The 54,888-nt window shown below is 44.9% G+C and carries 64 protein-coding genes, 4 tRNA genes and 1 pseudogene (1 of these 69 only partly in view); 49 read left to right on the top strand and 20 right to left on the bottom strand.

Features of this window, described 5'->3' with window-relative positions; genetic code table 11:
* Positions 1–973: the 5' portion of a CorA family divalent cation transporter gene (locus FTU87_RS13340; protein WP_005168743.1), read on the bottom strand. The gene continues 41 nt to the left of window position 1, outside the view; only the first 973 of its 1,014 coding nucleotides appear in the window; the start codon lies at positions 971–973; its stop codon lies off the left edge, out of view.
* Positions 974–1,125: 152 nt separating this feature from the next.
* Here FTU87_RS13340 and FTU87_RS13335 point away from each other — a divergent pair, with 152 nt between their 5' ends.
* Together FTU87_RS13335 and FTU87_RS13330 are read left to right on the top strand one after the other, a co-directional pair.
* Positions 1,126–1,716, top strand: a complete 591-nt coding sequence (locus FTU87_RS13335) for a TIGR00730 family Rossman fold protein (protein WP_005094184.1) — start codon at positions 1,126–1,128, stop codon at positions 1,714–1,716.
* Between the two features lie 31 nt (positions 1,717–1,747).
* On the top strand, positions 1,748–2,149 hold the full coding sequence (locus FTU87_RS13330) for an NUDIX domain-containing protein (RefSeq protein ID WP_180097610.1): 402 nt from the start codon (positions 1,748–1,750) through the stop codon (positions 2,147–2,149).
* Between the two features lie 3 nt (positions 2,150–2,152).
* Here the strand turns inward: FTU87_RS13330 and FTU87_RS13325 are convergent, their stop codons facing one another.
* Both FTU87_RS13325 and recG read right to left on the bottom strand, forming a co-directional pair.
* The gene (locus tag FTU87_RS13325) at positions 2,153–2,788 is read right to left on the bottom strand and encodes a ComF family protein (protein WP_100357825.1); all 636 of its coding nucleotides are present in this window, start codon (positions 2,786–2,788) and stop codon (positions 2,153–2,155) included.
* The gene (gene recG, locus FTU87_RS13320) at positions 2,775–4,820 is read right to left on the bottom strand and encodes an ATP-dependent DNA helicase RecG (protein ID WP_180097608.1); all 2,046 of its coding nucleotides are present in this window, start codon (positions 4,818–4,820) and stop codon (positions 2,775–2,777) included. Before recG ends, FTU87_RS13325 begins: the two co-directional genes overlap by 14 nt.
* Before the next feature lie 33 nt (positions 4,821–4,853).
* Between recG and FTU87_RS13315 the strand changes: the two genes are divergently transcribed.
* Complete coding sequence (locus tag FTU87_RS13315; protein ID WP_180097606.1) at positions 4,854–5,669, top strand: NAD(P)H-binding protein; 816 nt, start codon at positions 4,854–4,856, stop codon at positions 5,667–5,669.
* Positions 5,670–5,808: 139 nt separating this feature from the next.
* Here the strand turns inward: FTU87_RS13315 and plsB are convergent, their stop codons facing one another.
* Positions 5,809–8,376 (bottom strand): glycerol-3-phosphate 1-O-acyltransferase PlsB, encoded by a 2,568-nt coding sequence (gene plsB, locus FTU87_RS13310; RefSeq protein WP_100535184.1) that lies wholly within the window; start codon positions 8,374–8,376, stop codon positions 5,809–5,811.
* Between the two features lie 285 nt (positions 8,377–8,661).
* Here plsB and FTU87_RS13305 point away from each other — a divergent pair, with 285 nt between their 5' ends.
* Complete coding sequence (locus tag FTU87_RS13305) at positions 8,662–9,534, top strand: acyl-CoA thioesterase II (RefSeq protein ID WP_005094170.1); 873 nt, start codon at positions 8,662–8,664, stop codon at positions 9,532–9,534.
* A 176-nt stretch (positions 9,535–9,710) separates the two neighbouring features.
* Entirely contained in the window at positions 9,711–10,949 is a 1,239-nt protein-coding gene (locus tag FTU87_RS13300) for a dicarboxylate/amino acid:cation symporter (protein ID WP_034608350.1), read from the top strand.
* On the opposite strand, the gene FTU87_RS13295 is transcribed toward FTU87_RS13300, so the two are convergent.
* The 6 genes from FTU87_RS13295 to FTU87_RS13270 all read right to left on the bottom strand — a co-directional run bounded on the left by FTU87_RS13295 (position 10,946) and on the right by FTU87_RS13270 (position 16,170).
* Positions 10,946–11,365, bottom strand: a complete 420-nt coding sequence (locus FTU87_RS13295; RefSeq protein WP_005168733.1) for a VOC family protein — start codon at positions 11,363–11,365, stop codon at positions 10,946–10,948. The two genes, FTU87_RS13300 and FTU87_RS13295, sit on opposite strands and share 4 nt — an antisense overlap.
* A 231-nt stretch (positions 11,366–11,596) precedes the next feature.
* The gene (gene yihA / locus FTU87_RS13290; RefSeq protein WP_074383584.1) at positions 11,597–12,541 is read right to left on the bottom strand and encodes a ribosome biogenesis GTP-binding protein YihA/YsxC; all 945 of its coding nucleotides are present in this window, start codon (positions 12,539–12,541) and stop codon (positions 11,597–11,599) included.
* 88 nt (positions 12,542–12,629) lie between these two features.
* The gene (locus FTU87_RS13285; RefSeq protein ID WP_005168731.1) at positions 12,630–13,082 is read right to left on the bottom strand and encodes an Rrf2 family transcriptional regulator; all 453 of its coding nucleotides are present in this window, start codon (positions 13,080–13,082) and stop codon (positions 12,630–12,632) included.
* An 89-nt stretch (positions 13,083–13,171) separates the two neighbouring features.
* A complete protein-coding gene (gene hmpA / locus FTU87_RS13280; RefSeq protein WP_100355133.1) occupies positions 13,172–14,383 on the bottom strand; it encodes an NO-inducible flavohemoprotein in 1,212 nt (403 codons plus the stop codon).
* Between the two features lie 309 nt (positions 14,384–14,692).
* Positions 14,693–14,908, bottom strand: a complete 216-nt coding sequence (locus FTU87_RS15255) for a hypothetical protein (protein ID WP_180076351.1) — start codon at positions 14,906–14,908, stop codon at positions 14,693–14,695.
* A 59-nt stretch (positions 14,909–14,967) separates the two neighbouring features.
* A complete protein-coding gene (locus tag FTU87_RS13270; protein WP_180097604.1) occupies positions 14,968–16,170 on the bottom strand; it encodes a PLP-dependent transferase in 1,203 nt (400 codons plus the stop codon).
* Positions 16,171–16,331: 161 nt separating this feature from the next.
* Between FTU87_RS13270 and FTU87_RS13265 the strand changes: the two genes are divergently transcribed.
* The 30 genes from FTU87_RS13265 to FTU87_RS13120 all read left to right on the top strand — a co-directional run bounded on the left by FTU87_RS13265 (position 16,332) and on the right by FTU87_RS13120 (position 32,600).
* Positions 16,332–17,093: a type 1 glutamine amidotransferase gene (locus FTU87_RS13265; RefSeq protein WP_005094154.1), complete on the top strand. Its 762-nt coding sequence runs from the start codon at positions 16,332–16,334 to the stop codon at positions 17,091–17,093.
* A 246-nt stretch (positions 17,094–17,339) separates the two neighbouring features.
* Positions 17,340–17,651 carry a 30S ribosomal protein S10 gene (gene rpsJ / locus FTU87_RS13260; protein WP_000070912.1) on the top strand — a complete coding sequence of 104 codons (312 nt, stop codon included), beginning with the start codon at positions 17,340–17,342 and terminating at the stop codon, positions 17,649–17,651.
* A 60-nt stretch (positions 17,652–17,711) separates the two neighbouring features.
* Positions 17,712–18,350: a 50S ribosomal protein L3 gene (gene rplC, locus FTU87_RS13255; RefSeq protein WP_005094152.1), complete on the top strand. Its 639-nt coding sequence runs from the start codon at positions 17,712–17,714 to the stop codon at positions 18,348–18,350.
* Between the two features lie 11 nt (positions 18,351–18,361).
* A complete protein-coding gene (gene rplD, locus FTU87_RS13250; protein WP_005094150.1) occupies positions 18,362–18,964 on the top strand; it encodes a 50S ribosomal protein L4 in 603 nt (200 codons plus the stop codon).
* Entirely contained in the window at positions 18,961–19,281 is a 321-nt protein-coding gene (gene rplW / locus FTU87_RS13245) for a 50S ribosomal protein L23 (RefSeq protein WP_005094149.1), read from the top strand. The genes rplD and rplW overlap by 4 nt, the downstream gene beginning before the upstream one ends.
* A gap of 11 nt (positions 19,282–19,292) precedes the next feature.
* The gene (gene rplB, locus FTU87_RS13240) at positions 19,293–20,117 is read left to right on the top strand and encodes a 50S ribosomal protein L2 (protein WP_005094148.1); all 825 of its coding nucleotides are present in this window, start codon (positions 19,293–19,295) and stop codon (positions 20,115–20,117) included.
* 19 nt (positions 20,118–20,136) lie between these two features.
* Entirely contained in the window at positions 20,137–20,412 is a 276-nt protein-coding gene (rpsS, locus tag FTU87_RS13235; RefSeq protein WP_004281508.1) for a 30S ribosomal protein S19, read from the top strand.
* A gap of 11 nt (positions 20,413–20,423) precedes the next feature.
* Positions 20,424–20,753, top strand: a complete 330-nt coding sequence (gene rplV, locus FTU87_RS13230; RefSeq protein WP_001982638.1) for a 50S ribosomal protein L22 — start codon at positions 20,424–20,426, stop codon at positions 20,751–20,753.
* Between the two features lies 1 nt (position 20,754).
* On the top strand, positions 20,755–21,507 hold the full coding sequence (rpsC, locus tag FTU87_RS13225; protein WP_004281507.1) for a 30S ribosomal protein S3: 753 nt from the start codon (positions 20,755–20,757) through the stop codon (positions 21,505–21,507).
* 3 nt (positions 21,508–21,510) lie between these two features.
* On the top strand, positions 21,511–21,924 hold the full coding sequence (gene rplP / locus FTU87_RS13220) for a 50S ribosomal protein L16 (protein ID WP_004281506.1): 414 nt from the start codon (positions 21,511–21,513) through the stop codon (positions 21,922–21,924).
* Positions 21,924–22,121, top strand: a complete 198-nt coding sequence (gene rpmC / locus FTU87_RS13215; protein WP_004281505.1) for a 50S ribosomal protein L29 — start codon at positions 21,924–21,926, stop codon at positions 22,119–22,121. Before rplP ends, rpmC begins: the two co-directional genes overlap by 1 nt.
* A complete protein-coding gene (gene rpsQ / locus FTU87_RS13210; protein ID WP_004281504.1) occupies positions 22,118–22,375 on the top strand; it encodes a 30S ribosomal protein S17 in 258 nt (85 codons plus the stop codon). Before rpmC ends, rpsQ begins: the two co-directional genes overlap by 4 nt.
* Positions 22,376–22,466: 91 nt before the next feature.
* Complete coding sequence (gene rplN, locus FTU87_RS13205; protein WP_005094147.1) at positions 22,467–22,835, top strand: 50S ribosomal protein L14; 369 nt, start codon at positions 22,467–22,469, stop codon at positions 22,833–22,835.
* A gap of 9 nt (positions 22,836–22,844) precedes the next feature.
* The gene (gene rplX / locus FTU87_RS13200; protein ID WP_004281502.1) at positions 22,845–23,162 is read left to right on the top strand and encodes a 50S ribosomal protein L24; all 318 of its coding nucleotides are present in this window, start codon (positions 22,845–22,847) and stop codon (positions 23,160–23,162) included.
* Positions 23,163–23,178: 16 nt separating this feature from the next.
* On the top strand, positions 23,179–23,715 hold the full coding sequence (gene rplE, locus FTU87_RS13195) for a 50S ribosomal protein L5 (RefSeq protein ID WP_005094146.1): 537 nt from the start codon (positions 23,179–23,181) through the stop codon (positions 23,713–23,715).
* Positions 23,716–23,724: 9 nt separating this feature from the next.
* On the top strand, positions 23,725–24,030 hold the full coding sequence (gene rpsN / locus FTU87_RS13190; RefSeq protein ID WP_004732275.1) for a 30S ribosomal protein S14: 306 nt from the start codon (positions 23,725–23,727) through the stop codon (positions 24,028–24,030).
* Positions 24,031–24,042: 12 nt separating this feature from the next.
* Positions 24,043–24,438, top strand: coding sequence for a 30S ribosomal protein S8 (gene rpsH / locus FTU87_RS13185; RefSeq protein WP_005094144.1), 396 nt, complete (start codon positions 24,043–24,045; stop codon positions 24,436–24,438).
* 13 nt (positions 24,439–24,451) lie between these two features.
* The gene (gene rplF / locus FTU87_RS13180; protein ID WP_005094142.1) at positions 24,452–24,985 is read left to right on the top strand and encodes a 50S ribosomal protein L6; all 534 of its coding nucleotides are present in this window, start codon (positions 24,452–24,454) and stop codon (positions 24,983–24,985) included.
* 14 nt (positions 24,986–24,999) lie between these two features.
* Positions 25,000–25,350 carry a 50S ribosomal protein L18 gene (rplR, locus tag FTU87_RS13175; RefSeq protein ID WP_004281497.1) on the top strand — a complete coding sequence of 117 codons (351 nt, stop codon included), beginning with the start codon at positions 25,000–25,002 and terminating at the stop codon, positions 25,348–25,350.
* Between the two features lie 2 nt (positions 25,351–25,352).
* Complete coding sequence (gene rpsE / locus FTU87_RS13170; protein ID WP_004281496.1) at positions 25,353–25,850, top strand: 30S ribosomal protein S5; 498 nt, start codon at positions 25,353–25,355, stop codon at positions 25,848–25,850.
* A 6-nt stretch (positions 25,851–25,856) separates the two neighbouring features.
* Positions 25,857–26,033, top strand: a complete 177-nt coding sequence (gene rpmD, locus FTU87_RS13165) for a 50S ribosomal protein L30 (RefSeq protein WP_005094139.1) — start codon at positions 25,857–25,859, stop codon at positions 26,031–26,033.
* A gap of 3 nt (positions 26,034–26,036) precedes the next feature.
* Positions 26,037–26,477 carry a 50S ribosomal protein L15 gene (gene rplO, locus FTU87_RS13160; protein ID WP_005094137.1) on the top strand — a complete coding sequence of 147 codons (441 nt, stop codon included), beginning with the start codon at positions 26,037–26,039 and terminating at the stop codon, positions 26,475–26,477.
* 45 nt (positions 26,478–26,522) lie between these two features.
* A complete protein-coding gene (secY, locus tag FTU87_RS13155; protein WP_171063316.1) occupies positions 26,523–27,842 on the top strand; it encodes a preprotein translocase subunit SecY in 1,320 nt (439 codons plus the stop codon).
* A 20-nt stretch (positions 27,843–27,862) separates the two neighbouring features.
* Positions 27,863–27,979: a 50S ribosomal protein L36 gene (gene rpmJ, locus FTU87_RS13150; RefSeq protein ID WP_000867907.1), complete on the top strand. Its 117-nt coding sequence runs from the start codon at positions 27,863–27,865 to the stop codon at positions 27,977–27,979.
* Between the two features lie 105 nt (positions 27,980–28,084).
* Entirely contained in the window at positions 28,085–28,441 is a 357-nt protein-coding gene (gene rpsM, locus FTU87_RS13145) for a 30S ribosomal protein S13 (protein ID WP_004281492.1), read from the top strand.
* Positions 28,442–28,460: 19 nt separating this feature from the next.
* On the top strand, positions 28,461–28,847 hold the full coding sequence (gene rpsK / locus FTU87_RS13140; RefSeq protein ID WP_004281491.1) for a 30S ribosomal protein S11: 387 nt from the start codon (positions 28,461–28,463) through the stop codon (positions 28,845–28,847).
* Between the two features lie 12 nt (positions 28,848–28,859).
* Positions 28,860–29,486 (top strand): 30S ribosomal protein S4, encoded by a 627-nt coding sequence (gene rpsD, locus FTU87_RS13135; RefSeq protein WP_005094132.1) that lies wholly within the window; start codon positions 28,860–28,862, stop codon positions 29,484–29,486.
* Between the two features lie 16 nt (positions 29,487–29,502).
* Positions 29,503–30,510, top strand: a complete 1,008-nt coding sequence (locus tag FTU87_RS13130; RefSeq protein WP_005094131.1) for a DNA-directed RNA polymerase subunit alpha — start codon at positions 29,503–29,505, stop codon at positions 30,508–30,510.
* An 18-nt stretch (positions 30,511–30,528) separates the two neighbouring features.
* A complete protein-coding gene (gene rplQ, locus FTU87_RS13125; protein WP_004281488.1) occupies positions 30,529–30,894 on the top strand; it encodes a 50S ribosomal protein L17 in 366 nt (121 codons plus the stop codon).
* Positions 30,895–31,109: 215 nt separating this feature from the next.
* Entirely contained in the window at positions 31,110–32,600 is a 1,491-nt protein-coding gene (locus FTU87_RS13120) for an NAD(P)/FAD-dependent oxidoreductase (RefSeq protein ID WP_074383580.1), read from the top strand.
* 60 nt (positions 32,601–32,660) lie between these two features.
* Here the strand turns inward: FTU87_RS13120 and FTU87_RS13115 are convergent, their stop codons facing one another.
* On the bottom strand, positions 32,661–33,833 hold the full coding sequence (locus FTU87_RS13115; RefSeq protein WP_100357817.1) for an acyl-CoA dehydrogenase family protein: 1,173 nt from the start codon (positions 33,831–33,833) through the stop codon (positions 32,661–32,663).
* 183 nt (positions 33,834–34,016) lie between these two features.
* Here FTU87_RS13115 and FTU87_RS13110 point away from each other — a divergent pair, with 183 nt between their 5' ends.
* The 5 genes from FTU87_RS13110 to FTU87_RS13090 all read left to right on the top strand — a co-directional run bounded on the left by FTU87_RS13110 (position 34,017) and on the right by FTU87_RS13090 (position 39,350).
* Complete coding sequence (locus FTU87_RS13110) at positions 34,017–34,274, top strand: succinate dehydrogenase assembly factor 2 (protein WP_005094125.1); 258 nt, start codon at positions 34,017–34,019, stop codon at positions 34,272–34,274.
* A complete protein-coding gene (locus FTU87_RS13105; protein ID WP_005094124.1) occupies positions 34,267–34,653 on the top strand; it encodes a hypothetical protein in 387 nt (128 codons plus the stop codon). The genes FTU87_RS13110 and FTU87_RS13105 overlap by 8 nt, the downstream gene beginning before the upstream one ends.
* A 536-nt stretch (positions 34,654–35,189) precedes the next feature.
* A complete protein-coding gene (locus tag FTU87_RS13100; protein ID WP_074383578.1) occupies positions 35,190–36,230 on the top strand; it encodes a hypothetical protein in 1,041 nt (346 codons plus the stop codon).
* A 67-nt stretch (positions 36,231–36,297) separates the two neighbouring features.
* Positions 36,298–36,870, top strand: a complete 573-nt coding sequence (rrtA, locus tag FTU87_RS13095; RefSeq protein ID WP_180097602.1) for a rhombosortase — start codon at positions 36,298–36,300, stop codon at positions 36,868–36,870.
* Between the two features lie 197 nt (positions 36,871–37,067).
* Positions 37,068–39,350 (top strand): TRAP transporter large permease subunit, encoded by a 2,283-nt coding sequence (locus FTU87_RS13090; protein ID WP_180097600.1) that lies wholly within the window; start codon positions 37,068–37,070, stop codon positions 39,348–39,350.
* Between the two features lie 61 nt (positions 39,351–39,411).
* Here the strand turns inward: FTU87_RS13090 and FTU87_RS13085 are convergent, their stop codons facing one another.
* From FTU87_RS13085 to rnr, 6 genes are all read right to left on the bottom strand, one after another.
* Entirely contained in the window at positions 39,412–40,293 is an 882-nt protein-coding gene (locus FTU87_RS13085) for a DMT family transporter (RefSeq protein WP_074383575.1), read from the bottom strand.
* A gap of 55 nt (positions 40,294–40,348) precedes the next feature.
* Positions 40,349–40,783 (bottom strand): hypothetical protein, encoded by a 435-nt coding sequence (locus FTU87_RS13080; protein WP_005168705.1) that lies wholly within the window; start codon positions 40,781–40,783, stop codon positions 40,349–40,351.
* Positions 40,784–40,800: 17 nt separating this feature from the next.
* Positions 40,801–41,010 (bottom strand): YheV family putative zinc ribbon protein, encoded by a 210-nt coding sequence (locus FTU87_RS13075; RefSeq protein ID WP_171304310.1) that lies wholly within the window; start codon positions 41,008–41,010, stop codon positions 40,801–40,803.
* A 40-nt stretch (positions 41,011–41,050) separates the two neighbouring features.
* Positions 41,051–43,105 carry a M3 family metallopeptidase gene (locus FTU87_RS13070; RefSeq protein ID WP_180097624.1) on the bottom strand — a complete coding sequence of 685 codons (2,055 nt, stop codon included), beginning with the start codon at positions 43,103–43,105 and terminating at the stop codon, positions 41,051–41,053.
* A gap of 55 nt (positions 43,106–43,160) precedes the next feature.
* Positions 43,161–43,715, bottom strand: coding sequence for a hypothetical protein (locus FTU87_RS13065; protein ID WP_159516277.1), 555 nt, complete (start codon positions 43,713–43,715; stop codon positions 43,161–43,163).
* A gap of 79 nt (positions 43,716–43,794) precedes the next feature.
* Positions 43,795–46,242 (bottom strand): ribonuclease R, encoded by a 2,448-nt coding sequence (gene rnr / locus FTU87_RS13060; RefSeq protein ID WP_005168700.1) that lies wholly within the window; start codon positions 46,240–46,242, stop codon positions 43,795–43,797.
* 263 nt (positions 46,243–46,505) lie between these two features.
* Between rnr and FTU87_RS13055 the strand changes: the two genes are divergently transcribed.
* The 4 genes from FTU87_RS13055 (at position 46,506) to FTU87_RS13040 (ending at position 47,185) form a co-directional block, all read left to right on the top strand.
* A tRNA-Ser gene (locus FTU87_RS13055) sits at positions 46,506–46,595 on the top strand.
* Positions 46,596–46,611: 16 nt separating this feature from the next.
* Positions 46,612–46,688: transfer RNA gene (locus FTU87_RS13050), tRNA-Arg, on the top strand.
* Positions 46,689–46,736: 48 nt separating this feature from the next.
* Positions 46,737–46,813 (top strand) — tRNA-Arg (locus FTU87_RS13045).
* A 295-nt stretch (positions 46,814–47,108) separates the two neighbouring features.
* Positions 47,109–47,185, top strand: a tRNA-Arg gene (locus FTU87_RS13040).
* A 105-nt stretch (positions 47,186–47,290) separates the two neighbouring features.
* Here the strand turns inward: FTU87_RS13040 and FTU87_RS13035 are convergent.
* Complete coding sequence (locus FTU87_RS13035) at positions 47,291–48,589, bottom strand: SRPBCC family protein (RefSeq protein ID WP_180097598.1); 1,299 nt, start codon at positions 48,587–48,589, stop codon at positions 47,291–47,293.
* 161 nt (positions 48,590–48,750) lie between these two features.
* Between FTU87_RS13035 and FTU87_RS13030 the strand changes: the two genes are divergently transcribed.
* From FTU87_RS13030 to yddG, 4 genes and pseudogenes are all read left to right on the top strand, one after another.
* Positions 48,751–49,248, top strand: coding sequence for a YcxB family protein (locus FTU87_RS13030; protein ID WP_005094104.1), 498 nt, complete (start codon positions 48,751–48,753; stop codon positions 49,246–49,248).
* A gap of 42 nt (positions 49,249–49,290) precedes the next feature.
* Entirely contained in the window at positions 49,291–49,932 is a 642-nt protein-coding gene (locus FTU87_RS13025) for a fumarylacetoacetate hydrolase family protein (protein ID WP_005094098.1), read from the top strand.
* A 155-nt stretch (positions 49,933–50,087) separates the two neighbouring features.
* A pseudogene (locus FTU87_RS13020) lies at positions 50,088–51,024 on the top strand (DMT family transporter).
* Entirely contained in the window at positions 51,021–51,908 is an 888-nt protein-coding gene (gene yddG / locus FTU87_RS13015; protein WP_180097622.1) for an aromatic amino acid DMT transporter YddG, read from the top strand. The pseudogene FTU87_RS13020 and the gene yddG overlap by 4 nt, the downstream one beginning before the upstream one ends.
* 30 nt (positions 51,909–51,938) lie before the next feature.
* On the opposite strand, the gene FTU87_RS13010 is transcribed toward yddG, so the two are convergent.
* Positions 51,939–53,186, bottom strand: a complete 1,248-nt coding sequence (locus FTU87_RS13010) for a YihY family inner membrane protein (RefSeq protein WP_100535170.1) — start codon at positions 53,184–53,186, stop codon at positions 51,939–51,941.
* Between the two features lie 114 nt (positions 53,187–53,300).
* Here FTU87_RS13010 and wrbA point away from each other — a divergent pair, with 114 nt between their 5' ends.
* Positions 53,301–53,897, top strand: a complete 597-nt coding sequence (gene wrbA, locus FTU87_RS13005; protein WP_074383568.1) for an NAD(P)H:quinone oxidoreductase — start codon at positions 53,301–53,303, stop codon at positions 53,895–53,897.
* Between the two features lie 53 nt (positions 53,898–53,950).
* Here wrbA and FTU87_RS13000 read toward each other — a convergent pair whose 3' ends face one another.
* Positions 53,951–54,418, bottom strand: coding sequence for a hypothetical protein (locus FTU87_RS13000; RefSeq protein WP_180075521.1), 468 nt, complete (start codon positions 54,416–54,418; stop codon positions 53,951–53,953).
* Positions 54,419–54,888: the final 470 nt, after the last annotated feature.

Here is a 54,888-nt window from a genome sequence, read left to right as displayed (position 1 = left end):
TCAGGAAGCCAATTAAAATAATACTGACCATGATGAAACTCATGGTGCCTTGTGCAAAGGGCAGCACTTCGGTGTTCATACCGTAAATACTGGCAATCAGCATTGGTGGCGCAAGCATACTCGGCAGAATCGAGAATCGACGAATGGTATCGTTCTGCTCAGTGTTAATGAATCCGGACGTGGTATCGAGCAGGAAACGTACTTTCTGGAACAAGAAAGCATCATGCTCGACCAGCGAGCGCACATCTTCACTCAGTTCTCGAATATCCGCATCATAAATATGACTGCCCAAGGCGCGTGGACGCGACAGGAAGGTCAGGACGCGGCGTAAATCGATTAAACACAGTTGCGCTTTACCCAACATATCTTCAAGTTGCGCCAAGCGGGTAATCATGTCATCCAGATCCAGAATCTGTTCACGATGGCGGTTATTCAACACTTCAGTTGAATATTTCTCTAAATCTTTATGCACATCTTCCAGAATATCGGCCAGCTCATCCAGCTTGGCTTCGAGTAAGCCCAATAAAATCCAGGTCGGATCTTTATAATCGATTTCATAATCATTGCGGCGCGCGCGGGCACGAAAGGCACGAAAAGCCACCAGTTTTTCACCACGCAAGGTAAACAGACGATCCTTGTGCAGAATGAATGCAACGGTTTGTACTGTTGCCAACATACTGGATTCATCTTCGTGTTCGTTTTCGACCTGATAGTTTTTATTCTTGGTTAAAAAATAGGTGCTGATATGCAAAATACCGTCATCATCACGGTAAAATCGGGCACTCGAGGAAATATCTTCCAGCGATTTTAAGGTCGGTAAATTTTGCTCGTAGGCATCTAAAATCCATTGCTGCTCTTCCTGTGAAGGCGCAATCAGATCAAGCCAGACTAAATCTGGATGCAGGTCGAAATCACCATTAATCGTGATATCTTCTAAGCTACCGCGCTCTGTGGCGTAAAAGGCTTCAAGCATGCTGTCTTTTCTCCCGGGCGCAGTATGTGAATTGGAATGGGTGTATTTTAGACAAGGAATTGAATAAAAACACTGATATTAAGCAGTTATTTTGGTAAAAAGCGCACTTGCCGCGATTTCGTACAATATGGCGTCAATTAGAGGATGAAATGATGAATTCTATCGCAATTTTTTGTGGTTCAGCGCTTGGCTCGGATCCTCTTTATACGCAGGTTGCCGAAAAAGTCGGTCAGACTCTGGCGGCACGACAGCAAACGCTGGTTTATGGAGGAGGTCGTTCTGGCTTAATGGGTATTGTGGCTGATAGTGCCTTGGCGGCGGGCGGTAAGGTGATTGGCGTAATTCCAAGACAGCTGGTCAATCGTGAGCTGGCACATCCACATATTACCGAGCTGTATGTGGTGGATAATATGCATGAGCGTAAAACCCGGATGTCGGAACTGGCTCAGGGATTTATTGCCATTCCCGGTGGTGCAGGAACACTGGAAGAGATTTCTGAACAATGGACTTGGGCACAATTGGGGATTCATCAGAAGCCTTGTGCTTTTCTCAATACCGATGGTTTTTATGATGACCTGATTAAATTCATCCGTATGACCACGGAGAAGGGTTTTACTAAATCACGTTTCACTGAGGCTTTGATTATCAGTGATGATCTGGACGATATTTTGCGCCAATTCGAAAGTTATCAGCCGCCTGAAGCCAAATGGGGTATGGTTGATCAGACCGACCTTGTAAAATAAGTTATCTAGAATACGCAATTGTAGAAAATAAATGAAAGTGATTACGGTGGCTGCAGCCATTATTTTAAATGAAGCGCAGCAACTGCTGGTGGTTCGCAAGCAAGGAACATCCTGCTTTATGCAGGTCGGTGGCAAGCTGGAGCCAAATGAAACCCCGGAAGCCACCATGTTGCGTGAAATTCAGGAAGAAATTGGCACACAAGCCCAGATTCAGCAATTCATTGGCCGTTTTGAAACCCAGACTGCCAATGAACCTGATCATCAACTGGTGAGTTATGTCTATTGGGTAAGGCTCGATCAAGCACCTAAAATTGAAGCAGAAATCGCTGAAATGAAATGGGTTGATCTGGATGGAAAAGAGGTCTTGCTGGCGCCCTTAACGACTGAAATTGTGATTCCGTGGGTGAAGTCACATTTGCTCGCCCAAGCTTAAATTTTAGATTTGCGCGCCTGCCAGACAGGCTGCATAAATTTTTTGACAACCCAACTGTTCAAGTGTTTGGCTCAGTGCCCGAATCGAACTGCCGGTTGTCACCACATCATCAATAATCAGCACGCGTCGGTAACGAATATTAGACGGTGTACTGATCTGAAATTGCGACTGGATATCTTCGATTCTTTCCAGACGGCTTAAGCCTTTTTGTGAATGCTGTTTCAGCCGGCTAACAGGTTGCCAGATGGGAACATTCAATTTTTTCGCCACATGCTTGGCCAGCACCAGAGATTGATTATAACCGCGTTCGGCCAGGCGTTCAGTCGAGATCGGCATCGGGACTATTGCACTGACTTTGGGTAGCTCTAAACTCAACAGCGTACCGGCCAGTAAATTTTGCAGATGCAGCTTCTGTTCATATTTAAACAGCTGAATCAACCGATCCATTGGGTAGGCATAATCGCAGGCAATCTGAAACTGCATTTCCTGACGCTGAATGGTTTGATGTATCCACGGCAACTGCTGCCAGCAATCCTGACAGACTGAATAAATGCTCTGATAATCAGTCTGACACAACTGGCAGGGCTGAAGCGTATTCAGCTTGGAGATTCCCTGTGCCAGTAATTTAAACATAGGCATAACGCGGTGCTTCCGGTAGCCAGCGTTGTAATAACGCCTCAGCCTGATCTGGATAATCTTTTAAAATTTGCTGCGCCACATAATGTGCCTGATTGAGCAGGTGATCATCACGTTCCAGTTTGGCCACACGGAAATTCATGTCGCCAGTCTGTTTGGTCCCGAGCAGCTCACCCGGGCCACGTAACTCCAGATCTTTCTCGGCAATCATAAAACCATCATTGGTTTCGCGCATGATTCTTAAACGTTCCTGACCATTTTGCGAAAGTGGATGCTTATACAGCAGGGCACAGAAGCTGGCTTTGGCGCCACGACCGACCCGGCCACGTAGCTGATGCAATTGAGATAGACCCAGACGCTCGGCATTTTCAATCACCATAATGGAGGCATTGGGTACATCGACGCCGACTTCGATCACGGTGGTGGCAATCAGTAGCTGTAATTCATTATGTTTAAACTGCTGCATTACCGCCTGTTTTTCATCGGCTTTCATCTTGCCATGTACCAGTCCGATATTCAGCGCAGGAAAGCGCTCGCGAATTTCAGCGAAAGTGGCTTCTGCAGCTTGGGCATCTAAAGTTTCGGACTGTTCTACCAGTGTACACACCCAGTAGGCCTGCTTGCCTTCAGCACAGTTGCTGGCAATCCGTTGCAAGACTTCTTCGCGCCGGTCTAATGGAATGGTCACGGTCTGAATCGGGGTACGACCCGGTGGCAGCTCGTCAATCACCGAGGTATCCAGATCACCATAAGCCGACATGGCCAAGGTGCGGGGAATCGGGGTTGCGGTCATCACCAGCTGATGCGGGGACATGCCATCCAGACCTTTATTTCTGAGTGCAAGACGTTGATCGACTCCAAAGCGGTGTTGCTCATCAATAATCACCAGACCGAGTTTGGCAAACTCGACATTCTCCTGAAACAGGGCGTGGGTGCCAATCACCAGATGGGCGCTCCCGTCCCGAATCAGCTGTTCCGCTGCGGCGCGGGCTTTGCCTTTTTGCTTGCCGGACAGCCAAGCGATATTAAGACCTAGTGGCTCAAACCAGCGTTTAAAGTTGAGATAATGCTGCTCGGCCAGAATTTCGGTGGGGGCCATCAACGCCACTTGCCAGCTTTCTTCCAGGGCATGACAGGCTGCGACACCGGCCACCAATGTTTTGCCGGCACCGACATCGCCTTGCACCAGACGTAACATTGGTTTATTGGCTTTTAAATCTTGTGCGATTTCTTTGGATACACGTTTTTGCGCACCGGTCATTTCAAAAGCCAGACTGGCCAGAAGCTGTTTGGCATAGGTTTTACTCGGTGCAAATGAAGGGGCTTCAACCTGCTGAATAAAGGCACGCCGGGTCAATAAACTGATCTGATGCGCTACCAGTTCTTCAAAGATCAGGCGTTGCTGTGCGGGATGCGAACCTTGTGCCAGTTGCAACATATTGGCATTGACTGGCGGATGATGGATATATTCCAGTGCCTGTTTTAACGCATAACCATTGCTAAATTTTGCTGGCAGCAGTTCAGGCAGATGATCGCTATACTGAGCCAAAGCCTGCTGAATATAATCGCGTATTTTTGGCTGGGTCAGACCTTCAGTGGCAGGATAAATCGCGGTAAGTTGGGTTTGCGGTAGCGGGGTATCTTCAGTAATGACTTGTAGCTCGGGATGATACATTTCCAGACCGCGCGCACCGACCCGGACTTCACCAAAAATTCTTAAACGGTGACCGAGCTTGCAGCGATCGGTGATGCCTTTATAAATATGATAAAAACGCAAAGTGACTTTACCGCAGTCATCATCCAGTAATACAGCCATGGACTTGCGTTTACCCGGCGGGAAATCCACGCCTTTGACGATACCTTCGAGCAAATAGCTACGCCCCACGCTCAATTGATTCATGGGAATGATCGTGCTACGGTCTTCATAGTCACGTGGTAGATGAAAAAGCAAATCATCAGTATTGAAGATATTTAATTTTTCAAGTAATGCAGCGGCGGCATTGCCAACGCCTTGTAACTGATGGACTGCAGCCATGTCCCCTCAACCAGATTCGTGATTCGGTGCTCAATGCATATTCTATTTATCGGTTATGGTAAAACATCCCGGCGTGTTGCTAAACAACTATTTGAGCAAGGTCATCAAATTAGCACAATTAGCTCAAGTCCCAAAACAGATTCCTTTGCAACTCATCTGATTCAAGATGTGCATAAACTGAATTTAACGACAGTCACACCGATTGATTGGGTCTATGTATTGCTTAGTCCAAAACAAAGTGCTGTCGATGGTTATCAACAGACCTATCTGGATTCAGTTCAGCCGATTGTGACTGCCTTGAAACAGCATCCAGTGCAGCGGATTGTGGTGGTGTCATCGACACGGGTCTATGGGCAAAATACTGGAGAAAACGTCAATGATGAAATGCCTCTACAGCCCAATGATGCACAAGGAGAAATCCTGTATCGGATGGAGCAGGCCTATTTAGCGGCTTATCCTGAGCAATGTACAATCATTCGCCCAAGTGGAATTTATGGAACATCGGTAGAGCGCTTACAAAAAATGGCAGTATCTACGACCAGTTATCCAAATCTGCACTGGTCAAACCGGATTCATATCGAAGATTTATCACGTTTCTTGTCACAGATGATTCACGTGGAACATCCTGAGTCTTCTTATATTATGAGCAATAACCAGCCACAGCTTTTACATGAAGTCTTGCAATGGTTTCAGCAGCAGATGGGGCTGCCTTTACTCGAAGTTGAGAACAAGCAGGTCACCGGTAAAAAGCTCTATGCCACTCGGATGCAAAAAACAGGATTTGAATTAAAGCATACAGATTGTTTTGAGGATTATTTGGAACTAATGAGGAAAAGTAATCCCTCCTAACCTCCCTTTAAAAAGGGAGGATTAAATTCCCGTTCCTTGTAGGAGAGAGCTGGGGAGAAGGGGAAGGATTTTAAATTCCCCCTCATCCCCCTTATGAAGCAGTGCTTCCCATCTCCTGAAAGGAGAGAGAATAAAAGCTTTACTTCTTTTTGCGCTTGGCACGTTTCTTGGCTTGTTCAGCCGCAACTGCATCAAGTGCTTCTTTGAGTTCTTCATCGGTAAAGGCGGTGATGTGATGCAGCATCTGTAATTTCACTTCATCCAGTACCAGATCTGCATATTGCGCCACGTTGGTCAGCTGCTCATCAAAAACAATGGCATTGTCGTCATTGGTACACAGATAACCTTTTTGGGTTAAGACTTTAATAAAGCTCTGAAACAGGGCTTTGTCGAAGAATTCAGGCGAATTGAATTCGTATAGAACTGATAAACGCTGACCAACCAGATAGCTCAATTCTTCAACCTGACGGGTCGAAATATTGCCTGAACCACGTTGGGTAATCAGTGCCAAAGTCATGTAATAACGTTCCAGACTTTGAGTCACTGGTGCAGCCAGAACTTCGAGCTGATGATGGACTTCAGTATTGGGTGCCGGAGCAAGCAGATTTTCACCATCTTGCGTGATCAGTTTGGCAGAAATCAAGTTGTCAATATGTGCATTGACCTGATCCTGAATCTCATCTTCACGCCATTTTAAAAACAGCTCTGCTTTTAGGAATGGGTACAGGGTGCTGCTGATGTTGACGACATCATCACGGCGAATCGTTCCATTGTGTTCAGCCAGTGCTGCAATCAATGACGGAAGCACAAAGGAATGCACGATATTGTTACGGAAATAAGTCAGCAAAACTGCCTGATTATCTTCAATGGCAATGATATCGCCCAGCACATGTTTTACCCGCTTGATCAGTTTCAGCTTCATCGCATAGGCAATAATTTCTTTGCCTGAAAGCGGGGTAACTTCCATCCGTTCATCATAAGGTAATGCCGCCAGCAGGGTACGATAAGTATCCAGCTGCTTGATACAGATTTCTTCATCTAGCGTATGTTTTGGCGTGGCCAACAGGATCAATGATAATAGCGATACCGGATTGATCACCACTGCACGGTTGATATTTTCCAGAATCGCTTGCGCAGAGCTGTTTACTGCATCAGAAACTGCTTGTGGAATTGGATCATCGTTCTTTTCAATTTTAATATTTTCTGCGCCATGCTGTTTCAGGATGTCATCCAGAAATACCGGCTCACCAAAATTCAGATGCACTTTACCGAAAATGCGTTCAATTTTGCGCAGGGTTTTGACAATACCAAAAATAGATTCGGCTTCTTTCGGCTTGCCGCTCATCTCACCGACATAAGTGCCGCCTTCCATCAGGCGTTCATAACCGATATAGGTCGGTACAAAGACAATTGGTTTGGCTTTGCCGCGTAAATGACCATGTACGGTCATCGCCAGCATCCCAGTTTTAGGTGGTAGCAAACGACCAGTACGTGAACGACCACCTTCGATAAAGTATTCCAGTGGGGTATTGCGTGATAGAACGCTATATAAATATTCTTTAAAGACTGTGGTATAGAGCGCATTGCCACGGAAAGTACGGCGGATAAAGAAGGCACCGCCACCACGTAAAATCTGACCCACAAAAGGCATGTTCAGGTTATCGCCCGCAGCGATATACGGCACCATCAAGCCACGACGATAGATCACATAAGACAATAACAAATAGTCGATGTGACTGCGGTGACATGGGGTATAGACAATCTCATAATCTTTGGCCAGTTCACGCACGGTACTGAAATTATGCACTTCCACGCCGTCATAGAGCTGTGTCCATAAACGGGTCAGGGCTTTATCGGCAAAACGTACAGTCGAATGAGAATAATCGGAAACAATTTCGTTCAGATAACCAATGGCACGACGTTCAGATTCCAGCATCGAGATTTTACTGCGAATACTGTCATTGCGAATCGCAGCCTGTACATCTGGCGATTTGATGAGACTGTGCATGACATTACGGCGATCGGACAGATCCGGCCCGAGAATCACTTCGCGCTGACCATCCAGATAATCATTTAAAGTGCTAACAATATAAGTTGCTGGCGCTGAATTTGGATGCGTTTCTTTGGCATGCTCAATCATGGCACGTAAAGACTGGGGTTCGTGAAACTCTAAATAAGACTGACGGCCATGCAGACCGATATTGACCAGTTGCTTGACCCGGCTTGGCGTAGACCAGGTATCGGTAAATAGCAGTTTGAACCAGGAATCTTCTTTTTCAGGTTCACGTCCCCAAAGCACCGTGACTGGTACCAGTTCGATATCCAGCTCAGGATGTTGTTCCAGGATTTCAATCAGGCGTAACAGGCGCGGCGGAAACGCATGCGGCGGTGAGCTGAGCAGGTTATTTTCATCATGATGCTGTAAAAACAGCAGCGAAGCTTTTTCCTTACTATTGCCCAGTTGCATTGGATCGAGCGCAGCTGGCAACTTTAAACGGCGGGTTTCTGCATCGACGACCAACGCATTACTACGCGAATGGTTCTGTAAAACGTAACAGACCAGCTTTCGCGATTCTGCCGCGGTCTGATCAGGTTCAGGTGCTGTCACTTCACTTGGTACTTCCCCAAGAACATGAGGGGTAACCACAAGATCAAGTAGCTTACTTGAAAGCTTGCGATACATTTGACCAAAGCCATTCTTGGACATAGCTGCTCCTAATTTTACTGACCAAAACCACAGGACTTCTGAGGGGATTTATTTTTGCGGGTTTCCAAAGCGAAACCATATATCTTTTTTTAACAACTTCAACAGAAGTGCTCTAATTTTAGCGTGAAAGCAGATGCTTTTCCTAGTCACTTATGACATCAGTATGACAGAACAGTCATGCAATCTTTAGAGTTTCAGTCTGATTTTGTGGCAGAATATTCCAGATTAATTATTTAGATCTGTTTTTCCATTTTTGGGATATCTCCAATATTACGTAGGTTGCTTATGAATGCCTTAACACAGGAACTGGTCGAGCTGCTCAGCTTGGAAAAGTTAGAAGAAAACATTTTTCGGGGAATCAGCCGTAATCTGGTGGGCAAGCGCGTGTTTGGTGGGCAGGTTTTAGGGCAGGCACTCCGCGCTGCGTCTTATACCACAGACCGTCCGGCACACTCGTTACATGCCTATTTTCTGTTTGGTGGAGATGTCAATGCACCGATTATTTATGAAGTGGATCGTATCCGTGACGGCAAGAGCTTTGTCAGCCGTCAAGTACGTGCGATTCAGCATGGTCGCACTATTTTTATGTGTATGGTGTCTTTTGCGCATCAGGAAGAAGGTCTCAATTACCAGATTTCAGAGCCGGAATATCCGCCAGCAGAAAGCCTGAAAAATGAAGCAGAACTGATCAAACAAATGATTGAGTTTATTCCGGAAAATGTCCGTGCGTCTTTCACCCGTGATCGTCATGTCGAGATTCGCCCGATCAATCCGCAAAATCCGTTCCAGCCGCAACCGGAAGCGCCGTCTTATGCGCACTATATCCGCACGCATGACCGAATTGCTGCAGAAGTGGATCAGATTTCTTTGCATCAGGCCATTGCCGCTTTCTATTCAGACTTTACCTTGATGACCACGGCACTGCGTCCACATGGTCTGAGTTATATTTCGCCAAGCCTGCAATGTGCCAGTATTGACCATGCCATGTACTTCCATAAGCCATTTCGTGCCGATGAATGGATGCTATATGACATGGATGCCACCCAGAGTGCCAGTTCGCGTGGTCTGAATTTTGGACGGATGTGGCAGAATGGCGAACTGGTCTGTAGTACCACGCAGGAAGGGCTGATCCGCTTACGTGAAATCGAAACCCAATAATTTTTATATTTTTGCTCAAAAAGCCGAATCCCAGATTCGGTTTTTTTGTTTTTAATCCGCAGAACAATCATTATTTGAGATCTTGTTCTAGGCACGCGTTTATAAAATATTACTCGATTCTGTAGAATCGGCATGGCATAGTGCCGCTTAAGATCTATATTAAAATGCATGAAAAGATGAGCTTAAATACGCAAATTTTAATTGCCGCCGTATTGGGGGTGCTGTTTGGATTTTTACTCACAATATTTCCGCAGACCTCATTTTTTGATGTCAGTTTATACGGCATCGGCATCGTCAGCAGTGTTTTTATCGGCTTATTAAAAATGCTGTTGGTTCCGCTAATTTTTACGTCGATTGTGGTCGGGGTATCTAATCTACAGGCAGGCGGACAACTGAATCGCACCTGGAAAATCACCCTGATGTGCTGTGTGACCACAACGACTTTGGCACTCATTTTAGGTCTGGCCTGTGCACATCTGTTTGATGTCGGCAAGGGTGTCGATGTACTGATGTTCCAGGATGCCATGGCGCAGCATCAGACTCCGGACACCTTAACGCCATCTTCTTTCTTTACCAATTTTATCCAAAATACCCTGATCAATCCGTTTAAAGCATTTTCAGATGGCAATGTCCTGGCAGTGGTGGTCTTTGCCTTGTTTGTCGGTGTGGCACTGGTCGCAGGCGGAGATAAATTCCGTACCGTGCGCAAGTTGAGTCACCAGTTTTTTGAAATCATGATGTTGATGATTGGCTGGGTGATGAAACTGGCACCTTTCGGTATTTTTGCTTTATTGGCCAAGCTGATCGCGACTGAGGATATTTCGGTACTCAGTCGTCTGGCTGAATTTGCGGCCGTGGTCACCGGAACCACCATTTTCCATGGCATCGTGGTATTGCCTTTATTGCTGTGGATTTTTGGCAAGATGGATCCGATCACGTTCTTTAAAGGCACACGCGCTGCTTTAATTACCGCATTTGCCACCAGTTCCAGTTCGGCCACCATGCCACTGTCAATGAAATGTGCGCAGGAAAATCTGGGCGTACGTCCGCATACGGCAGGTTTTGTGATTCCACTGGGAACACAGCTGAATATGGATGGCACAGCACTCTATGAAGCAGCCGCCGCCTTGTTTATTGCCAATTTAATGGGGCTGGATCTGAGTCTGGGGCAACAGCTGGTGGTCTGTGCCACGGCAATGATTGCATCCTTAGGCGCACCTGGGATTCCAAGCGCTGGCATGGTCACCATGATTATGGTGTTGCAATCTGTGGGATTGCCTGCCGAGGCGATTGCGATTTTATTGCCGATCGACCGTTTACTGGATACGGTACGTACCGTGGTGAATGTGCAGGGCGATATGATGATCAGTGTGGTGGTAGACCGGCATACCCGTGAACCTGAAGCGCCGGTTTAATCTTTATCTAAGTCCGGATTCCAGACAATTTCCCAGAGATGACCATTGGGATCCTGAAAATAACCAGCATATCCGCCATAAAAGGTGGTGTGTGCAGCTTTGATAATTTTAGCGCCCGCACGTTCAGCCAGTACCATGATCTGGTCAACCTCTAATGGACTATAGACATTATGTCCCAGCGCCATTTGGGTTGGGCAGATCGGACTCAATTCAAGACCGGTATCTTGCTGAAGGCTGCGCTGCGGCCATAAGGCAAGCTTAAGACCGGATTGCAGTTGAATAAACGCCACCGCACCATATTCAAATTCCTGCCCCATAATTCCGTCGCTTTTAAAGCCTAAACCCTCACAATAAAATTGCAATGATTGCTCTATGTCCTGAACAGCCAGCGTAATCACAGAGATAGATGGTTTCATAATGGGTTCCTGATCTAAGGCTGATCAAGATTTATTCTAATATGAATCAGGATTTAATCACTAAGTAAACAATGCAGTCTTCATGTAAAAACAGGTAAATCTGATCAATCCGGCGCTGCTATCACTTGACCAGCTTGATATGGTGAAAATCACCTTAGAAAAAAACCTCCGTTATGCGGCATAACGGAGGTTTTTAATTTAAATCAATCAATCAAATATTTTGTCATTTGATTATTCAGCTGAGCGTTTATTCTGGTTTAGCTCATCTGCTGCTTTAAGTTCTGACTGATCCTGCTCAAGTAATTCAAGCAGTTCTTCAGCTTCATTTAAGTCATGCGGTGAAACCTCACCAATAGCAGTTGCATCAGACCCAGAGTCGAGTTCAACTGGTTCATCGAATTGATTTAGATCATGAGCCGATACTTCCGGAATACTGTCCAAATCAAATTGAGTTGATTGATCTAAAGTGAAATTCAGACGGCCGCCCATGACGCTGGCCAGTTCTTCAAGTCCCTCTTTGTTCATGGAGGAGAACAATTGAATCGAGAAGTCCAGTTTCATTTTTTTCAATGCAGCTTTGACTTCCTGAAGCGCTTTAGAGGCAGGGCCACGATTCAGCTTATCTGATTTGGTTAAAAGAACATGCACAAACAAATGACGTGAATAAGCCCATTCCAGCATCATCACATCAAAGTGTTGTAGCGGATGACGAATATCCATCAACAGCACCAAGCCCTGTAAGCTTTTGCGATGAATCAGATAATTTTCCAGTTCTTTTTGCCAAACAATTTTCATCGCCTCTGGTACGGCAGCATAGCCATAGCCTGGTAAATCGACCAGACGCTGATCTGGATTACCCAAGCTAAAAAAGTTAATCATCTGGGTGCGGCCGGGTCTTTTTGATGCACGTGCCAACTGTTTCTGGTTGGTCAGGGCATTAATCGCACTGGATTTACCGGCATTGGAGCGACCGGCAAAAGCAATTTCATAGCCTGTATCTTCTACACAAAGACTGAGTTTTGGTGCACTCATTAAAAATTCGGCTTTGCGTAGCCAGTTGAGTGAGCGCACAGAATATTCAGTAATAGCAGAATCAACTTTTTTCTCGTAGCTGATCTTTTGCTTGGGTGCATGGGCTGTCTTACTGTTTTTGGATTTTCCTCTGCTGTGGTGCATAACTCAACTTCAATAAATAATCTACAAAGAAACATTATAAAGGAAGTCGCACAGGCAAGCGAACTTTGCTTTGCAATGCTATTGCAACTTAATCCATCAGGTTAATTAAACCGATTGGAGAAACAGTACTAAAATGAGATTGGTTAGATGGGGTGAGCACATCGGCCAGGGTATATTGGTTCAGGCTTTGGTAAAACTGTTCCAGCGCATGGTCGAGAATACCTTTTAAACCACAATTGCTACGCAGTACGCAGGGTGGGGTATTACATTCGACAATCACATGATTTTCACCCTGCAAGCTACGCACGATCTCACCGAGTTTTAGATTTAGTGTAGTAGGATTTAAGCGGATGCCGCCGCCTTTACCGCGTGTGGCAATAATCCAGTCTTGTTTCGACATGAAATGCACAATCTTCATTAAATGATTTTGTGACACATACAAATCTCGCGCAATTTCCGCAATCGTATACGGCGTATCTCGCGGCTGGGAGATGTACATTAAAATACGCAAAGCATAGTCGGTAAATTTGTTTAATTGCATGATCGCACTAATATCTTTAAGAATTAAATAGATAAGGGCTAGTCTAGCATAACCAGACTAGCCCCACCTATTCAGCTTGAAGCGAGGGCTTAGTGGTGAACCCCACCTGTACCAAATGCTTCACTATGAATATTTTCAGCAGGAATACCGCGGGCAACGAGTGCTTTTTGCTGTTCTGCCATAAATGGCATTGGGCCGCAAAGGTAATAATCGGCATTGACTGGTAACAGCGCTGCATCAACTGTACTCAGATCCAGACGACCTGCTACATCATAATCCTCACCCAGTTTGTCAGCTTGATGTGGAAATTCATAAGCAGTAAGGGTGCTTAAGCGCGGATATTTTGCTTTCAGGTCATGAATATGCTGGTGCATCGCATGAACCTGTTTGCTACGGCAAGCATGGATAAAGGTCACAGGTTGTGGCATATCCAGAGTCACCAGCTGGTTCAGCATCGCGATCATTGGCGTCAGGCCAACACCACCACTGATAAACACATTACGTTTAGCTGGATCGATCAGGTAGAAGTTACCTGTTGGTGCAGATACTTCAATTTCTGAACCTTCCGGCAAACCATGTAGAGTGTTAGACACCCAACCTGCAACTTGATCTGCGCCATTGCCCGGTTCACGTTTAACTGAAATACGCAAATAGTCTGCTTGAGGGCTGGTTGAAAGCGTATATTGACGCGGCTGTTTTAAGCCGAGTTCTTCTACGAATACACGAACTGAAATATATTGACCCGCTTCATATTTCGGTAAATCGCCACCATCGACCGGTTGTAGATAGATTGAAGTAATCTCGTCACTTTCCACTACTTTTTGGGCAATTTTGAAATTGCGCCAGCCTAACCAGCTACCTTTGGTTTGCTGATGCTGCTCATAGATCGTTTTTTCAGTGCTGATGAACAAGTCAGCCAATTGACCATAAGCTGTAGCCCAAGCATCAATTAATGGATCTTCCATCGGGATGCTTAATACTTCACTAATAGAATGCAGCAGGTTTTCACCCACAATATTATAGTCTGGCGCTTGAATGTTTAAGCTCACGTGTTTATGCGCGATCAGCTCAACCACAGGTAAAAGTACAGATGGGTCTTCAATATTTTCGGCATAGGCCAATACAGCGCCGGCAAGGGCTTGCGCCTGTGCACCACTGCGTTGGTGACCCATATTAAACGTTTCTTTAAGGGCAGGGTTGTTGCCTAACATGCGGTTATAAAAATAGCCCGTGAGTGCCACACCATTTTCGCGGAGTACAGGCACTGTTGCTTTTACAAGGTCAATTTGCTGCGGAGTCATGTTTGATCTCTCATGGCTGTTTATTTATAAGATGTATTTAAAATACATCTTAAAGCATGCCTTGTAAATACATTTTTTAATAAAACCATAAAAAAATTATGGGATATCTGAATATCCCATAATTTTAAAAATCTTGATAGGAATAAATCGTGCTATTTTCACTGAAAAAGCAGTCATGAAACTCGCGGACAATTCTCCCCGGTATCATCTCCGAGCCTGCGTGCGCAGTTTGATAAATCGATCAGTATCTTTTATGAACTTTTTAGGTTGCCTAAGTCGCGTGTTCTAATTCCTTTTGTTACTCACCGGTTAGAGGTCACTGTTCCTTGGCTTGCTGTTTTGCAAATTCTGCTTGTTTGGCATTTTTTTGAGGTTCAGCCACTTGGGTTTTTGCAGCATTTCAAAAGCACTATTCCGATCGACACTCTGTTCATAAATAAGAGTGACTGTTTTTTTAGTTTCAGTTAAACCGACAAGCAGACCATGCCGACTGGCAAGCTGTGAACGTAAGACAATGTCTTGCATGGTATTTGTGGTTTTTTAGCAATACCAAGTGGTGCTCACATAACTTTTCCTATTGTTTATCATTCATTTTTAGGCTTTTTCATGTGTTCTAGGGCGTACTGGATATCTTGAATCAAATCTTGCGGATGTTCCAGTCCGATACAGAAACGAACCAGAAAGCCATCTTTTAAGTGTGAATGTTTCAGTACACGCATGTCTTTTAAGTTATAGAGCATGACCAGGCTGACAGGGCCACCCCAGCTAAATCCAAGTTTAAATAAGGTTAAAGCATCGCAGAAATGACGAATATCTTCGAAACTAAACTTGGCATCAAAAATAACACTCACAAGTCCTGCACTATGACCCTCGGAGCAAATCTCATTCCAATATTGATGTCCAGCGCAATCTGGATCGGCTGGATGTAAAACTTGAACAAGCTCAGTTTGCTGTTTGAGCCACTTCATTAAAGTCAGTGCGCTTTCGGACTGATGCTGATAACGCAGTTGCATCGAAGCCAGACTGCGTTGTACCTGCGCCACATCATCACCAGAAACACTAATGCCCTGAATGGCATGGGTACGGAACAGTTTGTGATGCAGGGTTTTATCTCGTGTAACAACTGAGCCCATCAAGATGTCGCCACCACCGCTTGGATATTTGGTCAGGGCATGAACCGTGATATCGACACTTAAATGCTCTTCGCCAAAATCAAAAGCATTAAAAGCCAGACCTGCGCCCCAGGTATTATCCAGCGCCGTCAAAATATGATGTGCCTGGGCTTTTTTGATTAAACCGACCAGATCTGGAAACTCCAGTGTGACTGAACCGGCCGCTTCCAGCCAAAGCAGTTTTGCTTTTTCACTTGGTGTAAAGGTTTCGACCTCAAGCGGGTTATACACTTTGACCGCAATGCCATAACGCGTTTCCAGATTGCGTAGATGTTCCATGTTTGGGCCATAGATGTTATCGGCAACCCAGACTTCATCACCTTGGCTCAAGAAACAAGAATTCACCAGGTTAATGGCGGATAAACCGCTCGGCGCAAGTAGGCAGTATTCACCCCCTTCAATTTGCGCGATGTTATCGCCTAAGGTGAATGTCGTGGGTGTGCCGTGGGTGCCGTAGCTATAGTCATAAGCATCGGTCCAGTGGCGATTAAATAGCGCATCAGTATTCTCAAAAATAATGGTCGATGCACGAAACAGGGGAGGTTGAACCGTAGAAATGGATTGAGGGGCTTTTCGTGGTGCATGAATCAGGGTGGTTTGAGCGTTTTTTTTCACGTGAATGCCCTTAAATGTAATCAAATATTACCTTAGCTTAAGAGAATCTGTGACTCACTGCCAGTTCGGTTGTGAATTGTTAAAAAAATTGGTCCTTGAAAAAAGTTGGCTTCATTTTTGCAAAACCTAAAACTATCTAGCTAAAAAATAGGTTGAGGAGCATGAAGTCGCATTTAAAAGTGCATTATTTTCAGCATATTGCTGGTGAAGGCTATGGTAGTTGTCATGAGTTTTTAAAGCAGTATCAGGCGTACATTAGTGCGACTGAGTTTTTTGCTTTACCGTTGGATCGTCCTTTAGAGATTGAGGCTTTGCCAAGGGTTGAGGACGTCGATTTACTGATCATCATGGGCGGAACCATGAGTGTCAATGATGAGGCGAATTTCCCTTGGTTAAAGATAGAGAAACGCTGGTTGCGTCGTTATCTGTCACATGGCAAACCGGCAATCGGTTTATGCCTGGGTGGACAATTGATTGCCAATGCATTGGGGGCGGGCGTCAGTCGTAATCCTGAGCAGGAATTGGGCTGGGCCACGGTACACAAGGTAGCCAATCTACCGCAAGAATGTTTTAGCTTGCCCGAACAGTTCAATATTCTGCAATGGCATAGTGAAAGCTTTGAAATACCCAAAGGGGCAGTGCATCTGGCAGAAAACCAAGCCTGTCGTAATCAGATGTACCAGTTGGGCAAAAATGTGCTCGGTTTTCAGTTTCATCCAGAGAGTACCCCAGAAACCCTGTCTTTATTTTTGGAAGATGAGGAGCAGCTTGCACAATTTTCAGGAAAATATGTTCAGGATCTCTCTGAATTAAAAAAGACCCATAAAAATAAGTTTGTTGAAGGAAATCAGATATTAAATCGAGCTATAGAATATGTCTTGGCGAAAACTGCCCCGCATTCAGAAAATAAACTCTTGTTTTAGGGGGTAAATTGAAAACTTGGATAAAATCATAAAAGGGATTTGCTTATGCATTAAACAATGGCTATAATAAGCGACCCTTCGATAGGAAGGGGGTTAACTGCGAATAAAGTAGTTAACTATCGTTACAGTCGTGGCATCGATCACGACCTTAGTGATATTTCACTGCTCTTGACACTTACCCGTATTAAAGTGGGGTGAGATGCGTCAGGAGTGATTCTTTATATATTTGGCTTGGAGTTTACTGGTATGTCTAACCAGAGAATTCGTATCCGTCTTAAGTCTTTTGATCATCGCCTGATTGATCAATCTGCTCAAGAAATCGTAGAAACCGCAAAACGTACTGGCGCACAAGTGTGTGGTCCAATTCCAATGCCAACACGCATTGAACGTTTTAACGTTTTAACATCGCCACACGTAAACAAAGACGCGCGTGACCAGTACGAAATTCGTACTTACAAGCGTTTGATCGACATCGTTCAACCTACAGACAAAACTGTAGATGCATTGATGAAGTTAGATCTTGCAGCTGGTGTTGATGTTCAGATCGCATTGGGTTAAGGCTTTCGGGTTAATTAACACTCTAAGTTAATTAGGCCGCTTTTTTAGAGGTTTATGCACATGGCTATTGGTTTAGTCGGTCGCAAGTGCGGTATGACACGTATCTTTACAGATGCTGGTGTTTCTGTGCCTGTTACAGTGATTGAGGTTGATCCTAACCGCATCACTCAAATCAAAACGCTTGAAACTGATGGTTATCAAGCGATTCAAATCACTACTGGTGAACGTCGCGAATCTCGCGTAACTAACGCTCAGAAAGGCCACTTTGCGAAAGCAGGTGTTGCAGCTGGTCGTCTAGTTCAAGAATTCCGCGCTACAGAAGCTGATCTTGAAGGTCGTGAAGTTGGTGGTACGCTTACCGTTGAATTGTTCCAGGTTGGTCAAGTTGTTGACGTAACTGGTCAATCTAAAGGTAAAGGTTTCCAAGGTGGTGTTAAGCGTTGGAATTTCCGTACGCAAGATGCAACTCACGGTAACTCGCTTTCTCACCGTGTTTTAGGTTCTACTGGTCAAAACCAGACTCCTGGTCGCGTATTCAAAGGCAAAAAAATGGCTGGCCATTTAGGTGCTGAACGCGTAACTACACAGGGTCTTGAGATCGTTGCTATCGACACAGAACGTTCAGTTCTTGTTGTTAAAGGCGCGGTTCCTGGTGCTACTGGTGGCGACGTAATCGTTCGTCCTACGATCAAGGCCTGAGGGGAAATAACGTGAATTTAAATACTGTTTCCGGCTCTGCTGTTGAATTATCAGAAGTTGCGTTCGGTCGTGAATTTAATGAAGCTCTTGTTCACCAAGTGGTTACAGCTTATTTAGCTGGTGGCCGTCAAGGTTCAAAAGCTCAGAAATCACGTGCAGACGTTTCTGGCGGTGGCCGCAAGCCATTCCGTCAAAAAGGTACTGGCCGTGCTCGTGCTGGTTCTATTCGTAGCCCAATCTGGGTTGGCGGTGGTAAAACTTTTGCTGCTCGTCCACAAGACTGGTCTCAAAAAGTAAACCGTAAAATGTACCGCGGTGCTATGCAATGCATCATGGCTGAACTTGTTCGTCAAGATCGCCTAATTTTAGTTGATGAGTTTGCTGTTGCAGCTCCAAAAACTAAAGAATTGCTTGCAAAGCTTAACGACTTGAATGCAACTCGTGCATTGATCGTTACCGATGCTGTTGATGAGAACTTGTATCTTGCTGCACGCAATATTCCACACGTAGATGTGGTTGATGCTGCTGCAATCGATCCTGTTAGCTTGATTGCGTTCGACAAAGTTGTTATGTCTGTAGCTGCTGCTAAGAAAATTGAGGTAGAACTCGGATGAACAACGAACGTATCTATCAAGTCCTGCAAGGACCTGTATTCTCAGAAAAAGCACAAGTTTTAGGTGAAACTGCTGGTGTTCAAGTGTTTAAAGTTGCTATCAATGCAAACAAGCTTGAAATCAAAAAAGCAGTGGAACAACTCTTTGGTGTAGAAGTTGTTAAAGTTAACACGACTATCACTAAAGGTAAGTCTAAACGCTTTGGTAAAACATTAGGACGTCGTTCTGATGTTAAAAAAGCATACGTCACCCTGAAAGCTGGCCAAGATGTTGAAATGGCTGACTTGGGCGATACCGCTGAAAGCACAGCGGAATAAGGACGAGAATTATGCCTATTCAAAAATGTAAGCCAACGTCTCCAGGACGTCGCTTTGTAGAGAAAGTGGTTCATGATCACCTTCACAAAGGCGCACCGTACTCTCCGTTGGTTGAAGCTAAAAAACGTACTGGCGGCCGTAACAATAACGGTCACATCACGACTCGTCACGTTGGTGGCGGTCATAAGCAGCACTACCGTCTAGTTGACTTTAAACGTAACAAAGATGGTATTCCTGCAACTGTAGAGCGTATCGAATACGATCCTAACCGTACTGCACACATTGCACTTGTATTGTATGCTGATGGTGAACGTCGTTATATCATCGCTCCTAAAGGCCTTCGCGCTGGCGATAAAGTACAGTCTGGTAACGATGCTCCAATTCGTCCAGGTAACTGCTTGCCGCTTCGCAACATGCCAATCGGTTCTACTCTTCACAACATCGAACTTAAAATCGGTAAAGGCGCGCAGATTGCTCGTTCAGCTGGTACTTCAGTTCAGCTGTTGGGTCGTGACGGTTCTTACGCTATCGTTCGTCTACGTTCAGGCGAGATGCGTAAAATTCACGTTGAATGTCGCGCTGTGTTAGGTGAAGTATCTAACTCGGAAAGCAACCTTCGTTCGCTTGGTAAAGCTGGTGCATCGCGCTGGCGTGGTGTTCGTCCTACCGTTCGTGGTATGGCAATGAACCCAGTTGACCATCCGCACGGTGGTGGTGAAGGGCGTAACAAAGGTATTCAACCTGTAAGCCCATGGGGTCAAAAAGCTAAAGGGTACAAGACACGTACCAATAAGCGTACGACTAAGATGATCATTCGCGACCGTCGCGTTAAGTAACAAGTAAAGGAATCTGACAATGCCTCGTTCTCTGAAAAAAGGCCCATTCGTCGATGCGCACTTGTTCGCTAAGGTTGAAGCGGCTATCGCGGCTAATAACCGTAAGCCGATCAAAACTTGGTCGCGTCGTTCGATGATCCTACCGGATTTTGTTGGTTTAACAATTTCTGTACACAATGGCCGTAACCACGTTCCTGTGATCGTTTCTGAACACATGGTTGGTCACAAGCTTGGTGAATTTGCACCAACTCGTACCTATCGCGGTCACGGTGTTGACAAGAAATCTAAACGTTAATGGGTGCTATGATGGAAGTAACTGCTAAATTACGCGGTGCCGCTATCTCGGCACAAAAAGCTCGTTTGGTTGCAGATCTTATCCGCGGCAAATCTGTTGCGCACGCGCTTAACATCCTTAACTTCAGCAACAAAAAAGCTGCAGTTCTAGTTAAGAAAGCGTTGGAATCTGCGATTGCAAACGCTGAACACAATAACAGTTTAGATGTAGACGACCTTAAAGTTTCTACGATCTACGTTGATGAAGGCATGAGCCTGAAACGTATTATGCCACGTGCTAAAGGCCGTGCAGATCGTATTACTAAGCGTACTTGTCACATCACCGTTAAGGTAGGGGTTTGATATGGGTCAGAAGGTTCATCCAATCGGTATCCGCCTAGGTGTTGTGAAACGTCATAACGCTAACTGGTATGCGAATCCGAAACAATACGCTGAATACTTGCTTAAAGATCTTCAAGTTCGTGAGTTTTTAATCAAAAAACTTAAAAACGCGATGATCAGCAACATTCTTATCGAACGTCCTACAGGCGCTGCTAAAGTAACTATTAGCACTGCGCGTCCTGGTATCGTAATCGGTAAAAAAGGCGAAGATATTGAGAAACTACAACGCGAATTAACATCTATCATGGGTGTTCCTGCGCAAGTAAGTATCAATGAAATTGATCGTCCAGACTTAGACGCGCGTCTAGTTGCTGAAGCAATCGCTTCTCAATTGGAAAAACGTGTAATGTTCCGTCGTGCTATGAAGCGTGCGGTACAAAACACAATGCGTGCTGGTGCTAAAGGTATCAAAGTAGAAGTTTCAGGCCGTTTAGGTGGTGCTGAGATTGCTCGTACTGAGTGGTATCGTGAAGGTCGTGTACCTCTACATACGCTTCGTGCAGATATCGACTATGCGACTATGCGTGCTGAGACTACTTACGGTACGATTGGTGTTAAAGTTTGGATCTTCCGTGGTGAGATCTTGGGCGGCATGAAACAAGTCATGAACCCAGCTCCAGCAGAAGAACGTCCAGCTAAACGCGGTCGTGGTCGTGGTGAAGGTCAAGAGCGTCGTGGTCGTCGCAATGATCGTTCTGCTGAAAAAGGAGAATAATCCATGTTGCAACCTAAGCGTACTAAATTCCGTAAAGTGCAGAAAGGCCGTAACACTGGTCTAGCACACCGCGGTAGCACAGTATCTTTCGGTACTATTGCACTTAAATCAGTTGAACGTGGTCAAATGACTGCGCGTCAAATTGAAGCAGCGCGTCGTACAATTAGCCGTCGTATTAAGCGTGGTGGTAAGATCTTTATCCGTGTATTCCCGGACAAACCGATTACTTCTAAGCCGCTTGAAGTGCGTATGGGTAAAGGTAAAGGTTCTGTGGAATATTGGGTTTGCCAAATCAAACCAGGTAAAGTCTTGTACGAAATTGATGGTGTTAACGAAGAATTGGCTCGCGAAGCGTTTACGCTTGCAGCAGCTAAGCTTCCGTTTAAAACCGCTATCGTGACTCGGACGGTAATGTAATGAAAACTAAAGATCTACGTGAAAAGTCGGTAGAAGAGTTGACAGCTTTGCTTGATGAGCAACAGCTTAACCAATTCCGTCTTCGTATGGCGAAAGCAACTGGTCAATTGGGTAAATCGCATGAAGTTGCACTTACTCGTCAGACGATTGCTCGTATTAAGACCCTCCTTACCGAAAAACAGGGGAACGGACAATGAGTGATAAAACAGTCCGCACGTTAACTGGCAAAGTTGTAAGCGACAAGATGGATAAATCTATCGTTGTTCTTATTGAACGCCAAGTTCAACACCCGTTGTATGGCAAATTAATCCGCCGTTCAACAAAATTACATGCTCATGATGAGAACAACACAGCGAAAGCTGGTGATGTTGTAACCATTAAAGAAAGCCGCCCAATTTCTAAAACTAAGTCTTGGACTCTAGTTGAAGTTGTTGAAGCAGCTGCTGAGTAATTAACGTTCTTGTTGCATCATCGGTCAATTTCGAGTACTCTTTGAGCCTTTCGAAATTTCGACCGGTGTTGCTCGGTTTTGGAGTAGGGCAATGATTCAGACCGAAACTATGCTCGACGTAGCAGACAACAGTGGTGCACGCCGCGTACAATGTATTAAAGTACTTGGTGGCTCGCATCGTCGTTATGCTTCTGTTGGCGACATTATTAAAGTTACTGTAAAAGAAGCAATTCCACGCGCACGTGTTAAAAAAGGTGACGTGATGAATGCAGTTGTGGTTCGTACAAAATTCGGTATCCGTCGTGCAGACGGTTCAGTGATTCGTTTCGACGATAACGCTGCTGTTATTTTGAACACCAACAAAGCGCCGATTGCAACTCGTATTTTCGGACCAGTGACTCGTGAACTTCGTACTGAACAGTTCATGAAAATTATTTCATTGGCTCCTGAAGTTCTATAAGAGGCGATCATGGCTAAGATTAAAAAAGGCGATCAAGTAATTGTGATCGCAGGTAAAGAAAAAGGCAAACAGGGTACTGTTCTGTCTGTTTCTAATGACCGTGTTAAGGTTGAAGGCCTTAACTTGGTGAAGAAGCACCAAAAGCCGAACCGTGCTACAGGCGCTGAAGGTAGCGTTGTAACTCAGGAAGCTTCGCTTCATATTTCAAACGTGGCAGTTTTTAATGCTACAACCCAAAAGGCTGACCGTGTTGGTTACCAAGTGATTGATGGCGTGAAAACTCGCGTATTCAAATCAAATGGTGAATCAGTGGCGGTAGCGAAGTAATAGGTTGATATAGGCCATGGCCAGACTTAAAACACGTTACAATGACGAACTTAAAGCTCAGTTATTAGAGACTTTAGGCGTTAAAAATGTGATGGAAATTCCTCGCATCACTAAAATCACGATCAACATGGGTGTTGGCGCAGCTGCTGCTGACAAAAAACTCCTTGATGGTGCTCTTTCAGATATGCAAGCTATCGCTGGTCAAAAACCAGTACTTACGTTAGCTCGTAAATCAATCGCTGGTTTTAAAATCCGTGATGGTTGGCCGATCGGTTGTAAAGTTACTTTACGCGGCGAACGTATGTACGAATTCTTAGACCGTTTGATCTCGATTGCGATCCCTCGTATCCGTGACTTCCGTGGTTTCTCTGCGAAATCATTCGACGGTCGTGGTAACTACTCAATGGGTCTTAAGGAACAGATCATGTTCCCTGAAATCGATTTTGACAAGATTGATCGTATTCGTGGTATGGACATTACCATTACTACGACTGCTCGCACCGATGACGAAGGCCGTGCGCTTATGCGTGCATTCGGCTTCCCGTTCAAATAAGAGGTCGATATGGCTAAGAAAGGTATGATTAATCGCGAATTGAAACGCGAAGCTACTGTTGCTAAATACGCTGCAAAACGTGCTGAATTAAAAGCTGTTATTGCAAACGTAAATGCATCAGACGAAGAACGTTTCGAAGCGATGATGAAATTGCAAGCATTACCACGTAATGCATCTCCAGTACGTCTACGTAACCGTTGTGGTTTAACTGGTCGTCCGCATGGCTATTTCCGTAAGTTCGGCTTAAGCCGTAACAAATTACGTGAAACAGTAATGCAAGGTGATGTACCTGGCGTTGTTAAGGCAAGCTGGTAAGGAGCACTATAAATGAGTATGCAAGATACCGTTGCCGACATGCTAACACGTGTTCGTAACGCACAAATGGCGAAGAAACAAACTGTTTCTATGCCTAATTCTAAGTTGAAAGTTGCAATTGCTAACTTACTTCAACAAGAAGGTTACATTTCTAACGTAGAAGTTGCGGAAGCTGAAGGCAAACCAACTTTAACAATTACGTTAAAATATTTTGAAGGCAAGCCAGTGATTGACACTGTGAAACGCGTAAGCCGTCCAGGTCTACGTCAGTATCGCGGTAAAGATGCACTTCCAAGCGTTAAGCAAGGTTTAGGTATTGCAATTGTTTCTACAAGCAAAGGCATCATGACTGATCGCGCTGCACGTGCTGCAGGCGTTGGTGGTGAAGTTATTGCTTTTGTTTCTTAATAGGTGATTCCTCATGTCTCGTGTGGCTAAAGCCCCAGTAACTGTACCGAATGGTGTAACAGTTACTCAGAACGGCCGGCAGGTCGAAGTGAAAGGCACTAAAGGTACATTGTCTTTCAACCTGCATGCGCTGGTCGAGCTTAAACAGGAAGACGGTACTCTGGCTATTGCTCCAGTACAAGAGTCGAAAGACGCTTGGATGCAAGCTGGTACTGCTCGCGCTGTGCTTAACAACCTTGTAAAAGGTGTTAGCGAAGGTTTCGAACGTAAGTTACAGCTTATCGGTGTTGGTTATAAAGCTGCGGTTAAAGGTGATGTTGTTCATCTTAACCTTGGTTTCTCTCACCCGATCGATTATGCACTTCCTGCAGGTGTAACTGCTGAAACTCCAACTGCAACTGAAATCGTACTTAAATCTGCTGACAAAGCAGCTTTAGGTCAGGTTGCTGCAGATATCCGTGGTTACCGTCCACCAGAGCCGTATAAAGGCAAAGGTGTTCGTTATTCTGACGAAGTTGTACTTCGTAAAGAAGCTAAGAAGAAATAAGGCGCGAGGTTCTTATGAACGAAAAGAAACAATCCCGTTTGCGTCGTGCGAAAAGCACACGCTTGCACATCCGTGCATTGGGTGCGACTCGTTTGTGTGTAAACCGCACTCCGCGTCACATCTATGCTCAAGTTATCTCTGCAGATGGTGGCAAAGTATTAGCGCAAGCTTCTACTTTAGACGCTACTCTACGTGCAGGTACAACTGGTAACGTTGAAGCAGCTCAAAAAGTAGGTGCTTTAATCGCAGAACGCGCTAAAGCAGCTGGTGTTACTAAAGTTGCATTTGACCGTTCTGGTTTTAAATATCATGGTCGTATCAAAGCCTTGGCTGATGCTGCTCGTGAAAACGGCTTGGAGTTCTAATCATGGCTAAAGTTGAACAAAACGAAGGTCTTGTTGAAAAGCTGGTTGCCGTTGATCGTGTAGCCAAAGTTGTTAAGGGTGGTCGTATCTTCTCTTTCACAGCATTAACTGTTGTGGGTGATGGTAATGGTCGCGTAGGTTTTGGTCGTGGTAAAGCACGTGAAGTTCCAGCTGCTATCTCTAAAGCACTTGAAGCTGCTCGTCGCAACATGATTACTGTTGACCTTGTTGATGGTACGTTACAGCATCCAATTCATGCACGTCATGGCGCTAGTCGCGTATTCATGCAGCCTGCCTCTGAAGGTACAGGCGTAATTGCTGGTGGCGCTATGCGTGCAGTTTTAGAAGCTGTAGGTGTACGTAACGTTTTGACTAAATGCCGTGGTTCTACTAACGCTGCTAACGTAGTTAACGCAACTTTCAACGGTTTGCGTGATATGACTACTCCTGAGAAGGTTGCTGCGAAACGTGGTCTTTCAGTAGAACAAATTCAAGGGTAATCAATCATGAAAACGATTAAAGTTACCCAGACTAAATCTGCATCGCACCGCTTGAAAAATCATAAGCTGAGCCTGCAAGGTTTAGGTCTGCGTCGTATTGGTCATACTGTAGAAGTGCAAGATACGCCTTCTAACCGTGGTATGATCAACCAAGTCTACTATATGGTTAGTGTAGAGGAATAAGCCATGACTCTGCGTTTAAATACAATTGCACCTGCAGAAGGTGCTAAACGTGACAACCTTCGTGTAGGCCGTGGTATCGGTTCTGGCGTTGGTAAGACCGGTGGCCGTGGTGTCAAGGGTCAAAACTCACGTAAGAGCGGTGGTACTCGTCCAGGTTTCGAAGGCGGTCAAACAGCACTTTATCGTCGTTTGCCTAAATTCGGCTTCACTAGCCAATTGGCTTTGAAAACTGCTGAAGTACGTTTATCTGAGCTTGCTAAAGTGGAAGGCGACATCGTGTCTCTAGAAACTTTAAAAGCGGCGAACGTTGTACGTAAAGACATGATCCGTGCTCGTATCGTACTTTCTGGTGAAATTACTCGTGCATTCACTGTTCAAGGTGTTGCATTGACTAAAGGCGCTAAAGCTGCTGTTGAAGCTGCTGGCGGCAAAGTCGAGGAGTAATCCCCAGTGTCTATGACTCCTAGTTCTTCAGGTCATGTCAACATGATGAAAGGCCAACCATTTCATGTGAAATACCGTGAAATTATTCGTCGAATGATGTTTCTCATTGGTGCGTTGTTGGTGTTTCGGCTAGGAGCGCATATTCCAGTACCGGGCATCAATAATGCGGCCCTAGAAAACCTGTTTAATGCAAACCAAGGTACTATCCTTGGTTTGTTTAACATGTTTTCCGGTGGTGCATTAGAACGAATGTCTATTCTTGCTCTTGGGATCATGCCCTACATTTCTGCATCGATTATCGTGCAGCTGATGTCGACAGTGGTTCCTTCGCTGGAAGCTTTGAAAAAAGAAGGCGAGCAAGGCAAACGTAAAATAAATCAATACACACGACAAGGCACATTATTTCTGGCGCTTGTACAAGCGATCGGGATGTGTGCAGGCTTGATCAGTCAGGGGATTACCCTGAATACTGGTTTGGCTTTTTATATTCCTGCAGTAACCTCATTGGTTGCGGGAACCATGTTCTTGATGTGGTTGGGTGAGCAGATTACCGAACGTGGGGTGGGGAATGGTATTTCCATGATCATCTTCGCGGGTATTGTTGCCGGATTGCCTAATTTAATTATGCAATCTTTGTCATCTGTAGATAATGGCCAGACCAGCCTGATTGGCTTGGTAATTTTTGGTCTGTTGTCTCTGGGTGTTTTGGCAGCCATCGTGTTTATCGAGAAAGCGCAACGTCGTATTCCGGTCAACTATGCTCAAAAACAACAAGGTCGTCGTGTATTTACTGCACAACAGACACATTTGCCATTGAAAATTAATATGGCGGGTGTGATTCCGGCAATTTTTGCCAGCTCATTGCTGTTGTTCCCTGCGAGCTTAGGCCAGTGGGTGGGTAGTGCAGATCCGAATGCCGGATTTATTCAGCGTAGCCTGCAAGATGTAGCATTGGTATTGTCGCCTGGTCAGCCGTTGTATTTGGTGCTCTTTGGTGCGTTAATTATCTTTTTCTGTTACTTCTATACAGCACTGGTATTTAGTCCTAAAGAAGTGTCAGAGAACTTGAAACGCAGCGGAGCTTATGTGCCTGGTATACGTCCAGGTGAGCAAACTGCTCGTTACTTAGATCATATTCTCAGTCGTTTGACATTTATTGGCGCGATTTACATCACCGTCATTTGTTTGATGCCGATGGTGTTGCAAAGTTCATTTGGTATTCCATTCTATTTGGGTGGTACTTCTTTGCTGATTGTTGTGGTAGTAGTGATGGACTTTATGGCTCAGCTGCAGTCACACCTCACCTCGCACCAGTATGATAATCAAACGTTAATGAGAAAAACGACAGCTCATCCTAAGGGATAAGCGCACTTAGAGGTTTCATCATGAAAGTACAAGCTTCTGTTAAGAAAATTTGTGGTAGCTGTAAAGTTATCCGTCGTAATGGGGTTATCCGCGTAATTTGTAGCGCAGAACCTCGTCATAAGCAGCGTCAAGGTTAATCTGATTAAGACCTGTTGATTTCTGTAGGCGAATTGGGTTATTATCCGCCCCTCAAGATTTTTGTGGGGCGGTTGATTATCTACTGCCTTTTTGGAGAAAATTGAATGGCTCGTATTGCCGGTGTAAACATTCCGGATAACAAGCACGCTGTTATCTCTCTAACGTATATCTTTGGTATTGGTCGCCATACTTCAAAAGCTATTTTAGCTGCTGCGGGTATTGCTCCAACGACTAAGATCCGTGAATTAGATGACGCTCAGCTTGATGCGATTCGTGCAGAAGTTGCTAAGGTTCCGACCGAAGGTGATTTACGTCGCGAAATTTCCATGAACATTAAACGTTTAATGGATTTAGGCTGCTATCGCGGTCTTCGTCATCGTCGCAGCTTGCCTGTCCGCGGTCAACGCACCAAAACTAACGCTCGTACCCGTAAAGGTCCGCGCAAACCTATTAAGAAATAAGATTTCTGGAAGCTAAAAGATGGCTAAAGATACTCGCGCACGCAAGAAGGTCACTCGTACCGTCTCTGAAGGTGTCGCACACATTCACGCTTCTTTTAATAACACCATTGTGACTATTACCGATCGTCAAGGTAATGCACTGGCTTGGGCCACTTCAGGTGGACAAGGCTTCCGTGGATCACGTAAATCAACTCCGTTCGCTGCTCAGGTAGCTGCTGAAGTTGCTGGTAAAGCTGCTTTAGACTACGGTTTGAAAAACTTGGACGTCCTTGTAAAAGGTCCTGGTCCTGGTCGTGAATCTGCGGTTCGTGCTTTAGGTGCAGTGGGTTATAAAATTAACAGCATTACCGATGTGACGCCAATCCCGCACAACGGTTGCCGTCCACCTAAAAAACGTCGCGTGTAAGGAGAAACATTCATGGCTCGTTATATTGGTCCAAAATGCAAACTCTCTCGCCGCGAAGGGACAGACCTGCAACTTAAATCAGGCGTTAAACCGTTTGATGTAAAAACTAAAAAACACGCTAAAGCTCCTGGCCAACATGGTGGAGCTCGTGGCGGTAAACAGTCTGAGTACTCACTACAATTACGTGAAAAACAAAAAGTACGTCGTATGTACGGTGTTTTAGAGCGTCAATTTAGTAACTACTACAAAGAAGCTGCTCGTGTTAAAGGCGCAACTGGTGAAAACTTGTTGAAGCTACTTGAAAGCCGTCTTGATAACGTTGTTTATCGTATGGGTTTCGGTTCTACTCGCGCAGAAGCTCGTCAGTTAGTATCTCACCGCAGCATCACTTTGAATGGCCGTCGTGTTAACATTGCGTCTATCCAAGTTAAAGCGGGTGATGTGATCGCAGTTCACGAAGGCGCTAAACAACAATTACGTATCAAAAACGCAATTGAATTAGCAACTCAACGTGGCATGCCTTCTTGGATGGAAATCGACCATTCTAAATTAGAAGGTACGTTCAAAGCTGCACCGGATCGTTCTGATTTACCTGCTGAAATCAACGAAAGCTTGATTGTAGAATTGTATTCTAAATAATCCTTGAGGAAGCAATATGACGCGTACTGCAAATGAGTTTCTAACTCCGCAAGCGATCAAGGTCGAAGCGGCAAGCGGGACCTCGGCAAAAGTTATTCTAGAACCTTTAGAGCGTGGCTTTGGTCATACTCTGGGTAATGCTTTACGTCGCATCCTTCTTTCTTCTCTACCTGGCGCAGCTGTGGTAGAAGTTGAGATTGAAGGGGTCGAGCACGAGTACAGTACTTTGGAAGGCTTGCAGCAGGACATCGTCGAGCTCTTGCTGAACCTAAAAGGATTGTCGATTAAGCTGTTCGATCAAAATGAAGCATACTTAACATTAGAGAAACAAGGTGCAGGCGACGTAACTGCGGCTGACCTTCGTTTACCTCATAATGTTGAAGTGGTTAACCCTGAACATTTGATCGGTACTTTAAGTGCCTCAGGCTCATTGAAAATGCGTCTGAAAGTTGCTCAAGGTCGTGGCTACGAGACTTCTGATTCACGCTTCCCAGAAGGCGAAACTCGCCCAGTGGGTCGCTTGCAGTTAGATGCTTCTTATAGCCCAATCAAACGTGTGTCTTATACAGTGGAAAACGCTCGTGTAGAACAACGTACTGACCTTGACAAATTGGTCATTGATCTTGAAACCAATGGTACTGTAGATCCTGAAGAAGCAATCCGTAAAGCGGCAACAATCTTGCAACAACAAATTGCAATCTTTGTTGACCTTCAGAAAGATCAAGCACCTGTGGCTCAAGAGCCGCGTGAAGAAGTTGACCCAATCTTGCTTCGCCCAGTAGATGATCTAGAGCTAACTGTTCGTTCTGCTAACTGTTTGAAAGCAGAAAACATTTACTACATTGGTGATCTTGTACAGCGTACTGAAGTTGAGTTGCTTAAAACTCCTAACTTGGGTAAAAAATCGCTTACTGAGATCAAAGATGTTCTGGCTTCTAAAGGCTTACAACTCGGCATGCGTTTAGAGAACTGGCCACCGGCTAGTCTCCGTATGGACGATCGTTTCGCCTATCGTAGCCGTTAATTAAGTAGGACTATCACCATGCGTCATCGTAATAGTGGTGTGAAATTAGGCCGTACAAGCAGCCATCGTAAAGCGATGTTCCAAAACATGGCTAACTCTTTGTTCGAGCACGAGTTGATCAAAACAACTGTGCCTAAAGCGAAAGAGTTACGTCGTGTAGCTGAGCCTTTAATCACTTTAGCTAAAAACGATACAGTAGCAAACCGTCGTTTGGCGTTTGCTCGTACTCGTTCAGCAGCAACTGTTGGTAAATTATTTACCGTTCTTGGCCCTCGTTACAAAGAGCGTAACGGCGGTTATCTACGTGTTCTTAAAGCGGGCTTCCGTGCAGGTGATGCTGCACCGATGGCTTACGTTGAGCTAGTAGATCGCGAAGTTAACTAATTTCGTGAAGAATAACGCAAGTTGTTCGAAAAGGTCGGTTGAATAAACCGGCCTTTTTTAATGTCTGAAATTTATTTTCAGGTATTTGCATCATGCAGAACTAATCTGGCCTGAAAAGATAAAAAAATAATGGCTTTTTATCAAACTTGACATTGTGTATTGTCAATTTTGTGATTTAATAAAAACAGATAGTATCGCTTAGGTAAAAGAACAATATGGAAAAGCAAATCGATATTTTAATTGTGGGTGCGGGGATCTCGGGAATTGGTCTGGCAGCGCATCTTTCTAAACATTGTCCGCAGCGCTCATTTGAAATTATTGAGCGACGTGCCAGCATTGGCGGAACCTGGGATTTATTTAAATATCCGGGAATTCGTTCTGATTCGGATATGTCGACCTTTGGTTTTAATTTTAAACCTTGGAAAAAAGCCAGTGTACTTGCCGATGGCGCTTCGATTAAGGGTTATCTGGCCGAAGTAGTAGATGAATTTAATCTGGAATCGAAAATTCATTATCAACACCGTGTGTTAACCGCCAACTATGATTCTATGGCCTGCAAATGGTCAGTAGAGATTGAGGATGAACACGGCAAGAAGCAGATCTGGATTGCGAATTTCGTACTGAGTTGTACCGGTTATTACAACTATGACCAAGGTTTTCAGCCCGAGTTTCCAAATCAGGAGGCTTTTAAAGGTCAATTCATTCATCCGCAGCATTGGCCGGAAAATTTAGATTATCAGGGCAAAAAAGTGGTGATCATTGGTAGTGGTGCCACCGCGATTACTTTAGTTCCAGCGATGGTCAAAGGCGGCGCCGGGCATGTGACCATGTTACAGCGTTCTCCGACCTATATCGCTTCAGTGCCCTCTATTGATATGATTTATGCAAAGATGCGGCAGTATCTACCAGAAGATGTGGCCTATAAAATTACCCGTGCCCGGAATATTGGCATGCAGCGCGGAATTTATGCCTTGGCACAAAAACAGCCAAAACTGTTAAAAACGCTGTTACTTAAATCCGTGCAGTTTCAGCTCAAAGGTAAAGTGGATATGAAACACTTTACCCCGAATTATGAGCCGTGGGATCAGCGCCTATGCGTGGTGCCGGATGGTGATCTGTTTAAAATTTTACGTGAAGGGCAGGCATCAGTTGTAACGGATCAGATCGAAAGCTTGACTGAAACTGGCATTCAGCTGAAATCGGGTCAACATCTGGAGGCAGATATTATCGTTTCAGCCACAGGCTTAAATATCCAGATTCTTGGTGGAATTCAGGCGACGATTGATGGTCAACCTGTCGATACCTCACAACATATGCTGTATAGAGGCATCATGGTTAGTGATGTGCCGAATATGGCGCTAATTATTGGTTATATCAATGCCTCTTGGACTTTAAAAGTGGATATTGCCGCTGAGTACATTTGCCGTTTGCTGAACTATATGGATCAGCAGGGCTATGCTGAAGTCATCGCTCAGGGTGATCAGACTGAATTGCTAGAGGATACTGTGATGGGTAGTCTCAGTTCGGGCTATATTGCCCGTGCTGCAGATGTGATGCCAAAACAAGGTAAACATGCACCGTGGAAAGTCAGCAACAATTATCTTGCAGATCGTAAGGAACTTAAACAGGCTTCGTTTGAAGATAGGGTGCTGAAATTTAAAAAAAACAGCAAGGCTCTCAAACATAAACCGCGTCTGGTCTCTTAAAGTCGGATATCGAACTAAAGAAAAAGGAGTCCTGAGTGACTCCTTTTTTATGCGTCCAGTTTACAGTGAACGTGCAATCAGTTCTTTCATAATTTCGTTGGTACCGGCATAAATCCGGTTGGCGCGGTTGTCGATATAGGCCCGGGCAATTGGATATTCCAGCATATAGCCATAACCACCATGCAATTGCAGGCATTCATCTACCACCTTGCTATACATTTCTGAAATCTTATATTTGGCCGCAGCAGCGGCATCGATGCCTAATTCTTGCTTGAGTTGCAGCTCCATGCAGCGATCCAGATAAGCGCGACAAAACTCGATTTCGGTACGCATTTCTGCCAGTTTAAAGCGGGTATTCTGAAAATGGCTAATACTCTTGCCAAAGGCCTGACGTTCCTTGGTGTATTTCACTGTATGTGCGAAAGCAGCTTCAGCGCCAGCCTGACACATAATTGCCACAATCAGGCGTTCCCAGGCCAGTTCTTTCATCAACATCATAAAGCCCATGCCTTCCAGACCGAGCAAATTTTCTTGTGGTACGCGTACATCGTCAAAGAACAGCTCGCAAGTATCCTGGCCTTTCATGCCGATTTTATTCAGCGGTTTAGCTTTGCTAAATCCGGCCCGGTCGGCTTCGACCATAATCAATGAGAGATTGGCCGAGCCTTTGTCACTATGACCGGTCTTGCAGACCACAATCGCCATATCACAGAGATAGCCATTGGTAATAAAGATCTTGGATCCATTAATCACATAGTCATCGCCATCCAGTATTGCAGAGGTACGTACTGCTTGCAGGTCAGAGCCGGTTCCCGGTTCGGTCATGGCAATCGCGGTGACGATTTCCCCGGAAGCCATTTTGGGTAACCACTGCTGTTTTTGAGCATCATTGCCAAAGTTCAGCAGGTAATTGGCGACAATATCTGAATGTAGGGAAAAACCTGTGGCTGAATCACCAGCATAAGCCTGTTCTTCAATCAGAATCATGCTATACAGCCGGTCTACCCCAGAGCCGCCATATTGCTCTGGCATGGTGGCGCAGAGTAGTCCCAGTTCACCCGCTTTAGTCCAGAGCTCTCGATCCACATGCTGTTGCTTTTCATAGCGCTCGCTATGCGGAATAACTTCCTTTTCATAAAACTTGCGTACGGTTTGACGAAATGCTTCATGTTCGGCAGTAAAAAGCTGGCGGGGCAGCATCGGGGCAAGCGGGCGAATGGCTGCAGATTGCATCTTGTTATTCCTTATTCTGATCTGTTTGCTTTAAAGTAGGTCAAGCATAGATCAGCAACAATGAGCGGAATGTTCAAATAACTTAAATATGCTGATGCTTTTGGTCATTTGTATGAAATCCCTCGAAATTCAGCGATGGCTTCAGGTAAACTATTCCGGTTTATAACGAATTGGGGAAATTCGATGACTGATGACATCACCTTAGAAGAGCGCAAAGTGATTTATCGCGCGCGTCGTGGCCTAAAAGAGCTGGATGTGTATTTTGATCCCTACGTAAAAAACTACTACTTAACTGCTGATCCATTTGAAAAGCAGATGTTTGCTGAGTTGGTCGATCAGGAAGATCCAGATCTGCTGGACTGGTTTATGGAAGTCTCTGAGCCGCCGCGTCCTGAATTAAAAGATTTGATCAAGAAGCTTAAATTTTACGTCCATGGATAATCGCTGTTTCAAGCTGAAACGCAGTTATTGTGCACTGGCGTTTCAGCTTTTTATTTTTGCACTGTTGATGTACCTCCTATACCAGCTATTGCCGATTGCGATTTGGCTGCTGTGTGCTGCGATTGGACTGGTGATTTATCAGCTGTTTTATCGCAAGACGCCCCAGATTGAACAGTTTGAATATCTGGATGGACGTGAATGGTCATTGACGGCCAAATCTCGGCCCACCTGTCGGGTATGTGTTAGTCATGTGATTGATCATCAAGCTTATATTGTGGTGTATTTTCAGCACGCCAAGGCTCAGCCTTTATTGATCTGGTGTGACCAATTGCCGCTAAAACAATGGAAATCCCTGAAAGTTCTGACCAAACTTATCTAGTTGTCAGACAACGCTATTTTAATCACTTGATTGAAGTTTCAATAAAACAGATACTTAGATCATTAATACGCTTTCATTGTCAGACAGAAAATAATAATGACTTATCAGTAAGATAAATTGTATGACAATTTCCCGCCTATGTTTTATTTTTAGCCTGTACATTGAACGCACCAACAGCAAATACGGGAGAATTCAATAGAATCTCCAGTGTGGATGTTTTTGATCGTAGTGATTGTTTCAGCTTTGGTGGTTGGACAATTCGCGATGGTGCTGAAGGATAAATTTTCATCTTAATCAAGCAGAGTTATTACCGGCTCTCTGTTTGTACAGTTAATAAGTAGCATGTGCTGAACCGTCGCAATGCTACTTTTTTTTGCCCAAAATTTGGGAATTCAACAGATCAAGTCAATTGCAGTCGGCCAGTTTGATGGCACAGTGTCTAGTCCGGATTAGAGTAAATACTCTTTTATTCACAAAATGCTTCTGATATCTTTAACAGAAAGATGGACATAATCACAATTATAGAGGACAGGAAAATGTCAGGCGTCCGTAAAATATGCCAAGGTATGGCGACCATTGCAATAACAACAACAGTATTAACGGGGTGTTCCCATGTCATTAAAACCGGTGCCAATGTCGCACTGGGTTTTACCGAAAACCATATTGTCCCGCCAATTTTAGCCATGGATGATGCTGAGATGGTCTGTAATTCAGGCAATTCTCTAACTCCGGCCATCATGGCAACCAAAGAAATGGGAGCGGATCCGACGCGAGTAGCCGTATTGATGTATTCGGCTGCCGGCATTTGTGCCGAGCAAAAGGCGCTGGAAGCTGAGTTACGCTATTTGCGTGCTTCAAAATCCAACCAGGTAGCGGAAGCCCAAGATGCGCGAATTGAGCAGAAGCGCTGGGCGGCTCTAGCGGCACAGCGTCAATATACCGGTTATCAATTGTTCCAGAGCCGTTATGAAAAAAAATATCAAAAAGCCTTGGGTGAAGAATGCCCGCGCATGAACAGCGATATGGAGCAAACGGTTTATCTGCTGGGTATGCTCAGCGGTTTACAAGCCATGACCAATGATATTAATTCCGGCGGTGCAGTGCATGTACCCAAAGATATCGCTGCCGTGGTGGAACGTGGTATGACCTGTCTGGATAATTCCAAATTCTGGGGAGCACCGAATGCTACGCGTGCTGTGATCTGGACTTTATTACCAGGTGCAAGCGATGGTAAACCTGATCCTTACCAAACATTAAAACAATCTACACAAATTGGTGAGCAAAAAGGTGTACGTTTATCGCATGCTTTATATGCTGTAGCAGCACAGGCCAGTGGTGACGATGCCAAAATCCGCGATGCTTTAAAAACCTTTGCGCAGGCCCGTACCGAGGAAAAGCCGGTAAATCCACAGTTCAAGCTGATCGACAGTATGGCAGCGATTATGGTCGGTGGAATTTCAGATCGTTACTGGACAGAAAATACTGGTGTGCGCAGCGCCGATGATGGCATGCAACGTTTCTGGGATGAATCAGACAGCTCTTCGGAACTCGATGACCTGTTCAGTGCAGACCTGTAACCCAGATAGCCTGCATAGAATTTTAAGGATGAAATTAAACTAGATGGTTAGGGAGAAGCATAAGCTGATGCTAGATCAACATGTTCGACGAAAAATTATTTTTCTAGCGGCTTTTGTCTCTCTCTGTGCATGTCTGCAAATTTTCAAGGATAGTTTCATCTACTGGCAAGAGAGTTTGCTCAGTGAGTTTTGGCGACTGTGGACGGCACATTGGGTACATGTGGGGTGGACCCATTATTTCCTGAATATTCTCGCTTTTATCTGTCTGCCTTTTATTTTTCCACGCGCTATTCTATGGCACTTTTCTGCCATTTTACTGATCTTGCCACCTTTGATCAGTTTAAGTTTTTATTTTTTCTTACCCAATATTGAAGCCTACGCTGGCTTGTCGGGTGTGCTGCATGGTGCCTATGTTGCCGTTGCCTGTGTACATTTGCTGTATAAGCGGGAACGCAGTTTTGCTGCACTGGTGTTGTTTTTGATCTTTGGCAAACTGGTCTGGGAAAATACCATTGGCAATGTCGGGACTGCACAGCTGATTGGCAGTCCGGTCTTGGTCGAAGCACATTTGCTCGGGGTAATTTGGGGAGTGATGTTGGCGCTGGCCTATATCGTGAGCAATTATTTTCGGGATAATTAAAGTGCAGAGATAAATCATTTACTTGGCAGAAAATACAAAAAGAAAATATAAATTGTCATTTTTATTGTGCCAATTTTCATGCAAAGTCAAAACATAGAATAAAGATCCTGACCTTTGAAAAGGAATTTTCGGGGCAGAAGGGAAGATCGGCGTCCTAGACCAAGCATTAGGCCGCTAAAATAAAAATAGGAATACACATGCAAAATGATGATCAAAACAGATCAGGATTAGGTCTGTTGCGTTATATATGGACAGAGTGGATCTCGACCTTCGTCGTGCTGGTTTTACTTTTGCTCACTTTGATTATTGGCACCGGGGAAATGATTCACGGCCAGTTGCTGCGTATGGGCGAGCGTATTTACGGTGATCCGGCAACCGGAATGCAATATTCATTTCTAAGGGCTGAACCGACGCGGCCACAATGTGAACGCAATATCAATGTTGATCAGCGTGTTCAGCAGCAGATGAAAGCCGATGCAGCCGATGAATACGCCGATTTCTTCGGGGTGCGTTCGCAAGCGGATGTCCGTGCTGCGGTGTTACAGGCACAGCAGGTCTGTGAAGAATCCTACCTGTTTTACGATAAAGCCATTCAGCATGTGGAAGCCCATCCAAGTATTCGGGCTTATCGGACATTTGAAACCTCTTTCTTTGGAATCTTCAAGTTTGGTACGGAAAACCGGGCTTTGCTTCTGGTCATCATGGTGGTCTTTGCTGCGATCAGTGCCACCCTAAAAACCCATCATATTGGCTTACGTAGCCCGAGTACGCGTATCGACTTTAAAGTTTATTCGGTCGCCATGCTGGTTGCTAATGCTTTCCTGGCATTTTCATCCTATAGCCAATATCAGTCCGTATTGAACTCGGGCGTGCCGATGGGGGAAATGAAATACATCTACTGGTTGTGGATGATTCTGTTCAGCACACTCACCTTGATCAGCCTGTATCAGGTGATCAAACAACCAAAACCAACGCGAGAGGGCGGCAGTTTTGGTCTGGCCTTTCTGAGTGTACCGTTGTATGCCTATATGGCCATTACGACCGGAATAAATTTCACTTTCTTTATGGACTATCCAATGGGACAGGGGATTTACCTCGGTCAATTGGTAGAGTTTTCTAGTATCTTCCTGAACTTGGCCTTATTTATCTGGGCCGGTATGTTGCTGAAACAGACCCGTGTCGTGGACATGTTCCTGAATATTCTGCGTCCTTGGAATCTGGCACCTGAAACCCTGACCTGGCTAATCTTGCTGGCAGCGGCATTACCGACCGCCTATACTGGAGCATCAGGAATTTTCGTGATTGCCGCAGGTGCGATTATTTATAAGGAAGTCTGGAATGCGGGTGGACGCCGTCAGTTTGCACTGGCCGCCACTGCAATGTCCGGCTCAATGGGCGTAGTCTTACGTCCTTGCTTGCTGATTGTTGTTGTGGCATCACTCAATAAAGAAGTGACCACCGACTTACTGTATCACTACGGGATTTATGTCTTCCTGCTCAGCTCGACTTTATTCCTGGTAATTTCCCTGTTCTTTGCAGAAAACAAATTCCGCATTGCTGCGCCTACTATAGCTGCTCCTCAATCTGGTCGTGCCTTCATTGCGATTATTCCATATATCGTGATTTTTATTCTGATCTGGTTATTCTATAAATATGCCTTGTCGACTGACCTGAATGAATTTACCGCACCAGTGATGATGCCAGTCATTCTGCTGATGATTGTTCTGTTCGATAAGTTACGTCATGAACCTGCGCCGTTGCCGGCAGTGGGGCATTGGGATGAAACCTTGACCGCAACTTTAAACTCAAGATCGACACCTGAACTGGTGACAGCCGGTGCCGCGGCCAATGCAGAATATCGTGAAGCTGAACATAGCGAACAACTAGGCAAAGAACTGGCTGTTGATCATGGTGTAAAGCGTTCAAATGCTACAGAAATCCTGCGCAAGGTGGGTTTCTGGAAGTCAATGCATATTTCGACCAGTGAGACCGTGGGACATATTGGTGCGCTGGTCATCCTGATGGCACTCTCGGTGAGTGTGGGTGGCTTGCTGGAACGTATGGAAATTATGGAAGCCTTCCCGACCGATATCAGTAGTACCATTCTGGTGATTTCACTGATTGTCGGCTTGATGATTTTTGTCGGGATGATCATGGATCCATTTGGCGCGGTGATTCTGATTTCTGCAACCGTTGCTCCAGTGGCTTACCAATACGGCATTCATCCGGTTCATTTCTGGATGATTACCCTGATTGGTTTTGAGCTGGGTTACGTGACGCCACCAGTTGCGCTGAATCATCTGTTGGCCAGACAGTCGATTGGTGATGCTGAAGTGGCCGAAGCGGATGCCGAAGTACGACACCTGTCTTTCTACTACCGTTATGAACGCTGGATTTTGCCGGTGATAGTATTGCTGCCTGCGATGTTGATCATTGCCTATGTGCCTTATATCTTTAAGCTGTTCGGCTGGTATCAATAAAAGAAAAGCAATAAAACAGCACCTACGGGTGCTTTTTTATTGCTTTGATTTCGAATCTTGATCAAATCTTCGATGAATTCAGGCGCTTCTGCAGTATCGGGCTACACAGTAGAATCGCACAGAAAATCAGCCCCAGCCCGATTAGGCTATAGAGGTCCGGAACTTCCTGCCAGAACAGAAATCCCCACATACCAGCAAAGAAAATTGCCACATAGTTGACCGGTCCAATTTGTCCTGCCGGAGCCAGCTTATATGCATTGGACATAAACAGTTGGCTAAAATTGGCCAGGATGCCGGCAGTAATCAGATAGCTGAGTTCTGTCAGAGTATAAGGCCGCCATAGCCAGAACATCGGAATCACTGAAATCAGGGTGCCAATAAAGCAGAAATAAAATACAATTTTTTCCGGAGACTCGGTTTTAGTCAGTGCCCGAACCGTGACAAAAGCCATCGCCGCTAGAAAACTCGCACTCAAACCAATGACCGACATCAGGTTAATTAAACCCGAATCCGGTTTGGCAACACAGAGTACCCCGATGAAACCAATTGCAGCGGCGACTAACATGCTTGCTGTTATTTTTTCCTTGAGAAATAGCCAGGCAATCAAAGGAATAAAAATCGGAGAAGAGTAGGTGAAGACCATGGCATTGGAGAGTTTTAAATGGGCAATGGCATAGAAAAAGCCGTACATGGCAGTCAGTCCGACCACTGCGCGCCAGGTGTGCATCCATAGTTTTTCAGTTTTGAAAAAACCAATGCCTTTATTGAAAATGAAGGGCAGGAAAATAAACAGCCCGACAAAATTGCGAAAGAAGACCACGGTGGCGTTATCAACCGTTGCCGAGGCATAACGGATACACACGCCCATGACTGAAAAGAGAAAAGCAGAGCAGGTCAGTAACAGAATGGCTTTAAGCAGATGCGGAGCGGTTGGGGCAGACATGGAAACAACTGAGCTAGAAGATCTGACGATATTCTAGCTGAAATACTGTCGAGATTTACTGGCTTTGAGCAAGTTGTGCTTCAAGTAACTTGATCTGTTCCTCTTTCAGTTGAATCAACTGGTCGGCATCGCTATGCTGCGCATCCAGTGTGGCTTTTTGTTCATTGAGCTGAACTTGGATGTCATCTAATTTAGCCACTTCTTCTTTGGCCAAACTGGCATTCTCCGGCACCGGTGCATCTAACAGCTGATCTGATACCAGTGCTTTAGCTTCGATCGCCTCAGCTGCTTTCGCTGCCGCTGTATCTTCTTCAGTTTTCGCCGCAGGTTTTGCTGCCGGAACAGCTGCGATATCTTCCTGATGTATGCGTTCCGCTTCACCGGAAGAGGCATTCAACCACTGATATAGCAATACCAATGCAACGACAGTAACTAAAGCCCCCATAATCCCCATTAAAAGTTTGGGGTTATTTCTTTGTTCTACTGACATAGCTTGAACCTTGATTTTTATTTTACTGAACGAGGTTTAAACTGAATCACGCCAATTTCATCTGGAACAGCTGGTGTTTCTGGTTGGTCAACATGTGTGGGACGATTTTCCTCATAACCACACTCGATACATTCAATCCACTCATCTTCACCAGAGGTCAGCATGACGACGCGATCTAACGCCTGACATTTTGGACATTTTGCGCCTGCAATGAAACGACGTTTAATGGTCATCATACTCACCTTGTGATCAACTTAAAAAGCTAGTTTAAGCGTTTTTAGAGGGGTTCGTCCAACCTTGATGACGCAGCAATGCATCTATTTTTGGCTCGCGTCCGCGGAAATTGATAAATGCGTCAAGTGCTTGATCTTTTCCGCCAACTGCGAGGATATTTTCCCGAAACTGTTTTCCAGTGGTGGTATTAAAAATCCCTTCATTTTCGAAACGGTCGAAGGCATCACTGGCCAAAACTTCGGCCCATTTATAGGAATAATATCCCGCTGCATAACCACCGGCAAAGATATGACTAAAGCTGTGCTGGAAACGGTTATAGTCGGTGGTGGGCAGAACTGCATATTTTTCACGAATTTCATTCAGTGTGGCCTGAACCTGTTCAGCATTTGAAGCCGGATTGGCACGGTGAATACTCAAGTCAAACAAGGCAAATTCAAGCTGACGCAGGGTTTGCATGCCGGATTGGAAGAAACGTGCATCGAGCAGGGCTTTGAGCAGGTCGGCCGGCAAAGATTCCTTGGTTTCAATATGTTCACTGAGCAGATTCAGACTGTCCTGATCCCAGGCCCAGAATTCCATAAACTGGCTTGGCAGCTCCACGGCATCCCAAGCCACGCCATGCGTACCTGCCACCGCGATATTGTCCACTTCAGTCAGCATGTGATGCAGGCCGTGACCAAATTCATGGAACAGGGTAATCACTTCATCATGCGTGAGCAGTGCAGGTCGGTTGCCGACAGGTGGGGTAAAGTTACCCACCATATAGCAGATCGGTTTTTGCAGGCCATCACGGGTCTGCATGCGCGAACGGAAACCGCTCATCCAGGCACCACCACGTTTGCCTTGGCGTGCATACAGGTCAAAATAGAAACCGCCAATCACCTGACCTTGATCTTCCAGTTCGAAATAACGCGCCTCTGGATGCCAAACCGGCGCTTCACGTTCAATCACCTGAATGTCATACAGGCGATTGACAATACTGAACAGGCCCTGCAGGATTTTTGGTGCAGGGAAATAAGGTTTCAGCGCTTCCTGTGACAGATTGAACTGCTGCATTTTCAGCTTTTCTGAATAATAGCTGCTGTCCCAAGGTTTCAGTTCATCAATACCATCTTCAGCGGCAATGGCTTTTAGTTCTGCAATTTCCTTGGTTGCCGGCGCACGGGCATGCTCTGCCAGATCACGCAAGAATTCGTCTACTGCTTCTACACTTGGCGCCATTTTGCTGGCCAGGGACAATTCTGCATAATTGTTGAAGCCGAGCAGCTTGGCCATTTCCTGACGTAAGCTGAGGATTTCTTCAATTAAGGCGGTATTGTCAAATTCAGTCTGTTCGGACTGATCTGAAGCGCGCGTGGTATAGGCTTTATACAGCTCTTCACGCAGTTCACGATGTTCCGCATGGGTCATGATTGCCAGATAAGACGGGAAATCTAGCGTAGCCACCGGCTGATCCAGCTCGCGTTGCTGGCCATATTGTTTTAACAGCTCAATATTACTTTCAGAGAGACCCGCTAACTCATCTTCAGCTAATGGTCTGAAATAAGCCTGAGTCGCATCCAGCACATGGTTGGAGAAGTCGGAAGATAATTGGGACAGGCGTGCAGAAATTTCCGCATAACGTTTCTTCGCTTCGCCTTCTAAGGCCACACCAGACAGTTTGAAGTCACGTAAGGCCAGTTTGATGGCACTTTGCTGGGCTGCAGGTAATTCATTAAAAATTGATGCATCATGAACATGCTGATAAGTTTGATACAGCGCCGTATGTTGACCTAGTTGTGTATAGTATTCGCTCAGACCCGGTAATAAGGCTTGATAGACGTCACGGGTTTCGGCATTGTTCATCACGGCATTCAGATGCGATAACACGCCCCAGGATTCACTCATATTATTTTCGAGGGTATCGACCTGTTCCAGAATCTCAAGTTGGGCCTGAACCGAGTCTGGCGTGTCAGTCAGTTCATTTAAAAACTTTTGTCCGGCTTGAATGGTTGTTTCAATTTTTTCTTTGAGATCGGCCAGGGTAATCTGATCAAATTGTGGAACAGGCAAAGTTGCCTTATCTAAAGTCATGTCGGTCTGCCAAATTAATTTTCTATATTCAGTCTAGATGTAGGGCCTTTGGTGGGGGAAATCAAGGTAGTTAAAGTTTTTTCTCTAGCTTTGTATTTAATATTTTCAATTCTTTATTAATATTTTGAAGCTGTTCAATAAATCCACCATCAGATGAAGGTAAGGCTTCTAGTTCATTTATATCGATGATGGAAATATCAGTGATTTGAGTTTTCCATAAGTTTAAAGGGTGCTGATACCAATACGTGACTTTCATGGTGATAGGATTATTATCTAAAGCCTCTCTGAGGCCGCCGTATTGTCCCCAATCGTATATATAGCTCTGATTGGGTGGAAATACTTTGACTCCATGTTTGAAAATACCGCTATCAAAATAATCTTTTGAAGCATTTAATTTTTTAATTCCGAAGGCCCGTTTAGGAATGGGTTGATCACTCGATATTTGTACATTATAGGCAATGGATTTTCCTATATTCTTTATCTGTAGTTGAATGAAAGATTGCTTACCGTAATGCGGAAGAGCAAAAACTATAATTTGTGGTTGCTGATCAGATTTAAATACGGCATAAGTCACAAGCAAAGCCATTAAAGAAATGATCAAAGTAAAAATAGTTATGGTATCCATTCTTATAATTTTTCCTATTTTAATATTTTGATTATAAATAAAAAAGAGCGCCTTAGCGCTCTTTTTATACCGTCAAAAATTATTCAGTCTTGGCTTTTGCATTCGACTTTTTCTTTTTCACTTTGGTCTTTTTCTTTACTTTATCTTTAGCCTTTGCTTCAGGCTTTGCTGCAGATTTTTTAGCAGACTTGCTGTTGTAAGAGCTGGGTTTTCCTTTGGCTTTTTTGCGTCGTATGGGCTGTTCTCCATCGGCATTCAGGCTGGATTTAGACTCGCGCTCATTCTTGCTAAAAACCTCTTCTGTTGCTGCTGGACGTACTGCCGGTTTTTTCTCGCTCACGCGCGGCGCACGGGCACGGATCGCACGGCCGGCATGACTGAGTTGCTGTACCAGTTCAAAGTCGATCTTGCGCTCTTCCAGATTGACGCCAGCCACCTTGATCTTGACTTCATCGCCCAGACCAAAGACCTGACCACGATTCTGGCCGACCAGATTCTGGCTGACTTGATCAAAGACAAAGAAGTCATCGCCCAACTGGCTGACATGCACCATACCATCCACATACAGGTCTTTTAGCGTCACAAACAGGCCAAACTCTGCTGTCGCACTAATGATGCCAACAAATTCTTCACCCAGATGCTGCTGCATATAATGACATTTCAACCAGGTCGTCACCGAGCGAGAGGCTTCATCGGCACGGCGTTCAGTGGCAGAGAAATGTGTTCCTGCTTCATCTAAAGCTCCACCTGAAAGCGGAGATGGCTTTTTATTTAAATGCGCTTTAATGGCACGATGCAATAACAGATCTGGATAACGTCGAATTGGCGAAGTGAAATGTGTGTACGCCTCATAAGCCAGACCGTAGTGCCCCGCATTGTTAGGGCCGTAATAAGCCTGCATCATGGAGCGTAATAACACCGCATGAATGCTTGGTGCATCTATGCGGTCTTTGGTCGCTTCAATCACCGCCTGATAATCTGCTTGGGTCGGTTGCTCCGGGAATTTCAAACCAAGCAGCTTGACGAAATCACGGACTTTTTGAATACGCGAGAACTCAGGTGGCTCATGTACGCGGTACAACATCGGAATTTCATTTTTCAATGCATATTCTGCGGCTGCCACGTTGGCCAGCAACATACATTCTTCAATCAGCTTATGCGCATCATTACGGCTACGCGGCAAAATCTCTTTAATTCCGCCCAGCTCATCAAAAGTCATATACGTTTCAACGGTTTCAAATTCCATGGCATGACGTTCAGCACGTAAGCCTTTCAGAACCTGATAGAGTTGGAACAGGGTGTTGATCGACTTGCGAACTTCGCGATCTTCGGTAATGGCCTGACTGTCGCCTTCCAGATATTGGGCAACCTGATCATAAGTCAAACGTGCTTTAGAGTGCATCACGGATGGATAGAACTCAAAACCGGTAACACGACCGGCACGTGACAGTTTTAAATCACAGACCATACAGAGACGATCAACAGCCGGATTTAAAGAACACAAGCCATTCGACAAGGCTTCAGGCAGCATTGGTAAAACAAAGTGCGGGAAGTAGACAGAAGTTCCGCGTTCCTGAGCTTCATCGTCCAGCGGTTTGCCTGTACGTACATAATGACTGACATCGGCAATCGCTACGACCACGCGATAGCCACCGCCCGGACGTTTTTCAGCATATACTGCATCATCAAAGTCACGTGCATCTTCACCATCAATAGTGACCAAAGCTAAATCACGCAGATCCACACGACCTTCACGGTCTTTCTCTGTTGGTTCTTTAAAGCTTTCTGCATCCTGAATCACTTCTTCCGGGAATTCATAGGGCAAACCATATTCTAAAATGGTTTGTGGAATGATGATTTCGGTATCGGCTTTATCTGCCATGGACTGGACAATATGACCGGTCGCAAATTCTTCACGGGTCGGATAAGTATCAATCGCCACGCGAATCGAATCACCCAGATTGACTTGCGCATGTTCAATCAGTTCTTTTTCAAGAGTAATGGGCTGATGCGCATTTGGGCTAGCAGGTTGAACAAAGTATTCACCTTCATATAGGGAAACTTTACCAATGATCTGCTTAACGCGGTGCTGCACAACTTCAGTCACATAACCCCAGGCTTTACCTTTACGGTCTACTGAAGTTTGACGTACTTTGACACGGTCGCCATTAAAGACCAGCCGTAGTTCACGCTCAGCCAGTAAGAGATCGTCCTGGCCAGAAATGTTGGCAGTTCCCATCCCGCGGGAATTGATATAAACCGTCGCTTCGGATTCAGGCTGCTCGACGGCAATCTGGAATTTATAACCATCTTTCATCAATTGCCCGTCACGCACCATCGCAATTAAACGATGGCTGAGAGCATCAATACTTTTTTGATCTGCAATTTCGAAATGTTCTACCAGGTCGGCATGAGACTGGGCATTATTTTTTTCTATGGTTTCTAAAATTAGCGTACGGCTTGGGATAGGGTTGTCATAACGTTCGGCTTCAGCTTTTGCTTCAGGATCGACCCAGTTTTTCATCATGTCTTTAAATTTATCTTAGGAGATAGGTTTAGCATAAAACATGTGTGCGCAGACTGCACGTAAATGATTGCAATAATCCATTTAAGTTTTCAATTTTCTGTTCATTTTAGATAACTGGAAATTTATTCGGTTTTTTGAGCAGGAAAATGTACGAAAAATCGCTGAATTGCTTAAAAAGTATTTAAACGAGCAAAAATATGCACTTTTTTTCGATGCTGCGCTTGCAGTGCCATGCCGAAATTTGTATTATGGCCGCACGTTACGGTGAGATGGGTGAGTGGCTGAAACCACGTCCCTGCTAAGGACGCATACGGGTAACTGTATCGAGGGTTCGAATCCCTCTCTCACCGCCACGCTTACTTATGTCGCGCGCTCATAGCTCAGCTGGATAGAGCACTTGGCTACGAACTAAGGGGTCGGGAGTTCGAATCTCTCTGAGCGCACCAAGTAAGTTAAGCAGAAAAACGTATTGCCAACCTAGGCACACAAGTTACGCGCTCATAGCTCAGCTGGATAGAGCACTTGGCTACGAACTAAGGGGTCGGGAGTTCGAATCTCTCTGAGCGCACCAACTTTAACAATCAACCGCTTTCATAGCGGTTTTTTTGTGCCTGAAATTTGGGGACATCTTTCTCGGTATTTGCTGTGTACTTTTCATCAGGATGAAATGGAGCTTGTCGCCACATTGAATGCAGCGTCAAAGTCCGGATGGTATTAATTGTTTTTAGCTCTAAATGTGCAGAAATTCTCACAGAAAACTGTAAATACTGCTGTATCGTTTAATTACTATACATTCGGTTGTGCTTTTATTAAAAAACACTTAACAAGCCTTAAAAAATCCGTATAATTCACCCCATCAAGACGTCGCGCTCATAGCTCAGCTGGATAGAGCACTTGGCTACGAACTAAGGGGTCGGGAGTTCGAATCTCTCTGAGCGCACCAATCTTGATAAGAATTCTGAAAAAACCGCATATTGATGCGGTTTTTTTACGTCTGTAATATTTAACGCTTTTTCATATAAAAAACCAATAACTACCGATTCGTTGATTATCTTAATTTTTGCTGTACCTTGAGTGCATAGACGGTATTGCCACCCACCGCAGGTAATACATCGTGATAGGGCAGACTGCGCATGGCCCTTAATAAAAACGGTGCTTGATCATGAATCTTCATGCTGCTGGTGATTTGGAACAGATTACCTTGTGATTGCGGCAATAGCTTCATGCTGCCTTTGACAAACTTTAAGTCGCCACCATTGGCATTGAACTGATTCTGCAAGGGATCGGGCTGGTAAAAACGCATCTTGAAGTTAAATGGAATCTGAATCACGCCTAAGCCCACTGAAACTTTATAGTTGGCATCTACACTTTGGGTATTGATCGGGTTAAGTTCGACTTTCTTGATCTGGCGCGGGAAAAGCTGTTGACTGGCTTGTGCAGCCAACCACGGTCGTAGCTTGTTTACCGAATGCGGAAAGTATTGATAGGTGCTGCTAAATCTCAAATTTTCTGACACTTTTCCTTCTTTGACCTGATAGCTGGGCAAAATAAAACTGACCGGTTGGCCGGATTTTTGACTAAGCTGGGCAATCTTCTGTAGCTGTTGTGAATTAAATTTGAGCTGTGGAGTCGGGGCGGTGAGTGTTGTGGCATGACTGGTTTTAAAGCGCTGTTGCAGTGCTTCGAGTAGAAATGCGTTGGTACCGGGAGGAATGCCAAGTTTGGCTTCAGGCAGGGCATTGAGAATTTTACTGAATAGAAAACCTTTGGGCTGGTTCAGGTCGCCCCACTGGGTCACTGTCACCAGAGTTCTGTGCGGATCAAGCGCGAACCATTCCAGTTTTCCAGCGCCATAAGGAATGGGTGCATCAATAATTAAAGTGCTGATGCTGTTATTGCCCAGATGATGCTGCATCACCACGGTTTCTTTGAAGTTCAATATCGGAATTGGTGTGGGGATATGCACCTGATATTTGACCTGCTGAATCGAGCCTTGCTGTTCTAGAATTTTGGCTGACTTTAAAGTCGGAAACAGGCCAACATAATCCGGATAATGCTGTAGCAATTTCTCGACCTGTGTTTCAGCCACAGGCAAAACCACGGCGGCACTATAAAATTGTGCCTTGCTGGTGGCCTTACTGTTTAAGGTAGGAAGCTGGGTTTTAGTCACCGGATGCGCATAAATCAGAATCTTTTCGCCTGTCAATTCTGCCAATTGTTGGGCATTGCCCGGATAAGCACTCAGGCTACTGGGTAATTCTGCATCCCAGGGAATAATCTTGGCCAGTGATAGAGTAGACAGACCCGAACAGATACCGATCGCAATGCATTGCTTGAATCCTTTCATTCAACATCCTGTTGCATATTTTTTGTTTTAATTGCTGTTTATTTAAAACTAAATACACGTTTTTCCAAAGCAAAGTTATGTAATTGATGCGACAGGCCATAAGCATTGTGCATATTTTGCTATAGTATTGGGCAAGATTTTATTTTTTTTGATGTGATGCTATGACTGAGTCAGCACCGACTTTATCGACCCGTTATTTTCTGACTTTAGAAGAATCTCAGGATGGTTTTGCCTTGGCGACTTTTGGCAAAAAGCAGATTTCACGTTTTCTGACGCCTCTGGTCAGTATCGGGATTATTATTTGGGGCTTTTCGATGGGCTTTGACGGGGTAGGACGCTATTACGTGGCTTTGGGGGCATTCTTCCTGATCCTGCAAGGCATCATGCGTTACTGGTTTCTGCCGATGATGTTTAAACGCCAGTTCGTCAAATATCAGTTTGGTAAGAGTGAACAAGGCCTCGATCTGTATCAGGACTATGCGGAAATTTTTAATAATGAGCGTAGCAAGCTGGTAGCGTATAGTGAAGTGCAGAATTTTGCTGCCGGCAAACTGACCTATATGCTTGAACTGAAAAACCGTACCGTCATCATTGTGCCAAAACGTGCCTTTAAAGATGCGACTGAGCAAAACATTTTTGAGAATGCATTTAAAAAATAATCCAGAGATCGATATAAAGACAAATAAAGGAAAGTTTTGATCATGAGTACACGCCCATCCAAAATTGTCTGCGTTGGTCGCAGTTATGCCGATCATGCCAAAGAACTCGGAAATGCGATCCCTGATCGTCCGGTCTTATTTATTAAGCCACCGAGTGCCTTAGGCTCGCTCGATGCAGGGATTGAATGGAATCCGGAGTGGGGCAACTGCCACTATGAATGTGAACTCAGTTTGCGTATTGACCGGACTTTAAGCAAAGAAAATGATCCTGTAAAAGCACTGCAAGCGGTGGGTGCGGTGACTTTAGGTCTGGACTTGACCCTGCGTGACTTGCAGGATGAACTCAAGAAAAAAGGCCAGCCTTGGGAACGTGCCAAAGCCTTTGATGGTTCGTGTCTGTTGTCAGACTGGATTCCTGTGAATGATGTGGTCGCGGACTGGCAAGATGTGCATTACACTTTGGAGGTGAATGAAGAACTGCGTCAAAAAGGCGATACCGCTTTATTGATTTTTGATATCGCGACTTTACTGGCAGATATTAGCCAGGTATTCACTTTAGAAGAAGGTGATGTGGTGATGACGGGTACACCCGCAGGTGTGGCGGCATTGCATGCAGGCGATCAGTTAAAAATGATCCTGAAAGGCCAGTCTCAGGATTATATCTGGACGACTTGGGTTAAATAAGCTGAACGGTTTATTTTTTGATTGAAAGGACTGCGAACGCAGTCCTTTTTTATCGAGTTTTAAAATATTTACAGCGCTGGCAAAATAATAGAAAAGTATTGTTTTACCGCAGAGAAGATTATAGTGGGCACTTTAAAGAGGTCACAGGAGTAGGGGTGAAGCAACGTCAGGCGCTAGATGCCAAAGCATCTGCCATCATGTTTGTATTATGTATGTTGTGGGGCTACAACAGGTCGTGCTGAAATGGGCGGCCAGTGATATTTCAGTCTTGATGCAAATTGCCTTGCGTTCAGCCTTGTCTGCGATCATGGTGTATCCCCTGATTCAGCAGAGCGTGCGCCGTCAGCTTTTGAGCACCCGCTATTTGCCTGCAGGATTGCTGGTCGGAATACTGTTCGCAACCGAGTTTTATCTGATTGGGGAAGCACTACGCTATACCTCAGCTTCGCATACCATTGTTTTGCTTTATACTGCGCCGATTTTTGTCGCATTGGGTCTGCACTGGAAATTGCCGGCAGAGCGTTTGTCGCGTGTGCAATGGGGCGGTATCTTCGTGGCATTTAGCGGGATTGTGGTCAGTTTTTTACTCAGACCACAGACAAGCTCTACTTTACAAACCGATGCTTTGTGGGGAGATTTTCTGGCCTTACTCGGAGGTATATTCTGGGCAGCCACCACTTCAGTGTACGTCTGAGCCGACTGGCTGAAGCACCTGCCACCCAGACCTTATTCTATCAATTATTGATGGGCGGCATATTATTGCTACCCTTGGCCTTTTTTAGTGGGCAAGCGACCATTCAATGGACGACCCTGTCTATTTCCAGTCTGATCTTTCATACCGTGCTGATTTCCTTTGCCAGTTATTTGATCTGGTTCTGGATGCTGAAACATTATCTGGCTTCACGTTTGGGCGTATTTTCTTTTTTAACGCCTGTATTTGGCATGCTGTTTGGGGTGCTGATTCTGGATGAACAGATCGAACTGAATTTTATTGTTGGAACCTGTATGGTCATGCTGGGCGTGATTCTGGTGAGCTTGCAGGGATGGCTGAAAAAACCGAATACAACGAACAATCCTCAAGAGCAAACATGAACGTCTGGTCGATGAAACTGGCCACCTGGATTGGCCTGTCTTCCATTCTGATCTGGGCCAGTCTGGTGGCTGTGGTCAAATTGATTACCGAATCTACCAGTCCGGTGCAGGGGATTGCCCTGATTTACACTTTTAGTAGTCTGGCGATTCTGGCATTGATTGGATTTCCTAAAATCATGCAAATGTCGAAGCGCTATCTATTGGGGTGTGGGGCTTTGTTCGTTGCTTATGAAATTCTATTTCTTGTTGCAGTTGCCTGGTCGGATCACCGTGAACAGGTGATGCTGATTGCGATGATTAATTATCTCTGGCCACCTTTGATGATTGTCTTTTCGGTATTTGCTCGGCAATTGCAGGCGCGTCTTTGGGTCATTCCAGGATTTTTGCTTGCTGTAGTCGGTCTGATGTTGGTGGTCAATCCTGAAATTACCAATCTATCGAAACTTATGCAGGTTTTAGCTGAAAATCCTTGGGCTTATGGCTTTGCTTTTATCGGTGCCTTGTTATGGCCATGTTATTGCATTCTGACCAGAAAATATGGTCGTGGACAAAACGGCGTACCGATTTTTTTTGTGGTCGCCGTCATTGCGTTATGGGGCTTACATCTGGGCTTGGATGAGCCTTTCAGGATGCCTTCATTGAAGCTCTGGCTGGAAATCGCCATAGTAGGCAGTCTGATCGGGATTGCTTATAGTAACTGGAATCAGAGCATGCAGTACGGCAATATCAAGGTACTGATTTTGGCCACCTATTTTATGCCAATTCTGTCTTCAGTTATGTCGATGCTGATTCTGGATATTCGACCCGAGCTGAGTTTTTGGATTGGTACTGCTTTGGTGACCGCAGGTGCGATCGTCTGCTGGAAGTCTACGCAAACAACTTAAAAAAATCCTCTCAAGCGAGAGGATTTAGGATTATTTATTCCGGAACAATTCGGAAAGTGGAAAACTCAGCTTTTCTTCCAGATATTGATCGGTTTCCTGTAGCTTAGGCGAGAATTTCTGCATCCAGATTTCCTCGGTATGTGCCTCGGTGAAGTGATGCTTACGTGGCAATGGATAAGGAAGTTGCAGATAAAAGTCCCAAAAACTCACCTGATCCAGATCACGTACCAAGACATATTCATTGTCATCGGTACGTTTGATCAGATTTTGTTTTTCAAACATGCTCACATAGTTTGGCCAGCGACCAATTTCATCACGACCCAAAGCATCTAATGCTTCTGCTTCACTAATGCTCTCACCAGTTTTTTGCTTTTTATAAAACAGCTCTAATAGATCCAGCAGCATGATGATTGGGTGACGTTTATGATCCTGGCCAGATTCAAAGGCCGTCAGGGCATAACTGATCTCAACGCCGAGTAAGACAATATTCCAGGATAAATAAATCCACAGTAGAAAGATCGGCACAGCGGCGAATGCACCATAGACAATCTCATAACTGGTAAAGTTTGACATCACAAAACCGAACAGGTTTTTAAGCAGCTCAAACACCACTGCACTAAACAGGCCGGCAATAAATGCAGACTTGAGTGGCACACTGCGATTGGGGATGGTCCAGTTGAGAATGAAAAACCCGAGTACGGTCAGAGAAAAGGAAATGGCCCAGAGGATAAAAGCACCATTAAGTTCATACCCGGCAAAGTTATTGCTGAGGATACTCATGGAAGCCACGGTTGATGAAATGACGAAGGCACTACCCAGTAAAATTGGTCCCAGCGAAATGATAGTCCAGTAGCGCATAAACCCGATAATTCCACCTCGGGTCTGAGTCACTCGCCAAATTCGGTTAAAGGCCGTTTCGATACTGGTGAGCATTAATACGGTCGTAATGAATAAAAACAGGATACCAATCACGGTTAAATTACTGGATTTATCGGTAAAGGCATTCAGCGCTTTATCAAAGGCAATCGTGGTTTTGGGTAGAAAGTTACTGTAGATCAGCTGTTGCAATTGTTGTCGTGCAGGCTCTAAGGCTTTAATCGATGAAATAATGACCAAGAAAACCGTCAACATCGGCACGACTGCGAAAAGCGTAGTATAGGTCAGAGAACCGGCTTGCTCACGACAACGGTCTGCTTCAAAGCGTCGAAGTACGAATAAAATAAACTGAAACCAGTGTTTCTCATAAAAGGGTAACTTTTTTAAATACTCAACAATCATGTGCATCCAATCTCAATTTTTTTAATCATCATGAATTTTCATCCATTAGCTTAACCAAAAAAGTTACAGAATATCGTATAGTTTTATTTTTTTAAGTAATGAATAAGAAGCCTCATGCAACCTTATATTCTTGTTTTATATTACAGCAAATATGGCTCAACGAAAGAAATGGCACATCTGATAGCCAATGGCGTTGAATCGGCAGGAATGGCGGTAAAAATTCGGACTGTCCCGAATATTTCTAGCGTCGTAACCATAGCCGAGCCGAGTATCCCGGCAGAAGGGGATATTTATTGCAGTTTAGAGGATTTGGCCCAGTGTTCTGGCTTGGCCTTAGGTTCACCGACCCGTTTTGGCAATATGGCCTCAGAAATGAAATACTTTTGGGATCAGACCACCAGTCTATGGCTGAATGGCGCGTTGCATGGTAAGCCGGCTTGTGTCTTTACCGCATCGGGCTCCATGCATGGCGGACAGGAAAGTACCTTGTTGACTATGCTGCCACCATTATTCCACCACGGTATGATGATTATGGGGCTCAGTAATGCTACAGCTGCCTTGTCCAATACCAAGACTGGCGGTACGCCGTACGGTGCCAGTCATGTCAGTGGCCCACGGCATGATCAGGGTTTAAGCCCAGATGAAAAAGTTTTGTGCGAAGTACAGGGCAAACGACTGGCTGAAGTGGCTTTAAAACTCAATCAGTCTTAAGCATTAACTCACAAGGAAATGAAGAACTCACTCACTTCATTTCCTTCATGATATTAATCTTCTTTTTGATCTTTTTGATCTTTTTGATCTTTTTGATCTTTTTGATCTTTTTGATCTTTTTGATCTTTTTGATCTTTTTGATCTTTTTGATCTTTTTGATCTTTTTGATCTTTTTGATCTTTTTGAATAAATCTATGTTTGCATTTTAAACATTGATAATCCAAGAATAAATTACGGTCGACGGAAATCCCGGCTTTTTTGCCGAGGAAATTCCCTATTACGCCACCGGTAATGCCAACACTGATTGCCCCGACAAAAGTACCCACTGTCCCACCTAAAATTACACCTAAGGGGCCAGCAACAGTACCAATCGCTGCGCCAACGGATGCGCCAGAAGCGGCACCACCGACTGTACCCGCAGTGGCACCGGCCGAGCTCATGAGAATGCCACCAATTTTCTTTAAATTCTGTTCGTGATCACGCTGTTCGATGTCAGTGGAACCACATTTAGGACATTGCATAGGTTTTTCCATCAAGGATTGGTATTCACTTGTTTTAAGTTTATGGAGGAGATGCAATTTTCTCTAGATCAGCAGCTCTTCATAATATGCTGCAACAGCATATATACATGCTGAATCCTGAGGTCAGGAGCATTTCCTACCTTCCTGATTCTAGTTGAATTAACGCTCAAACATTGTATTTCAGCTGTAAATATATTTATTTTTATCTGCGTGAGTCATTTTTGAATTATTTCGATCATGCAGGACACTATAAGATTTTGGAGGTTTTTCTTCCTCAGTACTCTATCTATACACAGGCCTGATTGGCCATTTCTTTATATTCAAAGCAGCTGACGGTTTCTGGGGTAATCCTCCCATAAATAACCGAAGTTAAAAGTAGAGGTTAAGCAGCCATTAGAGGTGGCTTTCCTTTGTTAGCTTGATGTGGTCTTTCATGGTTGTAATGCCACAACCAGTTTGTTGCATAATCT

The sequence above is a fragment of the Acinetobacter sp. YH12156 genome (assembly GCF_013418235.1).
GTDB lineage: Bacteria > Pseudomonadota > Gammaproteobacteria > Pseudomonadales > Moraxellaceae > Acinetobacter > Acinetobacter pseudolwoffii.
Note: the sequence above shows the minus strand (reverse complement) of the source record. Positions and strands in the feature narration are given on the sequence as shown.

Bases quoted from the DNA above. Each gene is read 5' to 3' on its own strand.
- FTU87_RS13335 (WP_005094184.1), top strand. From the start codon at position 1,126: ATGAATTCTATCGCAATTTTTTGTGGTTCAGCGCTTGGCTCGGATCCT.
- FTU87_RS13330 (WP_180097610.1), top strand. From the start codon at position 1,748: ATGAAAGTGATTACGGTGGCTGCAGCCATTATTTTAAATGAAGCGCAG.
- FTU87_RS13325 (WP_100357825.1), bottom strand. From the start codon at position 2,788: ATGCCTATGTTTAAATTACTGGCACAGGGAATCTCCAAGCTGAATACG.
- recG (WP_180097608.1), bottom strand. From the start codon at position 4,820: ATGGCTGCAGTCCATCAGTTACAAGGCGTTGGCAATGCCGCCGCTGCA.
- FTU87_RS13315 (WP_180097606.1), top strand. From the start codon at position 4,854: ATGCATATTCTATTTATCGGTTATGGTAAAACATCCCGGCGTGTTGCT.
- plsB (WP_100535184.1), bottom strand. From the start codon at position 8,376: ATGTCCAAGAATGGCTTTGGTCAAATGTATCGCAAGCTTTCAAGTAAG.
- FTU87_RS13305 (WP_005094170.1), top strand. From the start codon at position 8,662: ATGAATGCCTTAACACAGGAACTGGTCGAGCTGCTCAGCTTGGAAAAG.
- FTU87_RS13300 (WP_034608350.1), top strand. From the start codon at position 9,711: ATGAGCTTAAATACGCAAATTTTAATTGCCGCCGTATTGGGGGTGCTG.
- FTU87_RS13295 (WP_005168733.1), bottom strand. From the start codon at position 11,365: ATGAAACCATCTATCTCTGTGATTACGCTGGCTGTTCAGGACATAGAG.
- yihA (WP_074383584.1), bottom strand. From the start codon at position 12,541: ATGCACCACAGCAGAGGAAAATCCAAAAACAGTAAGACAGCCCATGCA.
- FTU87_RS13285 (WP_005168731.1), bottom strand. From the start codon at position 13,082: ATGCAATTAAACAAATTTACCGACTATGCTTTGCGTATTTTAATGTAC.
- hmpA (WP_100355133.1), bottom strand. From the start codon at position 14,383: ATGACTCCGCAGCAAATTGACCTTGTAAAAGCAACAGTGCCTGTACTC.
- FTU87_RS15255 (WP_180076351.1), bottom strand. From the start codon at position 14,908: ATGCAAGACATTGTCTTACGTTCACAGCTTGCCAGTCGGCATGGTCTG.
- FTU87_RS13265 (WP_005094154.1), top strand. From the start codon at position 16,332: ATGAAGTCGCATTTAAAAGTGCATTATTTTCAGCATATTGCTGGTGAA.
- rpsJ (WP_000070912.1), top strand. From the start codon at position 17,340: ATGTCTAACCAGAGAATTCGTATCCGTCTTAAGTCTTTTGATCATCGC.
- rplC (WP_005094152.1), top strand. From the start codon at position 17,712: ATGGCTATTGGTTTAGTCGGTCGCAAGTGCGGTATGACACGTATCTTT.
- rplW (WP_005094149.1), top strand. From the start codon at position 18,961: ATGAACAACGAACGTATCTATCAAGTCCTGCAAGGACCTGTATTCTCA.
- rplB (WP_005094148.1), top strand. From the start codon at position 19,293: ATGCCTATTCAAAAATGTAAGCCAACGTCTCCAGGACGTCGCTTTGTA.
- rpsS (WP_004281508.1), top strand. From the start codon at position 20,137: ATGCCTCGTTCTCTGAAAAAAGGCCCATTCGTCGATGCGCACTTGTTC.
- rplV (WP_001982638.1), top strand. From the start codon at position 20,424: ATGGAAGTAACTGCTAAATTACGCGGTGCCGCTATCTCGGCACAAAAA.
- rpsC (WP_004281507.1), top strand. From the start codon at position 20,755: ATGGGTCAGAAGGTTCATCCAATCGGTATCCGCCTAGGTGTTGTGAAA.
- rplP (WP_004281506.1), top strand. From the start codon at position 21,511: ATGTTGCAACCTAAGCGTACTAAATTCCGTAAAGTGCAGAAAGGCCGT.
- rpmC (WP_004281505.1), top strand. From the start codon at position 21,924: ATGAAAACTAAAGATCTACGTGAAAAGTCGGTAGAAGAGTTGACAGCT.
- rpsQ (WP_004281504.1), top strand. From the start codon at position 22,118: ATGAGTGATAAAACAGTCCGCACGTTAACTGGCAAAGTTGTAAGCGAC.
- rplN (WP_005094147.1), top strand. From the start codon at position 22,467: ATGATTCAGACCGAAACTATGCTCGACGTAGCAGACAACAGTGGTGCA.
- rplX (WP_004281502.1), top strand. From the start codon at position 22,845: ATGGCTAAGATTAAAAAAGGCGATCAAGTAATTGTGATCGCAGGTAAA.
- rplE (WP_005094146.1), top strand. From the start codon at position 23,179: ATGGCCAGACTTAAAACACGTTACAATGACGAACTTAAAGCTCAGTTA.
- rpsN (WP_004732275.1), top strand. From the start codon at position 23,725: ATGGCTAAGAAAGGTATGATTAATCGCGAATTGAAACGCGAAGCTACT.
- rpsH (WP_005094144.1), top strand. From the start codon at position 24,043: ATGAGTATGCAAGATACCGTTGCCGACATGCTAACACGTGTTCGTAAC.
- rplF (WP_005094142.1), top strand. From the start codon at position 24,452: ATGTCTCGTGTGGCTAAAGCCCCAGTAACTGTACCGAATGGTGTAACA.
- rplR (WP_004281497.1), top strand. From the start codon at position 25,000: ATGAACGAAAAGAAACAATCCCGTTTGCGTCGTGCGAAAAGCACACGC.
- rpsE (WP_004281496.1), top strand. From the start codon at position 25,353: ATGGCTAAAGTTGAACAAAACGAAGGTCTTGTTGAAAAGCTGGTTGCC.
- rpmD (WP_005094139.1), top strand. From the start codon at position 25,857: ATGAAAACGATTAAAGTTACCCAGACTAAATCTGCATCGCACCGCTTG.
- rplO (WP_005094137.1), top strand. From the start codon at position 26,037: ATGACTCTGCGTTTAAATACAATTGCACCTGCAGAAGGTGCTAAACGT.
- secY (WP_171063316.1), top strand. From the start codon at position 26,523: ATGAAAGGCCAACCATTTCATGTGAAATACCGTGAAATTATTCGTCGA.
- rpmJ (WP_000867907.1), top strand. From the start codon at position 27,863: ATGAAAGTACAAGCTTCTGTTAAGAAAATTTGTGGTAGCTGTAAAGTT.
- rpsM (WP_004281492.1), top strand. From the start codon at position 28,085: ATGGCTCGTATTGCCGGTGTAAACATTCCGGATAACAAGCACGCTGTT.
- rpsK (WP_004281491.1), top strand. From the start codon at position 28,461: ATGGCTAAAGATACTCGCGCACGCAAGAAGGTCACTCGTACCGTCTCT.
- rpsD (WP_005094132.1), top strand. From the start codon at position 28,860: ATGGCTCGTTATATTGGTCCAAAATGCAAACTCTCTCGCCGCGAAGGG.
- FTU87_RS13130 (WP_005094131.1), top strand. From the start codon at position 29,503: ATGACGCGTACTGCAAATGAGTTTCTAACTCCGCAAGCGATCAAGGTC.
- rplQ (WP_004281488.1), top strand. From the start codon at position 30,529: ATGCGTCATCGTAATAGTGGTGTGAAATTAGGCCGTACAAGCAGCCAT.
- FTU87_RS13120 (WP_074383580.1), top strand. From the start codon at position 31,110: ATGGAAAAGCAAATCGATATTTTAATTGTGGGTGCGGGGATCTCGGGA.
- FTU87_RS13115 (WP_100357817.1), bottom strand. From the start codon at position 33,833: ATGCAATCTGCAGCCATTCGCCCGCTTGCCCCGATGCTGCCCCGCCAG.
- FTU87_RS13110 (WP_005094125.1), top strand. From the start codon at position 34,017: ATGACTGATGACATCACCTTAGAAGAGCGCAAAGTGATTTATCGCGCG.
- FTU87_RS13105 (WP_005094124.1), top strand. From the start codon at position 34,267: ATGGATAATCGCTGTTTCAAGCTGAAACGCAGTTATTGTGCACTGGCG.
- FTU87_RS13100 (WP_074383578.1), top strand. From the start codon at position 35,190: ATGTCAGGCGTCCGTAAAATATGCCAAGGTATGGCGACCATTGCAATA.
- rrtA (WP_180097602.1), top strand. From the start codon at position 36,298: ATGCTAGATCAACATGTTCGACGAAAAATTATTTTTCTAGCGGCTTTT.
- FTU87_RS13090 (WP_180097600.1), top strand. From the start codon at position 37,068: ATGCAAAATGATGATCAAAACAGATCAGGATTAGGTCTGTTGCGTTAT.
- FTU87_RS13085 (WP_074383575.1), bottom strand. From the start codon at position 40,293: ATGTCTGCCCCAACCGCTCCGCATCTGCTTAAAGCCATTCTGTTACTG.
- FTU87_RS13080 (WP_005168705.1), bottom strand. From the start codon at position 40,783: ATGTCAGTAGAACAAAGAAATAACCCCAAACTTTTAATGGGGATTATG.
- FTU87_RS13065 (WP_159516277.1), bottom strand. From the start codon at position 43,715: ATGGATACCATAACTATTTTTACTTTGATCATTTCTTTAATGGCTTTG.
- rnr (WP_005168700.1), bottom strand. From the start codon at position 46,242: ATGATGAAAAACTGGGTCGATCCTGAAGCAAAAGCTGAAGCCGAACGT.
- FTU87_RS13035 (WP_180097598.1), bottom strand. From the start codon at position 48,589: ATGAAAGGATTCAAGCAATGCATTGCGATCGGTATCTGTTCGGGTCTG.
- FTU87_RS13030 (WP_005094104.1), top strand. From the start codon at position 48,751: ATGACTGAGTCAGCACCGACTTTATCGACCCGTTATTTTCTGACTTTA.
- FTU87_RS13025 (WP_005094098.1), top strand. From the start codon at position 49,291: ATGAGTACACGCCCATCCAAAATTGTCTGCGTTGGTCGCAGTTATGCC.
- yddG (WP_180097622.1), top strand. From the start codon at position 51,021: ATGAACGTCTGGTCGATGAAACTGGCCACCTGGATTGGCCTGTCTTCC.
- FTU87_RS13010 (WP_100535170.1), bottom strand. From the start codon at position 53,186: ATGATTGTTGAGTATTTAAAAAAGTTACCCTTTTATGAGAAACACTGG.
- wrbA (WP_074383568.1), top strand. From the start codon at position 53,301: ATGCAACCTTATATTCTTGTTTTATATTACAGCAAATATGGCTCAACG.
- FTU87_RS13000 (WP_180075521.1), bottom strand. From the start codon at position 54,418: ATGCAATGTCCTAAATGTGGTTCCACTGACATCGAACAGCGTGATCAC.